Source organism: Daejeonella sp., assembly GCF_030695525.1.
In the GTDB taxonomy this organism is placed as follows: domain Bacteria; phylum Bacteroidota; class Bacteroidia; order Sphingobacteriales; family Sphingobacteriaceae; genus Daejeonella.
In genome coordinates this window covers 1-57671 of record NZ_JAUYSS010000019.1, presented here as the reverse complement: position 1 = coordinate 57671, position 57671 = coordinate 1, and the positions used below count along the sequence as shown (strand labels likewise).

52 protein-coding genes and 5 tRNA genes (1 of these 57 running past the window's edge) are annotated in these 57671 nt (G+C 39.4%); 16 read left to right on the top strand and 41 right to left on the bottom strand.

The window, feature by feature from the left end; all coding sequences use genetic code 11:
- The 3 genes in view from Q8S11_RS03920 to Q8S11_RS03910 are tightly spaced (at most 52 nt apart) and all read left to right on the top strand, a layout consistent with a single transcriptional unit that may run on beyond the window.
- Positions 1-332, top strand: the 3' portion of a protein-coding gene (locus Q8S11_RS03920) for a retropepsin-like aspartic protease (RefSeq protein WP_305660762.1). It extends 97 nt beyond the left edge of the window; 332 of the gene's 429 nt are visible here — the last part of the coding sequence; its start codon lies off the left edge, out of view; its stop codon occupies positions 330-332.
- 52 nt (positions 333-384) lie between these two features.
- The gene (locus tag Q8S11_RS03915) at positions 385-1296 is read left to right on the top strand and encodes a hypothetical protein (RefSeq protein ID WP_305660761.1); all 912 of its coding nucleotides are present in this window, start codon (positions 385-387) and stop codon (positions 1294-1296) included.
- A 9-nt stretch (positions 1297-1305) separates the two neighbouring features.
- A complete protein-coding gene (locus tag Q8S11_RS03910; protein WP_305660760.1) occupies positions 1306-2187 on the top strand; it encodes a hypothetical protein in 882 nt (293 codons plus the stop codon).
- Positions 2188-2463: 276 nt separating this feature from the next.
- Here Q8S11_RS03910 and gyrB read toward each other — a convergent pair whose 3' ends face one another.
- Positions 2464-4422 carry a DNA topoisomerase (ATP-hydrolyzing) subunit B gene (gene gyrB, locus Q8S11_RS03905; protein WP_305660759.1) on the bottom strand — a complete coding sequence of 653 codons (1959 nt, stop codon included), beginning with the start codon at positions 4420-4422 and terminating at the stop codon, positions 2464-2466.
- Between the two features lie 162 nt (positions 4423-4584).
- Here gyrB and Q8S11_RS03900 point away from each other — a divergent pair, with 162 nt between their 5' ends.
- From Q8S11_RS03900 to Q8S11_RS03890, 3 genes are all read left to right on the top strand, one after another.
- The gene (locus tag Q8S11_RS03900) at positions 4585-5178 is read left to right on the top strand and encodes an OmpH family outer membrane protein (protein WP_305660758.1); all 594 of its coding nucleotides are present in this window, start codon (positions 4585-4587) and stop codon (positions 5176-5178) included.
- 107 nt (positions 5179-5285) lie between these two features.
- A complete protein-coding gene (locus Q8S11_RS03895) occupies positions 5286-5768 on the top strand; it encodes a nucleoside deaminase (protein WP_305660757.1) in 483 nt (160 codons plus the stop codon).
- On the top strand, positions 5769-6596 hold the full coding sequence (locus Q8S11_RS03890) for a metallophosphoesterase (protein ID WP_305660756.1): 828 nt from the start codon (positions 5769-5771) through the stop codon (positions 6594-6596).
- A 380-nt stretch (positions 6597-6976) separates the two neighbouring features.
- Here Q8S11_RS03890 and Q8S11_RS03885 read toward each other — a convergent pair whose 3' ends face one another.
- A complete protein-coding gene (locus Q8S11_RS03885) occupies positions 6977-7372 on the bottom strand; it encodes an RNA-binding S4 domain-containing protein (protein ID WP_305660755.1) in 396 nt (131 codons plus the stop codon).
- 79 nt (positions 7373-7451) lie between these two features.
- Here Q8S11_RS03885 and Q8S11_RS03880 point away from each other — a divergent pair, with 79 nt between their 5' ends.
- The 6 genes from Q8S11_RS03880 (at position 7452) to miaA (ending at position 13127) form a co-directional block, all read left to right on the top strand.
- Positions 7452-8270 (top strand): 2,3,4,5-tetrahydropyridine-2,6-dicarboxylate N-succinyltransferase, encoded by an 819-nt coding sequence (locus Q8S11_RS03880; RefSeq protein WP_305660754.1) that lies wholly within the window; start codon positions 7452-7454, stop codon positions 8268-8270.
- Positions 8271-8345: 75 nt separating this feature from the next.
- Positions 8346-9464: a glycosyltransferase family 1 protein gene (locus Q8S11_RS03875; RefSeq protein ID WP_305660753.1), complete on the top strand. Its 1119-nt coding sequence runs from the start codon at positions 8346-8348 to the stop codon at positions 9462-9464.
- The gene (locus Q8S11_RS03870; protein WP_305660752.1) at positions 9458-10024 is read left to right on the top strand and encodes an L-threonylcarbamoyladenylate synthase; all 567 of its coding nucleotides are present in this window, start codon (positions 9458-9460) and stop codon (positions 10022-10024) included. Before Q8S11_RS03875 ends, Q8S11_RS03870 begins: the two co-directional genes overlap by 7 nt.
- A 6-nt stretch (positions 10025-10030) precedes the next feature.
- Entirely contained in the window at positions 10031-11443 is a 1413-nt protein-coding gene (locus tag Q8S11_RS03865; RefSeq protein ID WP_305660751.1) for a CCA tRNA nucleotidyltransferase, read from the top strand.
- Between the two features lie 75 nt (positions 11444-11518).
- On the top strand, positions 11519-12166 hold the full coding sequence (locus Q8S11_RS03860; protein WP_305660750.1) for a hypothetical protein: 648 nt from the start codon (positions 11519-11521) through the stop codon (positions 12164-12166).
- 31 nt (positions 12167-12197) lie between these two features.
- Entirely contained in the window at positions 12198-13127 is a 930-nt protein-coding gene (miaA, locus tag Q8S11_RS03855; RefSeq protein WP_305660749.1) for a tRNA (adenosine(37)-N6)-dimethylallyltransferase MiaA, read from the top strand.
- Here the strand turns inward: miaA and Q8S11_RS03850 are convergent.
- The 23 genes from Q8S11_RS03850 to Q8S11_RS03740 all read right to left on the bottom strand — a co-directional run bounded on the left by Q8S11_RS03850 (position 13066) and on the right by Q8S11_RS03740 (position 34173).
- Positions 13066-13737 carry a potassium channel family protein gene (locus Q8S11_RS03850; RefSeq protein WP_305660748.1) on the bottom strand — a complete coding sequence of 224 codons (672 nt, stop codon included), beginning with the start codon at positions 13735-13737 and terminating at the stop codon, positions 13066-13068. The genes miaA and Q8S11_RS03850 overlap by 62 nt on opposite strands.
- Before the next feature lie 33 nt (positions 13738-13770).
- Complete coding sequence (locus tag Q8S11_RS03845) at positions 13771-14085, bottom strand: DUF3467 domain-containing protein (protein WP_305660747.1); 315 nt, start codon at positions 14083-14085, stop codon at positions 13771-13773.
- 115 nt (positions 14086-14200) lie between these two features.
- The gene (gene rpoC, locus Q8S11_RS03840; protein ID WP_305660746.1) at positions 14201-18487 is read right to left on the bottom strand and encodes a DNA-directed RNA polymerase subunit beta'; all 4287 of its coding nucleotides are present in this window, start codon (positions 18485-18487) and stop codon (positions 14201-14203) included.
- Positions 18488-18569: 82 nt separating this feature from the next.
- Complete coding sequence (gene rpoB, locus Q8S11_RS03835; RefSeq protein ID WP_305660745.1) at positions 18570-22379, bottom strand: DNA-directed RNA polymerase subunit beta; 3810 nt, start codon at positions 22377-22379, stop codon at positions 18570-18572.
- 150 nt (positions 22380-22529) lie between these two features.
- Positions 22530-22910 (bottom strand): 50S ribosomal protein L7/L12, encoded by a 381-nt coding sequence (gene rplL / locus Q8S11_RS03830; protein ID WP_305365742.1) that lies wholly within the window; start codon positions 22908-22910, stop codon positions 22530-22532.
- Positions 22911-22968: 58 nt separating this feature from the next.
- Entirely contained in the window at positions 22969-23487 is a 519-nt protein-coding gene (gene rplJ, locus Q8S11_RS03825; RefSeq protein ID WP_305660744.1) for a 50S ribosomal protein L10, read from the bottom strand.
- Between the two features lie 2 nt (positions 23488-23489).
- Entirely contained in the window at positions 23490-24188 is a 699-nt protein-coding gene (gene rplA / locus Q8S11_RS03820; RefSeq protein WP_305660743.1) for a 50S ribosomal protein L1, read from the bottom strand.
- 22 nt (positions 24189-24210) lie between these two features.
- Positions 24211-24654 (bottom strand): 50S ribosomal protein L11, encoded by a 444-nt coding sequence (gene rplK, locus Q8S11_RS03815; protein WP_305660742.1) that lies wholly within the window; start codon positions 24652-24654, stop codon positions 24211-24213.
- Between the two features lie 131 nt (positions 24655-24785).
- On the bottom strand, positions 24786-25328 hold the full coding sequence (gene nusG / locus Q8S11_RS03810) for a transcription termination/antitermination protein NusG (RefSeq protein WP_305660741.1): 543 nt from the start codon (positions 25326-25328) through the stop codon (positions 24786-24788).
- A 5-nt stretch (positions 25329-25333) separates the two neighbouring features.
- The gene (secE, locus tag Q8S11_RS03805; protein ID WP_305547996.1) at positions 25334-25528 is read right to left on the bottom strand and encodes a preprotein translocase subunit SecE; all 195 of its coding nucleotides are present in this window, start codon (positions 25526-25528) and stop codon (positions 25334-25336) included.
- 17 nt (positions 25529-25545) lie between these two features.
- A tRNA-Trp gene (locus tag Q8S11_RS03800) sits at positions 25546-25616 on the bottom strand.
- 114 nt (positions 25617-25730) lie between these two features.
- Positions 25731-26918 (bottom strand): elongation factor Tu, encoded by a 1188-nt coding sequence (gene tuf / locus Q8S11_RS03795; protein WP_305547993.1) that lies wholly within the window; start codon positions 26916-26918, stop codon positions 25731-25733.
- A gap of 59 nt (positions 26919-26977) precedes the next feature.
- Positions 26978-27049 (bottom strand) — tRNA-Thr (locus tag Q8S11_RS03790).
- 72 nt (positions 27050-27121) lie between these two features.
- Positions 27122-27194: transfer RNA gene (locus tag Q8S11_RS03785), tRNA-Gly, on the bottom strand.
- Positions 27195-27325: 131 nt separating this feature from the next.
- Positions 27326-27406: transfer RNA gene (locus Q8S11_RS03780), tRNA-Tyr, on the bottom strand.
- 10 nt (positions 27407-27416) lie between these two features.
- Positions 27417-27489: transfer RNA gene (locus Q8S11_RS03775), tRNA-Thr, on the bottom strand.
- Between the two features lie 203 nt (positions 27490-27692).
- A complete protein-coding gene (hpf, locus tag Q8S11_RS03770) occupies positions 27693-28034 on the bottom strand; it encodes a ribosome hibernation-promoting factor, HPF/YfiA family (protein WP_305660740.1) in 342 nt (113 codons plus the stop codon).
- Positions 28035-28125: 91 nt separating this feature from the next.
- Positions 28126-29007 (bottom strand): tyrosine-type recombinase/integrase, encoded by an 882-nt coding sequence (locus Q8S11_RS03765; RefSeq protein ID WP_305660739.1) that lies wholly within the window; start codon positions 29005-29007, stop codon positions 28126-28128.
- Between the two features lie 69 nt (positions 29008-29076).
- On the bottom strand, positions 29077-29268 hold the full coding sequence (gene rpsU / locus Q8S11_RS03760; RefSeq protein WP_305365734.1) for a 30S ribosomal protein S21: 192 nt from the start codon (positions 29266-29268) through the stop codon (positions 29077-29079).
- A gap of 177 nt (positions 29269-29445) precedes the next feature.
- Entirely contained in the window at positions 29446-31257 is a 1812-nt protein-coding gene (locus Q8S11_RS03755) for an ATP-binding protein (protein ID WP_305660738.1), read from the bottom strand.
- 149 nt (positions 31258-31406) lie between these two features.
- Entirely contained in the window at positions 31407-32546 is a 1140-nt protein-coding gene (locus tag Q8S11_RS03750) for an acyl-CoA dehydrogenase (protein ID WP_371135126.1), read from the bottom strand.
- Between the two features lie 170 nt (positions 32547-32716).
- Positions 32717-33247, bottom strand: coding sequence for an adenine phosphoribosyltransferase (locus Q8S11_RS03745; RefSeq protein WP_305660736.1), 531 nt, complete (start codon positions 33245-33247; stop codon positions 32717-32719).
- Entirely contained in the window at positions 33244-34173 is a 930-nt protein-coding gene (locus tag Q8S11_RS03740; protein ID WP_305660735.1) for a helix-hairpin-helix domain-containing protein, read from the bottom strand. The genes Q8S11_RS03745 and Q8S11_RS03740 overlap by 4 nt, the downstream gene beginning before the upstream one ends.
- A gap of 230 nt (positions 34174-34403) precedes the next feature.
- Between Q8S11_RS03740 and Q8S11_RS03735 the strand changes: the two genes are divergently transcribed.
- Together Q8S11_RS03735 and Q8S11_RS03730 are read left to right on the top strand one after the other, a co-directional pair.
- Positions 34404-36167, top strand: coding sequence for a lysophospholipid acyltransferase family protein (locus Q8S11_RS03735; RefSeq protein WP_305660734.1), 1764 nt, complete (start codon positions 34404-34406; stop codon positions 36165-36167).
- 53 nt (positions 36168-36220) lie between these two features.
- Positions 36221-37432: a hypothetical protein gene (locus tag Q8S11_RS03730; protein WP_305660733.1), complete on the top strand. Its 1212-nt coding sequence runs from the start codon at positions 36221-36223 to the stop codon at positions 37430-37432.
- Positions 37433-37505: 73 nt separating this feature from the next.
- Here Q8S11_RS03730 and Q8S11_RS03725 read toward each other — a convergent pair whose 3' ends face one another.
- Both Q8S11_RS03725 and Q8S11_RS03720 read right to left on the bottom strand, forming a co-directional pair.
- Entirely contained in the window at positions 37506-38885 is a 1380-nt protein-coding gene (locus Q8S11_RS03725; protein ID WP_305660732.1) for a hypothetical protein, read from the bottom strand.
- A gap of 81 nt (positions 38886-38966) precedes the next feature.
- A complete protein-coding gene (locus Q8S11_RS03720) occupies positions 38967-41771 on the bottom strand; it encodes a TonB-dependent receptor (protein WP_305660731.1) in 2805 nt (934 codons plus the stop codon).
- Positions 41772-42014: 243 nt separating this feature from the next.
- On the opposite strand from Q8S11_RS03720, the gene Q8S11_RS03715 reads away from it, so the two are divergent.
- Positions 42015-42470 (top strand): DUF6428 family protein, encoded by a 456-nt coding sequence (locus Q8S11_RS03715; RefSeq protein WP_305660730.1) that lies wholly within the window; start codon positions 42015-42017, stop codon positions 42468-42470.
- Between the two features lie 73 nt (positions 42471-42543).
- Here Q8S11_RS03715 and Q8S11_RS03710 read toward each other — a convergent pair whose 3' ends face one another.
- The 7 genes from Q8S11_RS03710 to rpsT all read right to left on the bottom strand — a co-directional run bounded on the left by Q8S11_RS03710 (position 42544) and on the right by rpsT (position 49257).
- On the bottom strand, positions 42544-43050 hold the full coding sequence (locus Q8S11_RS03710; protein WP_305660729.1) for a DUF962 domain-containing protein: 507 nt from the start codon (positions 43048-43050) through the stop codon (positions 42544-42546).
- Positions 43051-43112: 62 nt separating this feature from the next.
- Positions 43113-44675, bottom strand: a complete 1563-nt coding sequence (rny, locus tag Q8S11_RS03705) for a ribonuclease Y (RefSeq protein ID WP_305660728.1) — start codon at positions 44673-44675, stop codon at positions 43113-43115.
- A gap of 215 nt (positions 44676-44890) precedes the next feature.
- Positions 44891-45181, bottom strand: coding sequence for a cell division protein ZapA (locus Q8S11_RS03700; protein WP_305660727.1), 291 nt, complete (start codon positions 45179-45181; stop codon positions 44891-44893).
- Between the two features lie 21 nt (positions 45182-45202).
- Positions 45203-45511, bottom strand: coding sequence for a hypothetical protein (locus tag Q8S11_RS03695; protein ID WP_305660726.1), 309 nt, complete (start codon positions 45509-45511; stop codon positions 45203-45205).
- Positions 45512-45640: 129 nt separating this feature from the next.
- The gene (gene pheT / locus Q8S11_RS03690) at positions 45641-48040 is read right to left on the bottom strand and encodes a phenylalanine--tRNA ligase subunit beta (protein WP_305660725.1); all 2400 of its coding nucleotides are present in this window, start codon (positions 48038-48040) and stop codon (positions 45641-45643) included.
- 181 nt (positions 48041-48221) lie between these two features.
- Positions 48222-48923 carry a DNA repair protein RadC gene (gene radC / locus Q8S11_RS03685; RefSeq protein ID WP_305660724.1) on the bottom strand — a complete coding sequence of 234 codons (702 nt, stop codon included), beginning with the start codon at positions 48921-48923 and terminating at the stop codon, positions 48222-48224.
- Between the two features lie 79 nt (positions 48924-49002).
- Complete coding sequence (gene rpsT / locus Q8S11_RS03680; RefSeq protein WP_305365718.1) at positions 49003-49257, bottom strand: 30S ribosomal protein S20; 255 nt, start codon at positions 49255-49257, stop codon at positions 49003-49005.
- Between the two features lie 343 nt (positions 49258-49600).
- On the opposite strand from rpsT, the gene Q8S11_RS03675 reads away from it, so the two are divergent.
- The gene (locus Q8S11_RS03675) at positions 49601-50473 is read left to right on the top strand and encodes a zinc dependent phospholipase C family protein (RefSeq protein WP_305660723.1); all 873 of its coding nucleotides are present in this window, start codon (positions 49601-49603) and stop codon (positions 50471-50473) included.
- Here Q8S11_RS03675 and Q8S11_RS03670 read toward each other — a convergent pair.
- From Q8S11_RS03670 to Q8S11_RS03640, 7 genes are all read right to left on the bottom strand, one after another.
- Positions 50470-51126 (bottom strand): DedA family protein, encoded by a 657-nt coding sequence (locus tag Q8S11_RS03670; RefSeq protein ID WP_305660722.1) that lies wholly within the window; start codon positions 51124-51126, stop codon positions 50470-50472. The genes Q8S11_RS03675 and Q8S11_RS03670 overlap by 4 nt on opposite strands.
- An 89-nt stretch (positions 51127-51215) precedes the next feature.
- On the bottom strand, positions 51216-51863 hold the full coding sequence (locus tag Q8S11_RS03665) for a DedA family protein (protein WP_305660721.1): 648 nt from the start codon (positions 51861-51863) through the stop codon (positions 51216-51218).
- Between the two features lie 79 nt (positions 51864-51942).
- Positions 51943-52659 (bottom strand): DUF4397 domain-containing protein, encoded by a 717-nt coding sequence (locus Q8S11_RS03660; RefSeq protein ID WP_305660720.1) that lies wholly within the window; start codon positions 52657-52659, stop codon positions 51943-51945.
- 127 nt (positions 52660-52786) lie between these two features.
- Positions 52787-53911 carry a DNA polymerase III subunit beta gene (gene dnaN, locus Q8S11_RS03655; RefSeq protein WP_305660719.1) on the bottom strand — a complete coding sequence of 375 codons (1125 nt, stop codon included), beginning with the start codon at positions 53909-53911 and terminating at the stop codon, positions 52787-52789.
- 112 nt (positions 53912-54023) lie between these two features.
- A complete protein-coding gene (gene gldG / locus Q8S11_RS03650) occupies positions 54024-55706 on the bottom strand; it encodes a gliding motility-associated ABC transporter substrate-binding protein GldG (RefSeq protein WP_305660718.1) in 1683 nt (560 codons plus the stop codon).
- Positions 55700-56428 carry a gliding motility-associated ABC transporter permease subunit GldF gene (gldF, locus tag Q8S11_RS03645; protein ID WP_305660717.1) on the bottom strand — a complete coding sequence of 243 codons (729 nt, stop codon included), beginning with the start codon at positions 56426-56428 and terminating at the stop codon, positions 55700-55702. The genes gldG and gldF overlap by 7 nt, the downstream gene beginning before the upstream one ends.
- 42 nt (positions 56429-56470) lie before the next feature.
- On the bottom strand, positions 56471-57190 hold the full coding sequence (locus Q8S11_RS03640) for an ATP-binding cassette domain-containing protein (protein ID WP_305660716.1): 720 nt from the start codon (positions 57188-57190) through the stop codon (positions 56471-56473).
- Positions 57191-57671 lie beyond the last annotated feature (481 nt).

The window sequence follows — 57671 nt, the reverse complement described above, 5'->3', positions numbered from 1 at the left end:
TAGTGCTTGATACCGGGGCTTCGAAAACGGTTTTTGATAAAAACGTGATCGAAAAACACATGAAAGATACTGAATTAATGAGTTCAGAGCTTCTTTCAACCGGCCTTGGCACCAACAGCATGGAAAGTCATACGATCATTCTCCCTGTTTTGAAGATCGGGAAATTTAAATTAAAAAATTTTGAGGCTGCCGTGCTCGACCTCAGCACGATAAGCCAGGCTTATTCAAGCCTGAATCTCCCGCCAGTAATTGGTGTTTTAGGTGGGGATATTCTGATGCCCTATAAAGCAGTCATCAATTACAAAAAACTACATTTAAAACTTTTTCGCTAAAAGACTGTCGTTAAACCGGTTAAAAATCATTAACTTGATTCAAACTAAAGGTATGAAATGCTTCCTCATCATTTTATTATCAATATTTGTTCAAGATCTTACTGCTCAAAACATCAGCGGGAAATGGTTTGGAAAAATTACACAGGGTCCCGGGGGATACAGTGAGCTTTATGATCTTGAACTGAATCTCACTCAAAAGAAAAGTATTTGGGGCGATTCCAATGCCTGGATGGGGAAGCTTGTAAGAATACGTATTGGGTTTTCAGGGAAAATGAAGGGAGACAGCGTCAAACTATATGAAAGCCTCGGATGGATTCGTGAAGATGTTGTCCCTTGGGATTGGGTTGCCTGTATAAAAACCTATGAACTAGCCTTTCGGACTGATGCTAGCTATGAATATCTGGAAGGGACATGGAGCGGGATCAGTAAAGATAATCCGAATGAAGACTGCATCCCCGGTAAAGTGATCTTATCCAGATCAATTGAAGGCCTTAACAGATTTCTGGTGCAGCGTAAAGACTCAGTAATCAATACTTTAGCTCAGAACCCGGAACCGGAAGCTCCTGTTTTTGTAGATTTCAACACGAATTTCCTGAATACTGAACCTAAAAAAGTAACAGAAATCGAAGTACACCATGCTGATCTGCAAATTCAGTTACTTGATTATATGAAACCGGATAATGATACCGTATCGGTTTACCTCAACCGGGAAATTCTGGCTAAAGATATCCGAATCTCAAAAAGACCGGCACTGATCAAGTTCAGAATCGATAAGCGCATTGAATTACATGAACTGCTTCTTTACGCAGAAAATCTGGGTCTCATTCCACCAAACACTTCTGAACTTATTTTAATTGATGGCGAATCCAAACACAGGGTTTTAATCGTATCTGATAAACAAAAAACTGCTGCAATTTATTTAAGGTATAAACCGTTTGAAAATAAAAAAAAGACCAGTAAATAAGGATTGCTTATGAAATATCCTCTCATACTTCTGCTTTTATTAGCTTCGTTTTCAAGCTTCTCACAGGATTATAAAGGTGTATGGCTCGGCTATATGGACACCGATCTTCGGCACATTAGAACCCTGAATGTGAACTATATTTTACATGTTAAGGATCAGGATAATAATATAGTTAATGGGAAAGCCTATCTCTATCGGGATAATCCCCTCCGGGCCGAAGGTATCCTTGACTTTATTGGCGTGATCAATAAAAATAGCCTGAGGATAAATGAACTGAAGATCCTGCACTCCAAAATCCCAAGCGACACTGCCCGATTTCTATGTATTAAAGACCTTAAACTCAATCTGACCAGAGAAGAAGGCATTGAAAACCTGACCGGTACATTCACGGGTGCAGGGGAGAATTCATTGCCATGCTATCCCGGAAATGTCTACCTGCAGCGATTTACAGATGCAAACAAACAAAACATACCTCAGAACTATCTGACCAGTATTTTACTGGATGCCCGGGATCCGAATGTATTCCTCCAAACTAAACTCGCCAGACCAATTGTAATCGAAATAACTGAAAATGTAGTCAGGCTTGAAATTAGAGACTATTTGAAGGAGGACGGAGACATTGTTTCAGTGTACCATAACCGAAGGCCATTTATCAGGAATCAACTTATTGTGAATAAGCCCTCAAACCATACCCTTCGATTAAACAGAAATCAGGAGTTACATGAGATTATTCTCTATGCTGAAAATTTAGGCAAAATACCTCCAAACACTTCCAATCTGAGAATTTATGATGGGGTTAAGGAACATCAGGTATTGATACGATCGAGTAAGGAAGTGAGTGCTGTTGTATATTTACGATATGCACCCGAACAAAAAAGCCCTCCACAATAAGTGAAGGGCTTAATCTAAATCATAAATTATTTATCTATTTAATCTCTTTTTATATAATTGTGTAATAGATCAGGTTTTACAGCAATGCTTTTTGTGCTTAAACCCGATTGTAGCGAATACCGGCCTGTAGTTAAGGCCTGTGTAGTATTAGCGTAAAGCGGGAACTCCATTAAAAATGGTACAACAGCACATTTCCAAATAATAAAAAACCATGCTAAATCCACATACAATCACACTAAACCCTATCCTTGAGATAATAATCGCAAAGCATTTTAATTAGATATCTATACGAGCATATTTAGCATTTTTTTCAATAAACTCACGTCTTGGAGCAACCTCGTCGCCCATCAGCATTGAAAAGATATGATCACATTCGGCTGCATTTTCAATCGTAACTTTTCTCAAGGTACGGGTTTGAGGATTTAGAGTGGTGTCCCATAATTGTTCAGCATTCATCTCTCCCAAACCTTTATATCGCTGAATGTTGACACTCTCTTCTTTTCCTGCACCTTTTAATGCCTGTACTGCTATATCACGCTGATCATCGCTCCATGCATATTGAAACTCCTTACCCTTTTTAACCAGATAAAGCGGTGGTGCTGCTATGTAAATATATCCATACTCAATCAGGGGCTTCATATACCGGAAGAAAAAGGTCAGGATCAGTGTGGTGATGTGAGAACCATCCACGTCAGCATCCGTCATGATGATAATCCGGTGATAACGAAGTTTTTCCATATTCAGCGCCTTGGCATCTTCGGCTGTACCGATACTAACTCCCATGGCAGTAAACATATTCTTGATCTCGTCGTTCTCATAGATCTTATGCTCCATGGCCTTCTCCACGTTAAGGATCTTACCCTTTAATGGAAGAATAGCCTGAAAATTCCGATCCCTGCCCTGCTTGGCCGTTCCACCCGCAGAATCTCCCTCCACAAGGTATAATTCGCATGCTGCAGGATCATTGTTCGCACAATCGGCCAGTTTTCCGGGTAAACCCGATCCACCCATCACCGTTTTACGCTGAACCATTTCGCGGGCTTTGCGGGCTGCAGCTCTTGCAGTGGCTGCAAGAATCACCTTATTGACGATCATTCTGGCTTCCTTTGGATTTTCTTCAAGATAGTTCCCCAGAATTTCACCTACTGCAATATCCACCGCACCCATGACCTCATTATTTCCTAACTTGGTTTTGGTCTGTCCTTCAAACTGAGGCTCCTGAACTTTAACCGAAATCACTGCAGTTAATCCCTCACGGAAATCATCCCCTGTAATTTCAATTTTCATGTTCTTCAGCATGCCCGATTTCTCGGCATAGGCCTTCAGTGTACGGGTTAAACCACGACGGAATCCGGCTACGTGAGTCCCTCCTTCGTGAGTATTGATATTGTTTACATAAGAATGGACATTCTCCGTATAAGTATCATTGTATTGAAGTGCCAGCTCCACCGGTATTCCCTGTTTAATTCCTTCCACATAAATAGGTTCCGGAATTATTGAACTACGCATTCCATCAAGATATTTGACAAATTCCTTCAAACCACCTTCAGAATAGAATTCTTCCTTAAGGAAAGCTCCATCATCGGTAGTTTCACGTTCATCGACAAGCGATAAACGGATACCTTTGTTCAGGTAAGCCAGCTCTCTCAAACGGGCAGCAAGGGTATCAAATTTATATTCGGTAGTTAAGGTAAATATCTCAGGATCAGGCTGAAAGGTAACAATAGTACCTGTCCTGTCGCTTTCACCTATCACTTTAACATCGAAAAGTGGCTTTCCACACTCATACTCCTGAGTGAAAATTTTACCATCACGATGCACAACCACTTTTAAAGGCCTTGAAAGTGCATTCACACAACTTACACCCACACCGTGCAAACCACCGGATACTTTATAGGTATCCTTATCAAATTTACCTCCGGCATGAAGAACAGTCATAACCACTTCAAGTGCCGACTTCTTTTCTTTAGTATGCATGGCGGTAGGAATTCCACGGCCATTATCTTCAACTGTAACCGAATTGCCCTTATGTATGATTACATTAATATCAGTACAGTAACCTGCGAGAGCCTCATCAATTGAATTATCTACAACTTCATAAACCAAGTGATGGAGGCCTTTAAACCCTGTATCACCGATGTACATGGACGGGCGCTTTCTTACTGCTTCCAGTCCTTCTAATACCTGTATATTATCCGCTGAATAATTTGATTTGTCTTCTGTTTCTTCGCTCATATTTGATTATTACAACAAAGATCAAAAATAACCATTTTAGCTGGATTTTGCTACATTGTGGATAAATTAACAAGGCTTTTCTTTGGCTCATTTACATCCTAAATTAAATGGTTGAGAAAATGGTTTGAAAGCTTATATTTGCTTAAATTTTTATTTTAAAATATGAAGAAATTAATAACAAGCATCAGTAAAATAGCAGCCATTTTAACACTATCCGCAATAGTAGTATCCTGTAATAAAGAACAAACAAAAAGTACAGCAAGTACTGCTTCTACTCCAGCCGGGGCTGTTGAAGGCATCGTATATGTCAATTCAGATTCCCTCCTGAATAATTATGACTATTTCAAAGACGTAAGGGATAAATTTCAGGACAAATCAAAGAAAGCGCAGGCCGATCTTACAGCAAAAGGAACTGCGTTTCAGCGTGAGGTAGCTGCCTATCAGCAAGGTGCAGCAAATTTAAGTGCTGAACAAAGGGCTACTACAGAAGAGCGGCTTGCAAGAAAGCAGCAGGAACTTGCTACCTATAATCAAAATGCCGGAAATGCACTGGCAAACGAAGAAGCAGTTGAAAACGAAAAATTATATAATAAAGTTGCAGAGTACCTAAAAGTATATGCTAAGTCAAAAGGTTATAAAATTGTCCTTACTTATTCTAAATCCAACCCTGTGGTATTATATGCAGAGGAGAGTTTGGATGTAACCAGGGCTGTGGTGAATGGTTTGAATGCAGAATATAAAAAAGATAAAAAATAAAGGACGATATTCAGCTTCCTTTTCTTAAAAACCCCGGCCAATCGCCGGGGTTTTTATTTTTAAAGAATTATTTGAAGATGAAAGGATTTTGAGGATATTGAAAGAATATGACAGAGACAGAACTACACAATAAATACATGCGAATAGCCATCCGGCTTTCTGAACAAAATGTAAGTAAAGCATTTGGAGGGCCCTTCGGTGCAGTCATTGTTAAGGATGGTAAAATCATTTCCAGAAGCGCGAATAAAGTAACACTCATTAATGACCCTACAGCCCATGCAGAGGTTTCAGCGATCAGGTTGGCCTGCAGGAAGTTAAAAACATTCGATTTGAATGGCTGTGTGATCTATACCAGTTGCGAACCCTGCCCTATGTGTCTCAGTGCAATCTATTGGGCTCAAATTGACTCTATTTACTACGCAAATACAAAACAGGATGCAGCAAGCATCGGATTTAACGATCAGTTCATTTATGATGAGATTGCATTGAGTAAAGAAAAACGAAAAATAGCTATGCATCAGATAATGCCTAGAGAAGCAAAATCAGCATTCGAACTCTGGGAACATTCAGCAATGAAAACTAATTATTGAATGAAGAAAATCAGTAGAAGGAAATTTATCTGGGGCGGAATCGGACTGATTACAAGTGTGACCGCGATTGATGCCTTTTGGTATGAAAAAGTATTCATCGAACTCAATGAATATTATATGGGGAATGCAAGTCCGGAAGGTAGCAACCTCAAAGTCCTTCAAATTTCTGATCTTCACCTTCGCAGAATCAAGTCCAAACAGATTGAACTTGCGGCTCTTGTCAACAGGATTAAACCTGAGCTAATCCTGTTCACTGGTGATGTGATCGACCGGAATAAAAACTTAAAAATTCTGGACAAGTACCTGGCTATGTTCGACCCGGAAATCCAAAAAACAGCTATTCTGGGCAATTGGGAATGCTGGAAGGTACATCCGCTCGAACTTCTTGATGTTTATAAAAAGCATAATTGTGAATTGATTGTCAACCATTCTTTTCTGTATACTTTTGGGGAAACCACAATCTCTGTTTCGGGGATGGATGATCTGATTGCGGGGCAAGCGGACTATTATATGGCGATGGAATTCTATCAGAAATCAGATTATCATGTCGTCATGACCCATTGCCCGCAGCACCGGGATATTATTCAAAACCAGATGAAGGATATCCCGATTGACCTGGTGCTTTCGGGGCATACCCATGGCGGACAGCTTAATCTGTTTGGATTTGCACCATTCAGACCTCTGGGCAGCGGCAGATATGTGAGTGGCTGGTACCGGGAAGAATTACCTCATTTATACGTTTCGAGAGGAATTGGAACAAGTGGAATTCCAATCAGGCTGGGTTCAAGGGCGGAGGTGACGGTGTTTAATTTTGAGAGAAGATTATGAGTTAGACTAAGGAAAATAGAGCAAGGAACATAGACAAGAACTACTCTTTATCTTGAATTGAGCCAGGAATCAAGAGCCAAGAGCAAAGAACAAAGAGTAAGGAACAAAGACAGGAACTACTTAAAATCGAATTAAACTCTTTAAAACACAAATCAGACTCAAATAAATCGAAAAATCAACTTGGACTATGATATTAATCATTATCAGTTAGCTCAAATATATCCTTAATCCTTGTTCTTTGCTCCTTATTCAAAAATTGCCAGGAGCCAGGAATCAAGACAAGGAAAATCGTAATAACATCACAGGGATGACGTTCAAAAAGGCGGAAATTGTCAACCCGATAGATATCGGTTGTCCAATTGTCAACTATCAACTGTCAATTAAATATCGAACCACCCCTCCTGCAAATCATCAATCTCCCGCCTGTCCTTTTTTGTTGGCCGTCCGGTGCCTCTGTCTCTGCTAAGGTTAGCGGTATGAAACATTGATTTATAGGCATGGGTATCTTCAACGGGGGTAAGGTCCTTGTAAAAATTAACTGCGGTCTTCGCATCAACCCTCCTATCTAATAGTTCGATAACTTCAATGATCTTCTTATCACTACCTTTCTGCACGGTATAGACCTCCCCGATTTTTACAATATGTGAGGCTTTCAGATTATTACCGTCAAGCTTTATCCTTCCCGCCTTACATGCCTCTGTAGAAATGCTCCGGGTTTTAAATGCACGGATAGCCCATAAATATTTATCGATACGTAATTTTTCAGATGCCCCCATCCTTCAAAATTACGTAAGAATTGACGAAAGGATGGAAAAATTGGCAGAAAAATCCTTTAATTTGCTTTAAATTAAAAGTATGGTTACCGAATATAAAAAACTAATAGAAAGTGCCTGGGAGGATCGTACTCTCATCAATTTCAAAGAATACAGAATTGCAATTGAAACCGTAATTCAACATCTGGATAAAGGCGAAATCAGGGTTGCCGAACAAATCGGTGACCGCTGGCATGTAAATGAATGGGTTAAAAAGGCTGTTATCCTTTATTTCCCAATCCGTGAGATGAAAGAAATCGAAGTGGGGCCATTCGTGTTCCACGACAAGATGAAATTAAAAACAGACTACAAAGAAACCGGTGTCAGGGTAGTTCCGCATGCTATCGCGCGATATGGTGCACACCTTGCAAAAGGAGTAATCTTAATGCCTTCTTATGTAAATATCGGAGCTTATGTTGACGAGGGCACCATGGTTGATACTTGGGCTACCGTTGGTTCATGTGCCCAGATTGGAAAGCATGTTCACCTGAGTGGCGGTGTTGGAATCGGTGGCGTTTTAGAGCCTTTACAGGCCTCTCCGGTAATCATTGAAGACAATTGTTTCATTGGTTCAAGAGCAATCGTTGTGGAAGGTGTTCATGTTCAGAAAGAAGCAGTATTAGGTGCAAATGTTGTTCTGACCGCTTCAACTAAGATCATAGATGTTACGGGTGATGAACCAATTGAATACAAGGGTTTTGTTCCATCCCGTTCGGTAGTAATTCCGGGTTCTTACACCAAGAAATTCCCTGCGGGCGAGTATCAGGTACCCTGTGCACTGATCATTGGTCAGCGTAAGGAATCAACAGATAAAAAAACCTCTCTAAATGATGCTCTGAGAGAGAATAATGTAGCGGTTTAATCCCTGCATTCAGGCTTTTTTAAATTAAAAAAAGGATGATTTATACTCATCCTTTTTTAGTTTTAATTCAATAAAATGAAGATAGGCTTTGATGGTAAACGCATAACCCAAAACTTCACCGGCTTAGGTAATTACAGCAGGTATGTGCTTCAGGTTTTGGCAAAACACCATCCCGAAAACCAATATCAGGTCTTTGCGGCTACAGCATCAGAAGCATCTGAGGGTCTTCAGAAATTTAGTTCTATAGAATTCAAATATCCTGAAAAACACTTTTCCAAAAGCTATTGGAGAAGTTTCGGTATAGTCAGGAATCTTGAGCATGAAGAAATAGAACTATATCATGGTTTGAGTAATGAGATTCCTTTCGGCTTAAAAAAGAAGGGAATTCCTTCAGTGGTCAGTATTCATGATCTTATTTTTTACCGGTATCCCCAATATTACCCCTGGTTTGACAGAAAGATCTATGAATATAAGATGCGCTATGCTGCCGATCATGCAGCTAAGATCATCGCCATCAGTGAAACCACAAAAAAGGACCTGATTAATCTGTTCAATGTTGAACAGGATCGGATTGAGGTAATTTATCAGAACTGCGATCCTGTATTCAGGATCAACATTACCGATACAGAAAAGCAAAGGATTCGATCTGCTTATAATTTACCGGAGAAATATCTCCTGAATGTAGGCACCATAGAAACCAGGAAAAATTCGCTGCTGGCTGTTCAGGCCATCCGGAAGCTTGATACTGATATTCAATTGATTATTATTGGAAAGGATACCCCTTATGCTGAAAAGCTTAGAGAATTTACCCACAAACATGGACTTAATAAAAGGGTTCATTTTTTAAAAAATGTGTCATTTAATGACCTCCCGGGCATCTATCAGATGGCTGATGTATTCCTGTTTCCATCCGAGTATGAGGGATTTGGAATACCGGTAATTGAGGCTTTAAGTTCAGGGGTACCTGTCATTGCCGCAACTGGCTCTTGCCTTGAAGAAGCAGGCGGAGCCGGAAGTATTTATGTTGATCACAAAGACAGTGAAGCACTCAGAACTGAGATCCTGAATGTATTAAAGAATCCAGAAAAAAGACAAAATATGATTAAAGCCGGGTTCGAACATCTGGAAAAGTTTTCAGACCAAAAGATTGCCGGGCAGTTAAATAAGCTATATCAAAACATCATTAAATGCTAAAAGACGAAGTAAACAAAGCCTTGGAGGTATTAAAGAACGGCGGACTAATCCTCTATCCTACTGATACTATCTGGGGAATTGGCTGTGATGCTACAAATGTGGAAGCCGTTGAAAAGGTTTTCAAATTAAAAGGTCGAGCCGAAGAAAAAAGTCTGATTGTTCTGCTTGATAGCGACAATAAACTTCAAAGTTATATCAAAGAGGTTCCTGAAGTCGCGTATGATCTGATTGAATATGCTGAGAACCCCTTAACTATTGTATACTCCGGGGCTAAAAATCTCGCACCGAATGCCATTGCAAGGGACGGCAGCATCGGTATCCGCATTGTAAAACACGAGTTCTGTCAGCAATTATTACAGCGCTTCAGAAAACCGATTATTTCTACCTCGGCTAACCTGAGTGGCCATCCATCTCCTGCAACTTTCGATGATATTGAAGAAGTAATTCTTCAGGGTGTGGATTATGTGGTTAACTGGGAGCAGGATGAGAAAAATGAGAAAAAACCATCAACCATTATGAAGCTTGAACCGGGTGGCCTCTTTTCTTTTATTCGTAAATAATTCAATATGAAAAAACACCTCCAACATCCGATATTTAAGAAGCTCAGTGAACTGGCAGATGCTACTGATACAGAAATTTATGTAATTGGGGGCTATGTAAGGGATATTTTTCTGAAACGGCCATCTAAAGACATTGATATTGTAGTTATAGGTAATGGCATCAAATTCGCAGAAGCTGCAGGAAAATTATTGGAAACCAAAGTATCTGTATTTAAGAATTTTGGCACCGCAATGTTAAGGTATGAAGATCTCGAAATCGAATTTGTAGGTGCCAGAAAAGAATCCTATCGTTTGGAATCCCGCAAACCCATAGTGGAGAACGGCACACTTGAAGATGATCAGAAACGGCGCGACTTCAGCATTAATGCAATGGCGCTGGGTTTAAATCCCGCCAATTTCGGCACTCTACTGGATCCCTTTGATGGCATTACAGATCTGGAAAATAAGATAATGCGTACGCCTCTGGATCCGGCTGAGACCTTTTCAGACGATCCATTGAGGATGATGAGAGCCATACGCTTTGCAACACAGCTTGATTTTACTATAAGTGAAGATGCTCTAGTAGCGATCAAAAAGAATTCGGAACGGATAAAGATTGTATCCGTAGAACGGATTACAGATGAATTAAATAAGATTATCCTGGCAAAGAAGCCATCCATCGGTTTTATTTATTTATTCGATACCGGCTTACTAAAACATATTTTTCCACAAATGGCTGATCTTCATGGTGTTGAAGTAATTGCAGGAAAAGGGCATAAAGATAATTTCTACCACACCCTGCAGGTACTAGATAACCTTGCCGAAAATACCGAAGACCTCTGGCTGAGGTGGGCAGCAATCCTCCATGATATTGCCAAGCCTGCTACCAAACGCTTTGAGCCAGGCCATGGCTGGACATTTCACGGGCATGAAGACAGAGGTGCCCGAATGGTTCCAAAAATTTTCGCCCAGCTTAAATTACCGCTGAATGAAAAGATGAAACTGGTACAAAAATTGGTGCAACTTCATCTCCGTCCAATTGTACTGGCACAGGATGTGGTTACTGATTCAGCCGTAAGACGATTGCTATTTGAAGCAGGAGAAGAAATTGATGGGCTTATGTTACTCTGCAATGCTGACGTAACCACCAAAAATGAATATAAAATAAAAAAATATCGAAGTAACTTCGACCTTGTAAAACAAAAGCTGAAGGATGTTGAGGAAAGCGATCAGCTCAGAAACTGGCAACCTCCGATAAGTGGCGAAGATATCATGCAGGCTTTCAATATCAGTGCAGGCAGGGATGTAGGAACCATTAAAACACAGATCCGTGAGGCAATTCTGGAGGGGGTAATAAAAAACTCAAAACAAGAAGCATATGCCTACATGCTTGAGAAGGGCAAGGCCATGGGACTTAAGCCTGTCAAATTAAAAACTTAAAGATTCTTAATTAGCTGAATAAAAATCTTTAAGCCAACAATCAAATAGTATTTTTGTAAACAATAAAATAAGAACATGGCAATATATAGATTCAGGGTTTCTTTTGAGGATTATGATGATATCGAGCGTGACATTGACATTAAATCAAATCAAACATTTGAAGACCTACACCGTGCTATCCACCAGTCTACAGGATACCAGGTCGAGGCATCTTCCTCCTTTTATGTAAGCAACGATCAATGGATAAAGAATGAAGAAATTGCCTTTTTGCCTAACCAGCGAAAAATTGCTAACGGAGTTGCCCTGATGAGCAATTCAAAGCTCAGCAGTTTTATTGATGACCCTCACCAGAAATTTTATTATACCTATAATTTCGACAGGCCCTTCGACTTTCATGTTGAGCTGGTTAAAATACTTCTGAGTGATGAGCCGGGAAAAACATACCCATGTGTTGCCCGTAGCCTTGGCGAAGCTCCAAAAATTACAGGCATAGGAATCATTCCGACTGCAGCAGCAACAGAGGTATCCGAAGAGTTTGATTTCCTGAATGAACTTGATTTCCAGCCCGAAGATGCAGAAGATCTTGAGCAAATGAGCGATATGGGAATAAATACAGGGGAAGAAACCGTAGAGGAAGCAGAAGAGGAGAAGGATGAGTTTATGGATGAATTCTCTGATAATGAAGGTTATGACCCGGATGATATTCAAAAAGATGACTATTAATTAGAAATCGTCCAATAAACCGGTTTGCTTTATGAGCAAAACACTGATCATTATTGCAGGTCCGACAGCAGCAGGTAAAACTGCATTGGCTATACAAATAGCCAAACATTTCCAAACAGAGATTATATCGGCCGATTCAAGGCAATTCTACAGGGAAATGAATATTGGTACGGCTAAACCTTCAAAAGAGGAATTGGCTGCTGTCAGACATCATCTGATTGACAGCCATTCTATAAAAGACACCTTTAGTGTTGGCGATTTTGAAAGAGAGGTAATCAATCTTCTTGAACAACTATTTAAAGTTCATGATCAGGTCATATTGGTTGGCGGCTCAGGCTTATTCATTAATGCGGTATGCAATGGATTTGATGAATTACCGGTCGCATCTGAAGAAACCAGAACTATTTTAAATCAGCTTCTTGCTGAGAAAGGCATTGAATATTTGCAGCAAAAATTAAAAGAAGTTGATCCTGTGTACTATTCCGAAGTCGACACCAACAATCCACAACGATTAATACGTGCGCTGGAAGTATTTGAATGCTCAGGTAACCCATTTTCTTCTTACCATACCAGGACAGCAAAACAGAGAAATTTCAACATCATTAAGCTTGCGATTAGTCCTGAACGGGAAAAATTATATGAACAAATTAATCTCAGGGTTGATCAGATGGTTGAAAACGGATTATTTGAGGAAGTGGAAAAACTTAGTGAGTACAAACATTTGAACGCCCTGAATACGGTTGGTTATTCTGAAATTTTCGAGTGTCTGGACATGAAAATATCCAAACAAGAGGCTACTGATAAGATTAAACAAAATACCCGAAGGTTTGCAAAACGACAACTTACCTGGTTTAAAAAATCAGAAGATATAAAGTGGTTTGACCCTCTTGAACTTGATTCTATTTTGAACTTTCTTGATGTTGTGAAAACTTCTCCCCGGAGCGGGGGCCAAAAAAATTAAAAAACAGGAACAGAAAAGCCATAGTACTCAAGATCTGGAGCATCACCAGGATCTTTCCATTTTCATTTACAGGATAAAAATCACCATAACCTATCGTAACACCGGTAATAAAACTGAAATAAAGGGCATCTATCCAGCCTTGAATGGGCTGATTTAAATAATTTCCAGCTGCATATATAACCCCAAAAGATGCAATTACCTCAATAAAATTAAAAAAAAGCAGAATGATTGAACGGTTAATCATTTTACTTTGATCATGCTCCGGCAAAAATATCTTATGAAAAATGTACAGAAATGTCTCAATAAGCAAATAGATATTAAAAATATAAAGCCACATATGATTCCATAAACTGAAATATAGCATAAAGAATGGAACCAGAGTTTTAAAGATTACGTAAAATTCGCCAACAAGTTTTCTTTTGTAAAGCGATGAGCTTTTAGTTAAGTATTCAATATAGATGCCGGGAAAAAGGATTTTTGAACCCACCAGGAACAATCTGAGCAGTCGCTCAATACCAAAATCAGCATAATGAGCACTATCCCAGACATTTTGGATTTTTGTAAAGTGGTGAGTATGCTTATGCGGGTCCAGTTTACCCGAATTTTGCATACCAAAAATGAGTTTATTTAAACGTTGTCTCACTCAGGCCTGTGCTGTTGGACCACCAAAGTTCATTGGAAATCCGGGTTGCTCTGCATTGATCTTGATTCTGCCGTTTTGCGCCTCAAATTTTTCAATATTCTCTTCAAGGGCAATCATAAAACGCTTGGCATGTTCGGGAGTTAATACTATTCTTGACTTTACCCTTGCCTTTGGAACACCTGGCATTACCCTGATAAAGTCAAGTACAAATTCCGAGTTTGAATGGGTTATCACAGCCAGATTGGAGTAAATACCTTCTGCAATTTCCTCAGAAAGTTCAATATTTAACTGATTTTCTATGTTTTGCTCTTCCATACCATAAAGTTATAAATTCTACAATCAAATTTTATTAAATAAAAAAGTCCTCTCAACCGAGAGGACTTTTTTTATTGTATCCAGCTTTCGCCTTTTAGCTTTATGCTTTCAGCTTTTAAGCTTCTGCTTCTTCTAATTTTGAAGCCATCAATTTATCGTATTCTTCCTGAGAACCAACAATGATACGTTCGTACTGTCTCAATCCTGTTCCGGAAGGGATCAGGTGACCTACAATTACGTTTTCTTTCAGACCCAGCAGGTTATCACGTTTACCACTGATAGCAGCCTCATTCAACACCTTGGTAGTTTCCTGGAAAGAAGCTGCCGAAATGAATGACTTAGTACCCAATGATGCACGGGTAATACCCTGGAGCATCTGACTTGATGTTGCGGCGATTGCATCGCGGGTTTCAACAAGTTTCATATCCTTACGTTTAAGAACCGAGTTCTCGTCTCTTAGCTTACGTACAGAAATGATTTGTCCTGCCTTCAGGTTTGTAGAATCTCCGGGCTCAGTAACAACTTTCTTATCATAGATCTCATCATTTTCCAGTTGGAAATCCCAACGGTCAACAAGCTCTTTTTCAAGAAAACGGGTATCGCCTGCATCCTCGATCATCACTTTCTGCATCATCTGGTGAACGATGGTTTCAAAGTGTTTATCGTTAATCTTCACCCCCTGCAAACGGTAAACTTCCTGAATACCATTAACCAGGTACTCCTGAACTGCCGCTGGCCCTTTAATTGAAAGGATATCGGCAGGCGAAATTGAACCGTCAGACAATGGCATACCGGCTTTCACAAAGTCATTATCCTGTACAAGAATGTGCTTTGATAATGGAACCAGATATTTCTTAATCTGTCCGTCTTTTGACTCAATAGACATTTCACGATTACCACGTTTTACACCACCTAAGGTTACAACACCATCAATTTCGGTCACAACTGCAGGATTTGATGGATTACGAGCCTCAAATAACTCAGTTACCCTTGGCAAACCACCTGTAATATCCCTTGTTTTTCCTGTAGAACGCGGAATCTTTGCAATAATTTGTCCGATTTTCACTTTCTCATTTTCTTCAACTGCAATGTGTGCACCTACTGGAATGTTATAACCTTTTAAACCATTACCTTTTTTATCCGCAACACGGATAACCGGATTCTTGGTCTTATCACGGGTATCAATAATCACCTTTTCTCTGTGTCCGGTTTGCTCATCTGATTCTTCACGGAAGGTAACACCTTCTATGATAGCCTCAAATTCAGCCTTACCCTCAAACTCGGAGATAATAACCGCATTATATGGATCCCAACTACAAATCTTGTCGCCTTTAGAAATTTTGGCTCCATCCTTAACAAACAAAAATGCACCATAAGGGATATTGTTTGACATGATCATTTTTTTGGTTCCCGGCTCAACAATACGGAATTCACCCGAACGGCCCAGGACAACTTCCAGAGTTCCTTCCGGGGTCTCGTGGCCTACCGTTCTCACATTTTCAAACTCAATAACTCCGTCAAATTTCGCATTGATCTGGGATTCAGCAGCAATGTTAGATGCTGTACCACCCACGTGGAAGGTACGTAAAGTCAATTGTGTTCCTGGCTCACCGATTGACTGTGCAGCAATTACACCAACAGCTTCACCCATTTGCACCCGTTTACCGGTTGCAAGGTTACGTCCGTAGCACAGTGCACACACACCACGCTTACTTTCGCAGGTCAATACCGAACGAATTTCAATTCCTTCGAGTGGTGAATTTTCAATTTTTACTGCTACATGCTCTTCAATGTCCTCACCGGCAGAAACTAATAGTTCTCCTGATAATGGATCATAAACATCATGTAAACTTGTTCTACCTAAGATTCTGTCGTATAATGGTTCAACGATATCCTCGTTATCTTTTAAAGCAGTAGTATAAATGCCTCTCAAAGTACCACAATCAGTTTCACCTACGATCATATCCTGAGCCACATCATGCAAACGACGGGTTAAGTAACCCGCATCCGCAGTCTTCAATGCTGTATCGGCCAAACCTTTACGGGCACCGTGAGTAGAAATAAAGTACTCCAATACCGACAATCCTTCTTTAAAGTTTGATAAGATCGGATTTTCAATGATCTCTCCACCTGAACCGGATTTCTGAGGCTTAGCCATCAGACCACGCATACCGCAAAGCTGACGAATCTGCTCTTTGGAACCACGGGCACCAGAATCAAGCATCATATACACCGAGTTAAAGCCCTGATTATCGCTTGAAAGCTGATTCATCACATTGGCTGTTAAACGGTTGTTGATACGGGTCCAGATATCGATGATCTGGTTGTAACGCTCGTTATTGGTAATGAATCCCATGTTATAGTTATTCATTACTTCTTCAACCTCCTTGCTTGCCTGTTCAATTAAATGAGCCTTTTCAGCAGGGATATTTAAATCCTGAAGGTTAAACGAAAGTCCGCCCTGGAATGCCATCTGGAAACCTAATTCCTTGATTTCATCAAGGAATTGTGCTGAACGTGCCATTCCTGTCACTTTAACTACATCCCCAATAATATCACGAAGTGATTTTTTGGTTAGTAATTCATTAATATATCCTACTTCAACAGGCACTCTCTGGTTAAATAACACACGGCCTACAGTAGTATCAATTAGTTTATTAACAATAGAACCATCTTTCTCTTTCACATTGGCTTTAACCTTTATGAAAGCATGAAGATCAATTTTACGCTCATTATAAGCAATAATTACTTCTTCAGGTGAATAGAAGATCTGATCCTGTCCTAATACCACACGTCCTTCGTCAGTTCTGCGGCCTTTAGTAATATAATAAAGACCCAAAACCATATCCTGTGAAGGTACTGTGATCGGAGTACCGTTGGCAGGGTTCAGAATGTTGTGTGAAGCAAGCATCAGCATCTGGGCTTCCAGAATCGCAGCATTACCCAAAGGTAAATGCACGGCCATCTGGTCACCGTCAAAATCCGCGTTGAATGCAGTACAAACCAATGGGTGTAACTGAATTGCCTTTCCTTCAACCAATTTTGGCTGGAAAGACTGGATACCCAAACGGTGTAAGGTAGGAGCACGGTTTAATAATACCGGGTGACCTTTCAATACATTTTCAAGGATATCCCAAACGATAGGATCTTTTTTGTCTACAATTTTCTTTGCAGATTTAACCGTCTTCACCACTCCTCTTTCGATCATCTTACGAATGATAAATGGTTTGAACAGCTCAGCTGCCATATCTTTTGGCAAACCGCACTCATGAAGTTTCAGGTTTGGTCCGACAACAATTACTGAACGTGCTGAATAATCCACACGTTTACCCAATAAGTTTTGACGGAAACGTCCCTGCTTACCTTTAAGGATATCTGACAATGATTTTAAAGCCCTGTTACCTTCAGTTTTTACCGCATTTACTTTACGTGAGTTGTCAAATAATGAATCGACAGACTCCTGAAGCATACGCTTCTCATTACGTAAAATTACCTCCGGAGCTTTGATCTCGATCAAACGCTTCAAACGGTTGTTACGGATAATTACACGACGGTAAAGATCATTCAGATCGGAAGTCGCGAAACGACCACCCTCGAGTGGAACGAGAGGCCTCAATTCAGGTGGAATAACCGGAACGATTTTAACGATCATCCACTCAGGACTATTCTCTATACGGGTATTTGCACCACGGAATGCTTCAACAACCTGCAGGCGTTTTAAGGCCTCAGTTTTACGCTGCTGTGAAGTTTCAGTAGCTGCCTGATGACGAAGGTCATACGACTGCTGATCAAGGTCTAAACGGCCTAAAAGATCCTGAAGAGCCTCAGCACCCATCTTAGCGATGAATTTCTCAGGGTCTTTATCATCCAGGTATTGATTTTCTTTTGGAAGTGAATCCAGGATATCCAGGTACTCTTCCTCTGTCAGAAAATCCATTTTCTGGATGCCATCTGCTTCTTTAAGACCGGCCTGTATTACTACATAGCGCTCATAATAAATGATCAGATCAAGTTTTTTGGTTGGTAAACCTAAGAGGTAACCAATTTTGTTTGGCAATGAACGGAAGTACCAGATGTGTGCAACAGGAACCACAAGATTAATGTGTCCCATACGCTCACGACGTACTTTCTTTTCAGTTACCTCAACCCCGCAACGGTCGCAGACAATGCCTTTGTAACGGATACGCTTGTATTTACCGCAATGGCATTCGTAATCCTTTACAGGGCCAAAAATACGTTCGCAGAATAAGCCATCACGCTCTGGTTTGTAAGTCCGGTAGTTGATAGTTTCCGGTTTTAACACCTCACCGCTTGAACGCTCCAGAATAGATTCAGGAGAAGCCAAACTAATGGTTATCGAGGTGAAATTACTTTTGATTTTATTATCTTTCTTGTAAGACATAGCTTTTTTGAGTTGTAAGTTTTACGTTTTACGTTGTACGTTCAGTTTGATAACTTAAAACGTACAACGTATTACTCATAACTTAATCTAATGTGATATCTAAACCTAAACCTCTTAATTCATGAACCAATACATTGAATGATTCAGGAACTGATGGGGTTGGAAGGTTTTCACCTTTAACAATCGCTTCGTAGGTTTTTGCACGGCCCACAACATCATCAGATTTAACGGTAAGTATTTCCTGAAGAATGTTGGCAGCACCGAATGCTTCAAGAGCCCAAACCTCCATCTCACCGAAACGCTGACCTCCGAACTGTGCTTTACCACCCAATGGCTGCTGCGTAATCAATGAATATGGTCCGATTGAACGAGCGTGCATCTTATCATCAACCATGTGACCCAGTTTCAGCATATAAATAATACCCACTGTTGTCTGCTGATCGAAACGGTCTCCTGTTAAACCATTGTATAGATATGTTCTTCCTGATTTAGGAATTCCTGCCTTATCCACCCATTCTTCAACCTCATCATGTGATGCACCATCGAAGATTGGAGTAGCGAACTTCATTCCAAGTTCTTTACCGGCCCATCCTAATACTGTCTCATAAATCTGTCCAAGGTTCATACGTGATGGTACACCAAGAGGATTCAAAACAATATCCACAGGAGTTCCGTCTTCAAGGAAAGGCATGTCTTCATCACGAACGATTCTCGCAACGATACCTTTATTTCCGTGACGTCCGGCCATCTTATCACCCACTTTCAGCTTACGTTTCTTAGCAACATAAACTTTAGCCATCTGTACAATTCCTGATGGAAGCTCATCGCCGACACTGATTGCAAATTTATCACGTTTGTAAGCACCAAGCTCTTCGTTAAGCTTAATGTTATAATTGTGAAGCGTTTGTTTGATCAGTTCGTTTTTGTCTTCATCGGTTGTCCATTTAGTTGGATTCACATTAGCATACTCAAGTTCAGTAAGTATCTTTTGGGTGAATTTTACACCTTTAGCTACCAATAGTTCTTTGTACACATTGAATACACCCTGTGAAGTTTTACCATTCACAATGACGAACAATTTCTCAATCAAGGTTTCTTTCAATTCCTTAACTGCCTTATTGTGTTTAGCATCTAATTTCTCAATCAGCGCTTTCTCTTCCTGCTTAGTTGTTTTCTTTGCGCGAGAGAATAATTTAGTATCAATAACAACTCCGTGGATTGAAGGAGGAGTTTTAAGGGATGCATCTTTCACATCGCCGGCTTTGTCACCAAAGATCGCACGTAAAAGTTTTTCTTCCGGTGAAGGATCAGACTCTCCTTTTGGAGTGATCTTTCCGATCAGAATATCACCTTCCTTAATCTCTGCACCTACGCGGATAATTCCGTTCTCATCAAGGTCTTTAGTAGCCTCTTCAGATACGTTAGGAATATCAGGAGTTAATTCCTCTTCTCCACGCTTTGTATCACGAACTTCCAGTTCAAATTCTTCAATATGCAGTGAAGTGAAGATATCCTGAGATACTACACGTTCAGAAATTACAATCGCATCCTCAAAGTTGAATCCCTGCCAAGGCATGAATGCCACTTTCAGGTTTCTACCCAATGCTAATTCTCCATCCTGAGTGGCATATCCTTCGCAAAGAACCTGTCCCTTTTCAACTTTCTGACCTTTTTTAACAATAGGCTTCAGATTGATACAGGTACTCTGATTCGTTTTCTTGAATTTGATCAGTCGGTATGATTTAACCTCACCTTCGAATGATACAAGGACGTCGTCCTCATTTCTTTCGTAGCGGATACGGATTTCATTTGCATCTACATATTCCACAACACCGCTACCTTCTGCATTGATCAGAGTACGTGAATCGCGGGCTACTCTGCCTTCAAGACCTGTACCAACAATCGGAGCTTCCGGACGCAATAATGGAACTGCCTGGCGCTGCATGTTTGATCCCATCAATGCACGGTTAGCATCATCATGTTCCAGGAATGGAATCAATGATGCCGCAATTGAAGTAATCTGGTTTGGAGCAATATCCATCAAATCAAGCTTCTTAGGCTCAATAATTGGGAAGTCGCCCTCATAACGTGCTTTAACATGCGGAGTTTCGAAATTACCTTTATCATCATAAACCGCATTGGCCTGACCAATAGTTTTACCTTCTTCATCTTCTGCAGAAAGGTAAATTACAGGCTCTTCGACAACAACACGACCATCCTCTACCTTACGGTAAGGAGTTTCGATGAAACCAAGGTTATTGATCTTCGCATGAACACATAATGAAGAAATCAAACCGATATTCGGACCTTCAGGAGTTTCAATGGTACATAAACGACCATAGTGAGTATAGTGGACGTCACGAACCTCAAAACCTGCACGCTCTCGCGAAAGACCACCGGGGCCCAAAGCTGAAAGACGACGTTTGTGGGTAATCTCGGCAAGTGGATTCGTTTGATCCATAAACTGTGATAACTGATTCGTTCCGAAGAATGAATTGATCACAGAAGATAGTGTACGTGCATTAATCAGGTCGGTTGGAGTAAACACCTCGTTGTCACGGATGTTCATACGCTCGCGGATTGTGCGGGCCATACGAGCCAGACCAACACCGAACTGTGCATATAACTGCTCTCCTACTGTACGAACACGACGGTTTGACAAGTGATCAATATCATCTACCTCAGCTTTGGAATTGATCAGTTTGATCAAATACTTAACGATGGCAATGATATCCTGCTTTGTTAAAACCTTAGTTTCAATAGGAGTTGCTAATTTCAATTTACGGTTAATGCGGTAACGACCCACATCACCCAAATCATATCTCTTATCTGAGAAGAACAAACGGTCAATTATACCGCGGGCTGTTTCTTCATCAGGTGGTTCAGCGTTACGAAGCTGGCGATAGATATGTTCTACCGCTTCTTTTTCTGAGTTAGAGGTATCTTTTTGTAAAGTATTATATATGATAGTATAATCACCGCTGTTTACTGCATCATCTTTTGTTAAGATGATGGTTTTTACACCAGCTTCGATGATCATATCGATATGCTCGTCTTCAAGGACAGTTTCGCGTTCCATAATGATCTCATTTCGATCAATAGACACAACTTCACCGGTATCTTCATCCACAAAATCTTCCACCCACTTCTTAAGAACTCTGGCGGCAAGTTTACGGCCCACAGCTTTCTTTAAACCAGATTTACTGACTTTAACTTCGTCAGCAAGTTCAAATAACTCCAGGATATCCTTATCTGAATCATAACCGATTGCACGTAAAAGCGTGGTAACCGGGAATTTCTTCTTACGATCGATATAAGCATACATGACATTGTTTACGTCAGTAGCAAATTCGATCCATGAACCTTTAAATGGAATTACACGGGCTGAATATAATTTAGTACCGTTTGTATGACGGCTTTGTCCGAAGAATACACCCGGGGAACGATGCAATTGGGATACAATTACACGCTCAGCACCATTGATAACAAAAGTACCTTTTGGAGTCATGTATGGGATAGTTCCCAAATAAACATCCTGAACTATTGTTTCAAAGTCTTCGTGTTCTGCATCATTACAAGACAAGCGAAGCTTGGCCTTCAGAGGAACACTGTAGGTTAAACCACGTTCGATACATTCGTGTATATCATAACGCGGCGGATCAATGAAATAATCAAGAAATTCCAGAACAAAAATGTTTCTTGAATCAGAGATCGGAAAGTTCTCAGAGAATACTTTAAACAAACCTTCCTGATGGCGGTTGTCTGAAGTTGTTTCCAACTGAAAAAATTCTCTGAAAGATTGCAGTTGAACATCCAGAAAATCAGGATAATCCATCACATGCTTACTGGTAGCAAAATTTACTCTTTCGTTGTGCTTAATTTTGTTTGCCAAGGGATTGAGAATTTAGTTTAGTAAATAAACTGTGTCCTGTTCATCAGTCCAAGCCTGATATGTAGGTCTAACATTAAATGGGTATAATACAAATGGCAATAGACCCCGATGAAAATCGGAGTCTAAGGCCATAATTTTTATGCGTTAAGATTACTTAATCTCAACCGTTGCTCCAGCTTCTTCCAGTGCTTTTTTCAATGACTCAGCTTCTGCTTTATCAACACCAGTTTTAACTTCTTTAGGTGCTCCGTCTACTAAATCTTTAGCTTCTTTCAAGCCTAAACCTGTAAGATCTTTTACCAATTTAACAACTGCCAGTTTAGAACCACCAGCTTCTTTAAGGATTACATCGAAAGCTGTTTGCTCTGCTGCTGCTGCCGGAGCGTCACCGCCACCAGAAACTGCTGCTACTGCCACTGCTGCTGCAGCCGGCTCGATACCATACTCATCTTTTAATATTTGAGCTAATTCGTTAACTTCTTTTACTGTTAAGTTTACCAATTGCTCAGCAAACGATTTTAAATCTGCCATTTTATTTTAATTTTAAAATTCTGTACTTGAATAATTTAATCGAACTCTAAGGTGTTCGTTACCCTCTTTCTTGTAATGTTTTAACAATTCCCGCAAGCTTATTACCACCTGACTGTAAGCCGGATATAACGTTTTTAGCAGGAGATTGAAGCAATGCAATGATGTCTGCCACCAATTCTTCCTTAGATTTAAGGTTAACCAGGGCATCTAACTGATTATCGCCAATGAAAATTGCTGAATCAATATATGCAGCTTTCAGTACTGGTTTATCACCTGATTTTCTCAATTGTTTGATTAGCTTAGCCGGAGCGTTTGCCGATTTTGAGAATAATATTGATGAAGATCCTTTAAGTACGTCAAACATTTCGCTAAAATCACCTTCAGAGGCTTCCATAGCCTTTCTGATTAGTTTATTCTTAGCAACCTGCATTTTGATATCGTTCTCGAAACATTTGCGGCGAATATCATTTACTTTTGCTACAGACAGGTTTGCAGTATCGGTAATGTAAAAATTACCGTACTCAGCAATCGTCTCTGTTAAAGCAAGAACAACTTCGTGTTTTTCTTCTTTTTTCATGATTAGATTCCTGCTACTGATTTAGTTTCAATTTCTATTCCCGGACTCATTGTCGACGACATATGTATGCTCTTGAAATAAGTTCCTTTTGCTGCTGAAGGTTTCAATTTAGAGATCGTTTGAATTACTTCAAGTGCGTTCTCATAAATTTTATCAGCATCGAAAGATACTTTTCCGATAGAAGCATGAATGATTCCTGTTTTATCAACTTTGAAATCAATTTTACCACCTTTAACATCAGTTACTGCTTTACCCACATCTGTGGTAACTGTTCCTGACTTAGGGTTCGGCATCAGGTTCCTTGGACCTAAAACACGGCCAAGTTTACCTACTTTTGCCATAACACTAGGCATGGTAATAATGATATCAACGTCAGTCCATCCACCTTCTATTTTGGCAATGTATTCATCCAGACCTACGTAATCCGCTCCTGCTGCTGTAGCTTCTGCTTCCTTATCAGGAGTGCAAAGAACTAAAACACGAACAGTTTTACCGGTCCCATGAGGAAGATTTGCAATACCACGTACCATTTGATTCGCTTTACGCGGATCTACACCTAAGCGTACATCCAGGTCAACCGAAGCATCAAATTTAGTAGTTGTGATATCCTTAACCAAAGCCGCAGCCTGGGTTAATGAGTATGCTTTCCCAACCTCAATTTTGGAATGTGCCAATTTTTGATTTTTTGTTAATCTAGCCACTTCTTAAACTGATTTTGTATAATTAATTGTTCCAGGGTGCATCACCGCTAACGGTAATTCCCATACTGCGTGCTGTACCAGCAACCATTTTCATGGCTGACTCGACAGTAAATGCGTTCAAGTCGGTCATTTTATCTTTTGCAATGCTTTCAACCTGATCCCAGTTTACACTGGAAACCTTTTTACGGTTAGGCTCTGCAGAACCACTCTTCAAACCTGTTACTTCCAATAATTGGATAGCTACAGGAGGAGTTTTGATGATAAATTCGAAAGACTTGTCGACATAAACAGTGATTACAACCGGTAAAACTTTACCTGGCTTATCTTGGGTACGCGCATTAAACTGCTTGCAAAACTCCATGATGTTCACACCTTTTGCTCCCAATGCGGGACCAACTGGTGGAGATGGATTTGCAGCGCCGCCCTTGATCTGTAATTTTATTAAAGCACCGACTTCTTTTGCCATTTTTATTGATTTGTTTTTAACTCAATGTTAGTAGTGGAAGCTATGTAACATTTAAGACTTTTTGAGTTGTACGTTTTACGTTGTAAGTTTTAAGTGTCTCATGCGACGTATAACTTAAAACATATAACGTATTACTCCTTTTCGACTTGCATATAATTCAACTCAAGTGGTGTTCTTCTTCCGAATATCTTAACCATTACCTTAAGTTTCTTTTTCTCTTCATTTACCTCTTCGATAACACCTGTAAATCCGTTAAAAGGACCATCCATCACCTTCACATTCTCCCCAACATAATATGGTACGTTCATTGATTCACCTTGCTCAGCCATCTCATCAACCTTACCTAAGATCCGGTTAACTTCAGCAGCCCTCATTGGAACGGCATTACCACCTTTATCACCAAGGAAACCAATTACACTATTAATTCCTTTAATTACGTGTTCAAGTTCTCCGTCAAGCGCAGCTTCTATAAGTACATATCCGGGATAGAAATTTCTTTCTTTTGCAATCTTCTTACCATCCTTCATCTGATAGTATTTTTCCATCGGAATCAGAACCTGAGGTAAAAGATGTGCAATTCCCAAGCGGTTAATTTCTGCTTCGAGGTATTGCTTTACTTTTTTCTCTTTGCCGCTGACAGCCCTAACCACATACCATTTTAATTGATCGCTCATATGAATTATGCCAGAGATTTATAAAACATCTTTAGTGCATTACCAGCGGTTTCATCCATTGCCAATATCACAAGTGAGATAATAATGGAAGCAATCAATACTAATACAGCTGAATTCTGCAACTCAAGCCATGTAGGCCAGGTTACTTTCTGAGTCATCTCTGTATACGATTCTTTTAAAAACTCTACTACGTTAGCCATCTTCTATTTAGCATAAGCACGGGAACAAGGATTCGAACCCTGATCAAAGGTTTTGGAGACCTCTATTCTACCATTGAACTATTCCCGTTTGTTAAAACTGTGATTACAGAATGTTCTGCAAACTAAGCCCGTGTATTATAAGAAAACATAAGTCCACAATAAAGGGACTTATGTTATCCAATTAACCTTTTATAAGAAATTGTTATTTAACAATTTCAGTTACCTGTCCGGCACCTACTGTTCTACCACCCTCACGGATTGCAAAACGAAGTCCTTTTTCCATTGCGATTGCGTTGATCAATTTTACACTGATTGTAACGTTATCACCCGGCATAACCATTTCTACTCCTTCAGCAAGAGTGATCTCACCTGTAACATCTGTTGTACGGAAGTAGAACTGTGGACGGTATTTGTTGAAGAACGGAGTGTGACGTCCACCTTCTGCTTTTGACAATACATAGATCTCAGCTTTGAAGTCAGTGTGTGGAGTTACTGAACCTGGCTTACAGATAACCATACCACGACGGATATCAGTTTTCTCAATACCACGTAACAATAAACCTACGTTATCACCAGCTTCACCTCTGTCTAATATCTTACGGAACATCTCAACACCAGTAACAACTGATTTTAAGTTTTCAGCTCCCATGCCTAAGATATCAACCTGCTCACCTGAGTTGATTACTCCTCTTTCGATACGTCCTGTTGCAACAGTACCACGACCAGTGATCGAGAATACGTCTTCAACCGGCATAAGGAAAGGAAGTTCAGTCAAACGTGGAGGAATTGGAATGTAGCTATCTACAGCATCCATTAATTCCATGATCTTAGCAACCCATTTCGGATCTCCGTTAAGACCACCTAATGCAGAACCCTGAATTACAGGAATATCATCACCAGGGAATTCGTAGAAGCTTAATAGTTCACGGATTTCCATCTCTACTAATTCAAGTAATTCCGGATCGTCAACCATGTCAACTTTATTCATAAATACAACCAATGAAGGAACACCTACCTGACGTGCAAGAAGGATGTGTTCACGAGTTTGTGGCATCGGACCATCAGTAGCAGCAACTACAATGATTGCACCATCCATTTGAGCAGCACCAGTAACCATGTTCTTCACGTAATCCGCGTGACCTGGACAGTCAACGTGAGCATAGTGACGGGTTGCAGTTGAATACTCCACGTGGGCAGTATTGATGGTGATACCTCTTTCTTTTTCTTCCGGAGCAGAGTCAATTGAATCAAATGAACGTGCTTCAGAAAAGCCTGCATCAGCCAACACTTTAGTGATAGCTGCTGTAAGTGTAGTTTTACCGTGGTCAACGTGACCGATTGTACCGATATTTAAATGCGGCTTACTGCGGTCAAATTTTTCTTTTGCCATTTTGTTTTATACTTATTATTAGGTTAATTTTATTATTGTTCTAATTTAATTCAATGCTGAGCCAACGATGGGACTTGAACCCATGACCTCTTCCTTACCAAGGAAGTGCTCTACCGCTGAGCTACGTCGGCTTTTAATTTGCTCTCAGGCTGAAGACCTCTATCCATTCACATTTAGGAACGAAAAAAGGTGAAAAACCTTTGAGCGGAAGACGAGGTTCGAACTCGCGACCTATAGCTTGGAAGGCTATCGCTCTACCAACTGAGCTACTTCCGCTTGTTAATTTGATAATTAGCAAATGAGCAAATTAGCAAATCGGGCAACATTACTAACAAAATCCACTAAGTTCTAGAGAACCAATGCTTCATTTGCTAATTCTCAAATTTACTAATTTGCAAATTTGATCGTGGGGGGGGAAGGATTCGAACCTTCGAAACCGAAGTAACGGATTTACAGTCCGTCCCATTTGACCGCTCTGGAACCCCCCCAACATTTCTGAGCCTCCTATCGGGATCGAACCAATGACCTACTGATTACAAGTCAGTTGCTCTACCAGCTGAGCTAAGGAGGCGAAATGTATAAACCTTTAAACTATTTAATACCTTAAAGAACCTTCCATCTTCATTTGGGCAATGATTAATCATAACCCCCTCTCAAATGGACTGCAAATCTACGAAAATTTAGGGTCAGACAAAATTTTTTACAAAAAAAAATCGGCAGTCATTTTGACTGCCGAAAAAGACCCTAATTATTAGGGCTTTACAAAAAAAGAAATTATAAAATTTCGTCCGATAAACTCACCTCTTTATGGTTACTAATGCGCGACCGAACTTTTTCCTTATGTTTATCAAGCTGCCTTCTGAGCGATTCCATTGCCTTATCTGTTGCCTCTTCAAAACTCTTACACTGCTCTTTAGCAAAAAGATCATTCCCCGGAATCATCAGTTTAATCTCAGCAATCTTATTTGCTTCATCATCTGTCTTCTCTAATCTGAGGTAAACATCCCCGCCAATTATCTGATCATAAAACTGATCCAGCTTATCTGCTTTCTTCTGTATAAAATCCAGCAATTTAATGTCTGCTGTAAAATGGATCGATTGCACTCTGATTTTCATATTGCCTCCTTTTTGTTTGTATAAAAATATGATAATTGTCCCGCATAAACGGGGATACTCTGTTATAGTTTGGTCAAATTATTTATAAATATTATGCTTTGGGATGCGCCTGTTTGTATATCGATTTCAACTTCTCTACTGAGTTATGGGTATAAATCTGCGTTGCAGCTAAACTGGAATGTCCTAATAATTCCTTAATAGCATTCAAATCTGCCCCTCTGTTTAATAATGATGTTGCAAAACTATGTCTTAAAATATGCGGACTTTTTTTATCGTGGGTTGAAACTGTGGACAAAACCGTTCGAACCGTACGGTACACAAATTTTGGATAAACATCATTTCCTTTATCTGTAACGATTAAAGTCTTGCTTTTGTTATCCAGGTTTTGACTTAATTTTTGAATTTTATAATCGGCAATCAACTTTGCCAGAGAGCTATGGACAGGAATTATCCTTTGCTTATTCCTTTTACCCAAAACCCTGATTTGCTGTTCATAAGCATCTACATCTTCATCTTTAAGTCCAACCAGTTCAGCAAGTCGTATGCCGGTACCATACAGCAGTTCGATGATCAGGCGGTCGCGTAATCCGGAGAAACCATCACTGAAGTGGAAACCTCCGTCCAAAAGTGTATCCATCTTCTGCTCAGTAATAACCACGGGCAAGCGTTTCGGAATTTTGGGCGCCCTGACCTGTGTCATTGGATTCGTTTTGACCAATTCATTCCGCTGCAGGAATTTATAAAGTGAACGGAGACTTGATATCTTGCGATTAATGGTTTTAGCTTCATTACCCTGATCCATGAGGCTAACCATCCAGCTTCGTACCTGCTGATGTGTCACAATTAATAAGTCTGACTCGGATACCGCTAAAAATACAAGGAATTGATTAAGGTCTTTCTGATAGGCTGTAACGGTAAGTGGAGAGAACCGTTTTTCAAATTGCAGGTATTGTATGAATTGCGCTATAAACATCAAAAACTATTTCCATATCCAACGAATTGAATATACAAATAGTTTATGAATATATCTAAAAAAGAAAAATTAAACGGATTCGATGTTTAATCCTTGCTTATAAATAGCTTTCTTAACCTGAGTACGGCGGGTAATTGATTTTTTCTCGTAGGCCTGACGGCTGCGAAGTTCTCTTAATACACCGGTCTTTTCGAATTTCTTTTTAAAGCGTTTTAGTGCTTTATCTAATGATTCGCCGTCTTTTACATTGATAATGATCATAATATACAGATACCCCCTTTCGGTTTTGGACTGCAAATCTACAAAAAAAAATTAAAAATGAGATTCAGGAATAGTAAAAAATAAATTGTTCTAATCAAATGCTATTCAAAAGGAAGATATCAGTTCCTGAATCAGGCATTCCGGATTACTGATTAATTCCTTATGCTTAGCTTTAATTCAATCCTGCTTAGATTTTAACCTGGAAAAATTAATTAGTTTGCTTTTCAGTTCTGTAGGATTGAAGGGTTTTGACACATAATCATTTAATCCGGCAAGTTTAATTTTATTATATATATCGTTGGCTACAGAAGCGGTAAGAGCTATAAGATATGGAGCTTCAGGCTTATCCGCATAAAATGCTATAATCTTTTTTGTAGATTCATAACCATCCATTACTGGCATATGAATATCCATCAGGATGATATCATAAAACTTCTCCTTTGCCATTTCATATGCCTCCAATCCATTTGGAGCAAATTCTGCTTTTACATTCCAGCTTGCCAAAAGCTTTTTCATCAGCAAGATGTTCATAGCATTATCTTCTGCAACAAGAACATTCAACCAGGTAATATCTTCACTTGCAAGTACATTAGCCTCAAGCAGGGAATTAACCGTTATCTCAGCGGAACCGGCACATTTATACCTTATTTCAAACTTAAAGGTAGTCCCTTCCCCAACTTCACTTTTTAATTCAATATGGCTGCCATGAATCTCAAGCAGCTGTTTGGTTATCGCTAAACCCAGACCGGAACCACCAAATTTTCTGGTAATATTGCTTGACGCCTGAGTGAAAGGTTCAAAAATAATTTTCTTTTGCTCCGCACTTATTCCGATCCCTGTATCCATTACGGTAAATGCCAGGGTAACATATTCATTATCTGAATCAATAAGCTGTACAGAAAGTCCTATTTCACCTTTTGAGGTAAACTTGATAGCGTTTCCTACGAGATTGAATAATATCTGTAAAAGTCGGGTTGGATCTCCGATTACAGCAATTTCCTTTAATTTATCATCCAGATTCAGGCTAAATGAGAGTCCCTTTTCGTCTGCCTGATATTTCAAACCACTATGTATCCGTCCAAGCAGTTCTGCAGGATAAAATCCGACCTTTTCCATCTCAATCTTACCATAATCAAGCTTATTAAAATCGAGTATATCATTTATAAGGGCAAGAAGACTCTCTGCTGAAAAATGGAGAACCTTCAGGTTTCCTGCCTGATCTTCCCTCGGATTATCTGCGAGTAACACATAGCTCATGCCAATCACTGAATTTAGTGGTGTTCTTAATTCATGCGACATGGTTGAGAGAAAATCAGATTTTGCTTTGGATGAATTTTCTGCCATTGAAATTGCTTCCCTGAGCTGCTCATTTAGCTCCTTTTCATCCTTCCGGGCTTCTTCCAATTGAGAAAGTGCGAGGTAAAAACCCGTTATAAAATGATAGTTTATGAAAATCAGCTGAAAGAAGTTGAACATCATCACTGCAATAAAGATGGGCTCACTTGCCTGCTGACCACTAATGAATGCTGCTGAATCATTTATTCCATTAAGAGAGAAATAAATAAAAACAGGAAACAGGGATAGTAATGAATAAAATATACCCCACCTACCGTTAAGAAAGAAAAAACTGATGGTACTGGAAAGCAAAATATACTGGACAGTCACAATGCTGATTGCATTTGCGATCAAAAAAATATTTGACCAAACCAGCATGTTAATGATAATGAGTACAATATGGGCGGATGGCCTGTAATCATTAAACAGGATTAGTTTTCTAAATCCATAGATCATTGTACCCATTACAACCACTATCCGGATTAACTGTAAGGGGGGTCCATAGATGATATAAACAATTGTCAGTATCAGTCCGAAAACAAGCGTAAGGCTCATCATGTAGAACAATATGTTAATCCTTGCTCTTACGATTGGATCTGTCACTCCTTTCAGTGCAGACTGATTCAGGTTTTTAAAAAAATTGACAAAGTTCATGTACTGTGAAAATGCAGAAAATATTTTAAATATGCGTTTTATTCCGAATGAATATCAGGCAAATATCTGCTGGCTCAGAAAAGAAATATTCCCAACCTTGTAAGACAGTTCAGGGACCAGAATCCCTGGCCTGAACTGAACTGATGCTATTATTTAAGGATCTCCCTAGCGATTACTATTTTCTGTATTTCGGATGTACCCTCTCCTATTGTACATAGTTTCGAATCCCTGTAGAACTTCTCTACCGGAAAATCTTTGGTATAGCCATAACCACCAAAGATCTGTAGGGCTTCTGTTGCAGTTCTGACACATACTTCTGAAGCAAAATATTTTGCCATAGCAGATTCCCGGGTTACATTTTTTCCACGGTTTTTAAGATCTGCTGCCTGCATAATAAGTAATTCGGCTGCTTCAACTTCAGTAGCCATATCAGCAATTTTAAAAGATATACCTTGAAAACTTGAGATAGGCTGACCAAACTGATACCGCTCTTTTGAATAAGATACCGCTGCCTGCAGGGCTCCTTTTGCCATACCTAATGATAATGCTGCAATTGAAATCCTTCCTCCATCCAGAATGTACATAGCTTGCTTAAAGCCTTCACCTTCCTTACCCAGTAAATTTTCTTTTGGAACACGGCAATTATCAAATATGAGCTCGGTTGTTTCAGAAGCCCTCATTCCGAGTTTGTTTTCTTTCTTGCCATGCGTAAAACCGGGAGTCCCCTTCTCTATTACAAGTGCTGAAATTCCTTTAGAGTCGCCCTTTTCTCCGGTTCTAACCATCACTACGGCCACATCTCCCGATTTACCATGGGTTATCCAGTTCTTGGAGCCATTCACGATATAATGTTCGCCATCCAGCACAGCCGTTGTATTCATACCCATGGCATCCGAACCCGTATTCGCTTCGGTTAAGCCCCATGCTCCTATCCATTCTGCTGTAGCCAGTTTTGGAAGCCAGCGAAGCTTTTGTTCATCATTGGCAAAGGCAAGAATATGCCCTGTACATAAAGAATTATGTGCTGCAACTGATAGCCCAATCGAGCCACAGACCTTTGAAATTTCAGTTATGACACTGACATACTCGAAATAACTCAATCCGGAACCGCCGTACTCTTCAGGAACCAGGACTCCCATCAATCCTAGTTCACCTAATTTTTTGAACGTTTCTACCGGAAAGGTTTGGGCTTCATCCCATTCCATAACATGTGGACGGATATGCTTTTCAGCAAAATCACGTACCATGGCAATGACCATCTGTTGATTTTCAGATATACTGAAATTCATCCCGGCTGATTCGGGTGCTATAATTGATTGCATAAAATAATTTGGTTAGTTTACAAGTATAGCAATTATAGTACCCTTTTCAATCCTGAAAAATTGAAATAAGAACAGAACAAAATGGTTCCCGGTTCAAATATTTCGGAGATACAGCTATAATAGTACTTCGTCAGAAATTATTTACAGGAAACCAATGTGATAATATTTGAGGAAACTGCTCTCAACTTTTCCTTTGCATTGAGAAAATCAAGGCTGATTACAAAAGCGTAACCGGCAACCTCCCCATTTAATTTTTGAACCAGACGTGTAGCAGCACTTACAGTTCCTCCTGTTGCAAGCAAATCATCGTGTATCAGCACCCTCTGCCCGGGATAGATTGCATCCGTATGTAATTCCAGAATAGCAGATCCATACTCGAGCTCACAGGGTTCTTCTACAGTCTTGAATGGCAGTTTCCCCTTCTTCCTGATCGGCACAAAAGGAATATTCAGCCTGTTAGCCAACATAAGTCCGAATAAAAAGCCCCTGCTTTCAATGCCGGCAATTACATCTATCTGAATACCATCAAGCCGGCTCACAAATTCATCGATTACTTCGCTGCAAAGAACGGCATCTTTCAATATTGGGGTTATGTCTTTAAAAACGATACCGGGCTTAGGAAAATCAGCAATATCTCTTATGGCATTTTCCAGTTTAGTACTAATCATGGGCTTAAAACAATGTATGGCTCAATTTTACGGATAATTTCCTCATTCAGTATCGCAATTTTCATTAAATCATCAATAGATTTAAATGATCCATGTTGTGACCGATACTGAATGATTGCATTCATCTGTTTATAAGTCAAATAGGGATGCCGTCTGATTTCATCAAAAGTAAATGTATTCAGATTAATCTTGTTGACTAAACCTGCATTTACCTGAATCAAATCTTTAAGCTGATTGTATTTGACAGAATCGATTCCATATACATCCAGTAATTGTTCTTTTCGGTAAAACCCACCAAGACGATTACGGAAACGTATGATCCTGGAGGCAAATGCCGGACCTATTCCACGAATACTTTCAAGTTCCAGAGAATCTGCAGAATTCAATTCAACAATTGGGGAAATGGTACGGAGCGGACTGTCTGTCGACTGTTTATTTCTTGTATAGTTCTTTAAATCCTTTATTGAGCCAGTACTTTTAATTCGTACAAAAGGTTCAAGCATTTTATATTGATTGGAAGAGATTGAATAAATTTTCTTTAAATCCTCCTTGTTGAAAAATCTACCACCCTTCAACTCATAATTTCGGATTACTCCGATTTGCTTTATCGACAATCCAAGCTGTAACCAGTGCTTATCACTGAGTCCGTTGGGATCGAATTCAAAATACACTGGCTTAACCAAACTCCGCTCCGGATCCCTTCTGGTCTTCTTTTGTTCAGTTTTCCTATCAGCAGCTGAGGCTCTGAACCGCTCTGCCTCTATCCTAAAGCTCTCAAAATCATAAATATCCGCTTTAAAAAACAAAGGATATAGGTAAGGGACTATTAGAACCAGCCCTATTAGCATAAAGAGTAAAAGAATGCCATTCAGTTCTTTTTTTGAAAAACTGAAGTATGAAATGAGCATGTTTTTGAAACGATGCATGGATCAAAACTTAAACAGTAAAAGCAATTATATATCTGCATTGCTATTGATTACCGTGATGAAAAAAACGGTATTGGGGGGATCAGGGAAGGCACAGATTTAACATAAAAGTATTGATATATTTTGAATTTTTGAGCCTGATTTATACATATTTGTGCAAAAATCAGCTTGAATAGCCGTATATTGAAAGCAAGTACTTTAATGAAAAGCCTATTGAAACAATTCTCACCATGAAGATTATTACAAAAGAAGATTTTTCCAAGGCGACCAAACTCAACAAAATTTACATGCCTGGATTGGCTTCCTTATTAATGGAAGTAATGAAAATTAATGAAGTGAATAAGGTATTTCAAAAAGCAGAGCATCTTAGCGGGATAAGCTTCATAGACAAAATACTGCAAGTTATAGGGATAAGTGTTGAGTTTGATGAGGATGAACTTAAAAACTTACCCAAAAAAGGTGCTTTTATCGCCATTGCTAACCATCCCTACGGCGGAATTGAAGGACTTATTTTATTGAAAATAATGTTCATGCAAAGACCTGATTCCAAGCTCATGGCCAACTTTTTATTAAAAAAAATTCCGAATTTAACTGAACACTTCATCGCTGTAAATCCTTTCGAAACAATTGAACATTCATCCAGCATTAGCGGTATCAAACAAACACTTGAACTGCTTCGTTCAGATACCCCCATCGGAATATTTCCGGCAGGAGAAGTTTCAACATTTAAAGCCGATACCCAGCAGATCACGGACAGGCTATGGCATCCGGTAGTTGGAAAATTGATTACAAAAGCAAATGTGCCGGTTGTTCCTATTTATTTTCATGGCAATAACGGACTTCTCTTTAATCTCCTCAGTTTTATACATCCAGCATTAAGAACTGCAAAATTGCCTTCAGAGCTATTTAATAAACGGGGGCATACAATCAAATTAAGAATTGGCAAACCGATACAACCATCCAATCTCTGCTTTCAGCAAAACCCCGAAAAATTACTTGATTTCCTGCGTGCTAAAACATATGCGTTGGGTGCAGGACTTGAAAATCAAAGGAACCTATTTAATCCACGTAATATTTTCAAGGTAAAAAAAAGACCAGAAGCCATTGATCGCACAATTGATAATCAACTACTTGAAAAGGAAGTAGAAAGCCTTGTTGAATATAAAATCTGGACTGAAAAGAACTATGAGGTTTATATTTCCCCTTGTTCAGCCTTACCTCATATCATCCAGGAAATTGGCAGGCTCAGGGAGATCACATTTAGGGAAGTTGGGGAAGGCACCAATAAGTCGACAGACTTGGATGAATACGATATCTATTACAATCATTTGTTTATCTGGGACAGAGAAAGTAATATGATTGTTGGTGCATACCGAATTGGAAAAGGGGATGAAATCTTTTATAGTCTTGGAAATAGAGGATTTTATTTGAATGAACTTTTTAAGATGAGGGAGGAATTTTACCCCATTTTACCACAGAGCCTGGAATTAGGCCGGTCATGGATACGAAAAGAATATCAGCAAAAACCACTTCCATTATTCCTGCTCTGGAAAGGAATTCTGAAGTATCTGATTGAAAACCCACAATATAGATACCTGATAGGGCCAGTAAGTATCAGCAATAACTTTTCCAGGCTCTCCAAATCACTCATTGTAGATTTTATTAATAAAAATCATTTTGACCATGAGTTAGCAGAATATGTTAAACCACGCAAAAAATTCAAACTTAATTTTTCTAAAATTGAGAAAGACTTGCTACTGGAACCCCATGAAACACTTAAAAATTTGGACAGCTTGATTTCAGAGATAGAAAGCTCTCAAATGAAGGTTCCTGTATTACTAAGGCAATATCTGGCCTTAAATGCTAAGCTCATTAGTTTCAATATTGATCCCAAATTCTCAAACTGCCTGGATGGGTTTTTAGTAGTAGATCTCAAGAAAATTCCGAAAGAAATGCTGGAGAAACTCAGTAAAAATTTCGATAAAGAGGAATAAGTATATTAATTTAACATTATTTATATGTAAATTTAATGTTAAGTAATTGCTAAATGAATTCCTCTGCCGTTTATTTGGGCTTTAAAATATTTCTAATACTCTTCCTTAGTGTATCTCCGGGCAGGGCATTTGCAAATAAATTCAGCTTTGAATTCTATAGCGGAACTTTCAATTTCGAACTAGATCCGGCTTCAGAAATCGATTTTTCAGATCCCCTCTCTGCCGGTTCAGTTCTGAGTTTTTACCATAAACTTAATCAGAGCAACTATCAATCTGTTCTGACTTCATTGCTGGCCTATAAGGAAAAACACCAGTTAAATGACTGGATCTATTATCAGCTCATTCGTAAAACTGCTCAGCAGATAAGCCCTAAGGCTGAAAATTATCACCGGTATACCCTGTATAAATGGTTTTTATTGAGTAAATCAGGTTATGATGCCAGACTTTCCATCGGAAATAACCGGATAATTTTCTATGTCAGAAACGATGAAAATATTAATGATATACCCTTTTTCAGTATAGGGGGTTTTAAGTATATGTGCCTTAATTATCATGATTATGGCAAAATCGATTTCGAGAAAGACAAAGTTTACCCCGTAAATGTGGATATTCCGGAAGCTAAAAATGCATTTTCATATAAAGTAACACGGATGCCGGATTTCAAGCCGGAATCATATAATGAAAAGGAAATTCAGTTCAGCTATCGGTCTAAGCCTTATCATTTTCAGGTTAAATTGAATCCGGAGATTGAAAACATCTTTAAAAACTACCCTGGAGTTGATTTTGAGTCTTATTTCAACATCCCACTAAGCCATGAAACCTATCATTCTCTGATTCCGATACTGAGGAAAAATATTTCCGGTATGAATCAGAAAAAAGGGGTTGATTACCTGATGCGCTTTACCAGGTATGCTTTTCTTTATCAGACAGATGAGAACAATTTTGGAAAAGAGAAGCGTCTTTCTCCTGAGCAAACCTTGTTTTCAAAATATAGTGATTGCGATGATCGTGCCGCCCTGTTCTTCTACCTGGTTAAGGAAATATACAATCTCCCGATGATTGCATTACTGTATCCCACACATATCAGTATGGCCGTTCAATTCGACAAAGCACAGGCTAAATCAATTATCTACAAAGGCCAAAAGTATTCAGTTTGTGAGCCTACACCCCAGAACCAGGATTTAAGAATCGGGCAGATCGCAGCTGGTCTGGAAGGTATGAACTACGAGGTGGTCTATCAGTATAATCCTTCAGAAGGTAAATAATCCAACAGAAAATGCTTTAAACAAAAATACCCGCCATAAGCAGGTATTTTTTTATTATTTCAGGTTAGGAATATTAATATCCGCTAGCTCCTTTTGTAAAATTAAAACTTGTCCATCCTGCCATCCAGTTTGTTGTGCCAAAAGCACCACGATAAGTTGTACTGGTAAAGAATGAATTTGTAAGATCACCGGCAAACGCGGCTCCTGTTAATGCAGGTGAACCTGCAGCAGGAAGAAAGTTAGGTGATGATAAGTTAAAAGGATCTGTAAGTTTAGCATCTGCCGTTGTAGTAAGAGTGATTGTTGCACTACCCTCAGCTTTAGTCTTCACAGCAGCGTCAGTTGCACCGGCAACAGTTACTGAACCAATTCTGTAAGTACCAGCGTGTGCATGCAACAAATTGTTTTTGAACTCAGAAGTTGGTGAAACACCGACAAAGCTATTATAAGTTGCGTCAGACTCCAAAGATAAACCACCTTTCATCCAACCAATTAATACTGAGTTATTCAATACAAAATTCGTGGATCTTCTGAAGCGATTTGCAAAATTATGGTTTTTTGAAGCTGTATTATCAACATTTGGCCCAACAAAAGTAAAGTTTGAAAGTACCGGACGGGTTGCAGGCGTTGCATTTGTACCAGTTCCATCATTATCACATTCAATTCCGTTACCAGCATCTCCCGGATCAATAAACGAAGGATCTCTCATGGCAACACCAAACTGAATTCTTCCGGTATATCCGAAGTCAAAATCAAAATCATCATCAGCTGTGGCATAAGCAACTAAATATTTAGCATTTACAGTGCCTCCAAAGATTTCGAATGCATCATCATTAGCATAAGCTACCTGAACATACTCAATAGTAGTACCTGAACCCACACCACCTAAAGTCAGACCATTGATCTCAGAATTTGGCTGAGATGCAATCCCTGCGAATTCAATACGCACATATTTCATAGTACCGGAGTTATCATTATCAACAGTACCACCAAAGTTTTTACCTACACCACCTTCAATAGTTGGTTCAGTAGAACGATTGGTTTTTGCTTTTCCTAAGATAATGATACCACCCCAATCACCCGGATTACGTTGACCAACTGCTTTACCTGAAGTGAAAACAATTGGTTTTGCAGCAGTACCCATTGCATTGATTTTAGCACCTCTTTCAATAATTAAGGCTCCCTTATCAGAAACATCACTTTTAATTATTGCACCTGCAGCAATGTTAATTTCACTGCCATCCTCAAAATAAACGTATCCTTTAAGGGTAAAATTACCTTCAGGTACATTCAGAATTGTATTCTTATATACACCACTTATTACTGCTCCATTTTGGAGAGTTAGGGTTTGCTTTGCATTAGGATCTACCGGATCCGGTTCAGAACTCTTTTGACATGAAGCAGCTAAAACAGCTACAGCAAGAATTAAAGCCTTAAATTTCATTGATTTCATATTTGTTCTTTTTATTTATTACAAAATTAGGATCTGAATGTTAGCTCAGTTTTAAGCCAATATTAATTTGTCTTACAAACTTTACTTCTTGTTTTTACCAAGTCCGAGGTTATATGAAAATGAAAGCGATACATTTGATCCAAGCTTGTAAGAATTGATTAGTCTATCTATTCCTGCTCCATCATAAGCCATTTTAGAATCTCCGGTATTATTTTGGTAAAACACAGTGCTTTGGTTCAGGATATCACCGACGTTAAGTTTTATCTCTGCCTGAGATTTAAGTACCCTTTTACTAACCTGAAAGTCAAGTACATCCCTTGCATTTTCGTAGATATCCGGATAGCCCTGATATCCTACCAGGAAGATTCTCTGACCGATACGATTATAAACCGAGGTAAAGGTAAGTTCTGTTTTAGGTGAGAAATATTGTAAACCTCCATTGATAAGATAAGGTGACTGCCCTTGCAGTGGACGGTCAATTCCAACCCCCTGTACTTTAGAATCGATGTAAGATGCGTTTGCAAAAATAGTAAGGTTATCTAACCAGACCTTGTCGCCAAGAAAAGATAATTTCTTCCGAACATCAAGCTCAATTCCCAGCGATGTTGCCTGATCTGCGTTCAGATAATTTATACCTCTGACAACTGGGGTAGAGTTTGAGTTCACTCTTTGTTCAATAGGATCATCAAAATTTTTGTAAAAGGCTGAAACAGTAAAGGTTTCACCTGCAGATGGGTATAACTCATACCTGATATCACCATTAAAGATCTTGGCACGTTTCAGGTTAGGATTTCCGGTAACTGAAGTCTGACTGATAAAATCGTAATAGTTAAATAAGGCCAACTCTCTGAACTCAGGCCTTGAAACAGTCTGAGATCCTGATAAGCGGATATTGGATTTTGCATTTAAAGTATACGTTAAATTTGCAGAAGGGAGCACATCGAAATTGCTCTGCTTAGCAGCAATTGCCTGTCCTGAAAAATCGATGGCATTCAAGGTCTGTGCAAATTGCTCTAAACGGGCTCCGTAAGATATTCTGAATCTTTCTCCAAATTTATTATCCATTAACAGGAAACCTGCATTCAGATCTGAATTGGCATCGTAACTATCTGTATTATTGGTGAACTCGCTTAAAACGAATCCATTCTCATTAATATTTACCGGTGCAAATATCTCATCTTTAGGAAGGCTGGTATAAGATCTTTCAAAAACAGAGGGGCCAACAAAAATATAATTGAAGATACGGGCATTGAAAATACGTTGCTTAAACTGTTTCAATGCACCAATCTTAAATGTTGATTGTTGTTCGAAAAACTTTACAGGAATCGAAACAGCAGCCTGAACACCATAAGTATCTTCTTCCAGATCCGAAAATAACCTTCTGGTATTTCTATCAATTAACCTAAATGGCTCCTGGGAACCTAATGAACGACGATAATCCACCGAGCGTTGATCTGGCTGATCACGCTCAACCCGTGCATAATTCAAATTCCATGTTAATTTAACCTGCTTCTTACCTAATTGATGATCTCCTTCCAATTGCGAATTCAATAGGCTTTTTGTTGTCAGATCTGAATTGTTAAGTCGTACATCCTGGATATTATCAGTTGTAAAACCAATTCTTGCGGTGTAATTATCTTCAAATGTGCGATTGTACATGTTTTTAAAGGCTATTTTATTCCCTCCTTTGATGTATGCAAAATTGGCAAGTGCACCAAGGTTGCTACTATACTTGGAAATATCTTCAGAGTATTCATAAAATGGAGTACCCGAAAATTCGTAATCCTTCCGCTCTGCGAAGGCAATACTTTGGGAATTCCTGTAACTCAGGGAAACCACATTACCAAAAGATGCACCATTTTTAAGTTCCTTTCTCCTACCCCAGGTTAGTTGGTGATTTTGAGTAGGGATAGCCATTTGACTAACTTCAGGATATGAATTCTTTACTTGCGCTGAATATTTTGCCTTATCTGCATTTGATAAAGGGTTATAAGCCTGGAATGATCCCGGGAAACCGGCTGGAAGCTTACGACTGCCATCATCAAAACCTAGAAAATCATATTTATTTCTGGCATTGGAGGTAAAGTCTTTAAAAGTTGACTGATTGTTGTATCCAAAACTAACTGAGGCATTCAGAAAATTCTCTTCAGGAACATCACGGGTGATTACCTGAATCACTCCTCCGGCAAAATCTCCCGGAAGATCCGCAGATGCTGTTTTATTAACTACAATCCTGTCAATTAAATTGGCAGGAATGATATCAAATGAAAATGCCTTTCTGTCGGGCTCTGATGATGGTAATACTGCGTTATTTAATATCGATGAATTATACCTGTCGGCAAGCCCTCTGATAATCACGAATTTGTTTTCCTGAATACTGGCACCACTCACACGTTTCAATACTTCTGAAGTACTACGGTCTGGAGTTCTTCTGATCAGCTCAGAAGTAATCCCGCTTGAAATACTGATACTATTCTTTTGCTGAGCATATAATGCACTGATACTTTCCTGCCTCACAGTTGCAGTGATAACCACTTCTTCGAGTGCAAGAGAACTGGCCTCCTCCATAATCACATCAAGAGTTGTGGTTTTACCAGCCAGCACTTCAATATCTGTGATATTCTTTGCCTGATATCCTATATAAGAGAAGCCTAGACTATATTTCCCCGGATTGAGATTTCCCAGAGAATATCTGCCTTCAATATCCGTGGATGCCCCGAAGGTGGCACCGGTAATTTTAACGGTCAGACCAATTAAAGTTTCACCGGATTTTGAATCAGTTACTCTACCTGAGATTCTTCCTGTCTGCTGACTAAAACCGGCCAGAGTACCTAAAATTAATAGTAAACTGATGCTTAAGATTTTAACAATAATATTGTGTTTCACTTTGTTGCGTTTTAATTTCTACAAAAGTATTACCGCAGTGTTAACTCAAGATTGTATTAGTATTAAGCCTGATTTACCAATAAATCAATTCTATGTTAAGTGCGTTAACTCAATGTTAACTCCGAAAGCATATATCAGGCTATTTAGCTGTTTAGCTCTCTTCATTGAAAAAAATTTATAAATGTGAAATATTAATCGTAATATTGCGATATAATATTTTATTAAACATTTAACACAGCAACAATGAAACTATCAGAAATTAAAGAACATTTAAATAAAGTAGAGACTGTAACATTTGAACTTGAGAATGGAAGCTTTGTTCCCGAACACTTCCATGTTACAGAAGTTGGAATTGTAACTAAGAACTTTATCGACTGTGGAGGTACTGTCAGAAATGAGAAAGTGGCTAATTTCCAATTATGGGATGCCAATGATTTTGACCATAGATTAAAGCCCCAAAAATTATTGAAAATTATTGCACTTTCAGAAAAGGTTTTGGGTATGGAAGATCTGGAAATTGAGGTTGAGTATCAGACTGAGACCATAGGAAAGTATGAACCTGAATTCAGGGACAATAATTTTGTGCTATTATCAAAGCAAACCAATTGTCTGGCTCAGGATAAATGTGGCATACCGGCTGAACAATTGAAAGAAAATACAAAAACGGCATGCTGTACACCGGGTGGTGGATGCTGCTGATTTGATTGGGAAATGGGGAATATGACCCTGATATCTATCAGGCAGGAAATAGTCACGGATATTCACAGGATGATTAATATGGTATGCCGGCTTTCTTAAACAGGAAGTGAAGCAGCCATATTGGTCCGATGAGAAGGAACTTAAGATCATCAAAAAAGGAGGGCTTCTTCCCTTCAATCTTATGACCAATAAACTGACCGATCCATGCCAGTACAAATATCCCCAGACAAACCTGCCACATTTCAGGCCAGCCTGCATTCCTTTCAAGTTTCTCCAGGCTCACTATGCCTGCCGAAAAGATCATAATAATCAGCAGCATCGCATAAGATAATACCGGAGAAAGCTTGTAATAAAAATAAATCGAAAAGGCAATTAAAAAAGAGGCAAAGTTAACATAGCCATTATATCTGCCCAGGAAATCGAGGTGTGGAAATGGAATTGCCCAAATCAGACCAAATAGGCTGAATACGATCGGAGGAACACATATCCAGTGAATGATTTCATTAGTATTATTCTGATGACTCTCTGAATACTTATCAAAGTAGACATCCACCGGGCGTTTTTGGATTTGCTTCCCCATTTTTAGAAGTTTTACGTTTTACGTTATACGTTGGAAAGAATACGTAAAACGTAAAACTATTTTTATTTCGCGTAAGCAACAGAGCGCGTCTCACGAATAACAGTCACTTTGATCTGTCCGGGATAGGTCATTTCTGTTTGTATCCGGTTTGAGATATCTGCAGCTAAAATCTCAGCAGCGGCATCACTGATCCGTTCACTTTCTACAACTACACGCAGTTCCCTTCCTGCCTGAATTGCAAATGTTTTTTCAACACCAGGATAAGATAATGCAAGCGACTCAAGTTCTTTCAATCGTCTGATATAACTTTCTACCACTTCCCTTCTCGCGCCAGGCCTTGCACCTGAAATCGCATCACAAGCCTGAATAATCGGAGAGATCATCGAAGTCATTTCAACTTCATCATGGTGTGCACCTATTGCATTGCAAACTTCAGGATGTTCCTTATATTTCTCGGCCAGCTGCATACCTAAAAGAGCATGCGGTAATTCCGGGTTATCATCAGGTACCTTACCTATATCATGCAGCAGTCCGGCGCGCTTAGCCATTTTTACATTCAAACCAAGTTCCGCGGCCATCGTCGCACAGAAATTCGCAACCTCACGCGAGTGCTGCAATAAATTCTGACCGTATGATGAACGGTAACGCATTCTTCCTACCATTCTGATCAGTTCGGGATGTAGCCCATGAATACCAAGGTCAATTACCGTGCGCTCTCCTATTTCTACAATCTCATCTTCGATCTGTTTCTTCGTCTTGGCGACAACCTCTTCAATCCGGGCAGGATGGATACGACCATCCGTAACCAAACGATGTAAGGCCAGGCGGGCTATTTCACGTCTTACCGGATCAAATCCGGAAAGAATAATTGCCTCGGGAGTATCATCAACAATAATTTCGATTCCTGTGGCAGCTTCAAGCGCACGAATATTACGGCCTTCACGACCAATAACGCGGCCTTTAATCTCATCATTCTCGATATTAAAGATCGAAACCGTATTCTCAATCGCACTTTCTGTAGCTGTACGCTGGATTGTTTGAATAACTACCTTTTTTGCTTCCTTGTTCGCAGTAAGTTTGGCCTCGTCAACAATATCCTTAATCTGGATCATGGCCTGAGTACGGGCTTCTTCACGAAGGGAATCAATCAGCTGATTTTTTGCATCTTCTGCCGACAAACCCGCAATAGCTTCCATTTGCTGAATGTGTTGATTTTTCAAAGCATCAATATCCTCCTGCTTCTTTTTAGTCAGCTCAATCTGCTTTTCGAGATTTCCTTTTACTGCTGCTAATTCTTCCTCCTTCTTAGTCAGATTATCCAGTTTCTGATTGATAGACTGTTCCTTCTGCTTGATCGAATTCTCCCTTTGATTAATCGTATTGTTTTTGCTATTGATCTCCTGTTCATGCTCTGCCTTCATTTGCAGAAATTTCTCACGAGCTTCCAGAAGTTTATCCTTTTTCAGGATCTCGGCATTGTTTTCAGCATCCTTAAGGATTTTTTTTGCTTTATTCTGTGCCCCCATTTCCTGGTTCCTGAATAATTTCCGGAGAAGAAAGCGCCCGATTACGATTCCTGCTCCCAAACCAAGTAAAACGTAGAGCATTATTTGTATTATGTCCATAATTTCTGTTTAAATAAAAAAACCGCAACTAAATCTTAAGCCTCATGTACTGTATAAGCTTCATTCATTAGGTTTAGAGTATTGATTATGATCAGGTGCATGCAAATGATCTATCTTTTAACTCTTCTAATATTGAATTGTTAAGCTTAAAATAGTGAAACTCAAAAATTTAACTGCGGTTAAATCTTAAATGCTCTATGTTAAAAAGAACGATATTACTTAGAAAAAAAATCTGTCAGCAGTTGATCCAGTTGATGAACTTTATCTGTTACATCCGTATCTTCATGCATTACTTTCCGTTCCGCTTTCAGCGTAGTTGTAGCGTAATGCAATACGCACATTGATAACAAATCCTGTTTATCCCGAACCGCATAATTGTCCTGATATTCTTTTATACGGTCATTTATAACTTTAGCTGCCCTTCTAATTATTTCCTCTTCTTCAGTATTTACCTTTAAGGGGTAAACTCTATCCGCAATATTTATTTTTATGGAGATTTCTCCCATTTGAGCTTAGTTCACTAAGTATTACTTTTTCAGCAATACAATACACTTATCTATTTCGCGTACAAATTCGGTAATTTTTTGCTTTATGTCAAGAGTTTTTTCACTCAAGCCTAATTCAGTTGGTTGAATACCCTCTAAAGAACGTGCCAGGGTCATCACACGAAGCTTTTCTTCCAGTTCAGTTTTTTTTATCTCGCGGCTTTCAACTGAACGTTTTAGGGAATCATTCTCAAGTTTCAATAAATCATTCTCCTCCTGTAAAGCAGCACAAAGGTCTATTAACCTGCTGGTTTTATCAATTACCTTACTGAGCTGATCTGTAACTGTCATTTGAGTTGTAAGTTGTAAGTTTTACGTTATACGTTCTATAATTTAGTAACATATTTTATATAATCAATCCTATAACTGATAGTTCAAAATCGGCAAGCATTTAACGTACAACGTATTACGTATAACTAACTACTTTCTTATCTCCGCTCCCGCCTGCTTCTCGAAATTAAGAATTAATTTTTGCATGATCGCGTCAATTTGCTTGTCGGTTAATGTTTTTTCTTCATCCTGGAGCAGGAAACTAAGGGCATATGATTTTTTACCTTCCGGTAGCTTATCTCCAACATAAACATCAAATACATTTACTTGCTTTAAAATGCCTTTTTCAGTCTTCAGGGCAATCTGCTTTAATTGTTCAAAGCTAATATCCTTATTCAGCAGCATAGATAAATCCCTTCTCACGGAAGGGAATTTCGAAACCTCAGTATAGCTAATTTTATTCTTTCGGACTGAACGGACAATCAGATCCCAGTCAAAATCGGCATAAAATACCTCTGTGCTTATATCCAGTTTCTTCAATGATTTTTTTGAAACTGTTCCAAATTCAACAAGGATCTTATCACCCTTGAGGTAACAAATCCCAGATGAAAGTTCATTATTTGTTCTTTCTGAAGTACTTAACCCTTTTACATTTAACCTGCTAATAATCAGATCAACAGCCGACTTTAAATTATAAAATCCTGTATTTAAAGGTTTTACATTCCAGCTTTCAGTATTTTGGAAACCCGTAAGAAAAACCGAAAGTCGTTGATTCTCATTATAGCTATCCTGATCAAGATTATACACCTTGCCAAACTCATATAGTTTAAGGTCAGAATTTCTTCGGTTCTGGTTATAGGCTATGGCTTCAAGTCCTGAAAACAGAAGGCTTTGGCGCATAACATCCAGATCACTACTCAATGGATTCAGAATCCTTACTGCCCTTTCGGGCTCAGCAGAATAACTTAATTTAGTCAGTGAATTACTTAGCATCTCGAAAAAGCCATTTGCAGACAATAAATCCGAAATCTGGTTTTGTAAAACTTCCTTATCAGGCTTTGTAGTGGTATTTAAGGATGCGCGGATCTGGGATGGAATCTCTACATTATCGTAACCGTGAATTCTAAGTATCTCTTCGATAATGTCAACCTCACGGGTCACATCTACTTTGTAAGCAGGGACTTCCAACTGCATCCCTTCGGAATCTTCTGAGCTGATATTAATCCCTAAACCAAGCAATGTAGCTCGTATTTCATCCCTCGGGATTGTCTTTCCAATCAAACGGCTCACATTCTTAAAAGATATCTCCACAGAGAATGGTTTTGCCGGGGATGGATAAATATCCGATATCTCAGAAGATATTTCACCGCCAGCCAGTTCCTGAATGAGAAGAGCAGCACGCTTTAAAGCTGTTACTGTCATATCCGGATCTGTTCCCCGCTCAAATCTGAAAGAAGCATCCGTCTTTAATCCGTGTCGTTTGGATGTTTTCCTAACCGAAACCGGGTTGAACCAGGCGCTTTCCAGAAATATTTTTGTCGTGGATTGATTTACACCCGAGGATATTCCACCAAAAACTCCTGCGATACACATAGGCTCAACAGCATTACAGATCATCAGATCATCTGCAGCTAATTTACGATCAACCTCATCCAGTGTTTTGAATACTTTACCTTCAACTAATTTCTTAACCAGAACTTTATTGCCGCTAATTGCATCTGCATCAAATGCATGCAGGGGCTGCCCGAGTTCATGAAGTACATAATTGGTTACATCAACTACATTATTAATCGGGCGAATGCCAATCGCATTTAACTTATTTTTTAGCCATTCAGGCGATTCTTTAATGCTGATCCCGCTTATGCTTAAGGATGAGTAACGCGGACATGCTTCTGTATCCTCAATCATAACCGGAATAGTAAGATCATTACTCTGCACCTTAAATCCCGATAAATCAGGCATGATAACCGGAATTTTAAGGTAGGCTGCAAGATCACGGGCAACACCTAAATGGGAAGCCGCATCGGCCCTGTTCGGAGTTAAGCCAATCTCGAAAACAAAATCATCCTGAAGATTAAAGTAGTCTTTTGCCGCCGAACCAATAATGGCATCCTCATTCAGTTCCATAATTCCATCATGATCATGGCCTAAACCTATCTCATCTTCAGCACAGATCATGCCCTCTGAGACCTCTCCGCGAATTTTTGATTTATTAATCTTAAAAGGCTCTCCATTTGTCGGATGCACCGTTGTATTAACTGTAGCCACTACCACTTTCTGTCCCGCAGCCACATTATTGGCCCCACATACGATCTGAAGATCCTCTCCTAATCCAACATCAACCCGGGTTACTTTAAGACGGTCTGCATTCGGATGCCGAACACATTCCTTCACAAATCCAATCACTAATCCTTCAAGTCCGCCGGGAATAGTCTGCACCTTTTCCAGGCTCTCTACCTCCAATCCGATATTGGTCAGGATCAGGGATAATTCTGCAGGGGTTTTGCTTGTTTGAATGAATTGCTGCAGCCACTTATAAGAGATCTTCATGTTCTAAAAAAACTAAAGGCCAAAGATAGTAAGAGATTTGAGATATGAGATGTGAGATGTGAGAATTCAGATTTATGATGTCTGAAGTATGAAGTCCGAAGTATGAAGTCAGATGTCTGAACTCAGATCTCAGATCTCAGACCTCATACTTCAGATCTCAGACCTCAGACCTCATATTAAATTAGTCGAGTAAACCCTCATCGGCAAAACTCAGAAATCCCTGATCAGTAATGATCAGATGATCAAGGATAGGGATATCCAAAAATTGCCCCGCCGACTTTAATTTGCGTGTCAGTTCGAGATCTGCCTGACTGGGTTTCAGATTTCCGGAAGGGTGATTATGTGTCAGTATGACCGAAGCTGCATGATTTTCTAATGCAATATTAAAAATGATTTTGGGATCAGCGATGGTACCAGCCTGCCCACCTTTACTCACCAGGTGCCTGGAGGTAATCTTATTCGCCCGGTTTAGAAGCAGAATCCAGAATTCCTCATGATTCAGATCCTTATATTGGGATACAATGGATTGATAAACATCTATGCTTGTACTAACCTGGACTAGTTGCGCACTCACCGTATCCTTTCTTCGACGGCCGAGCTCCAAAGCTGCAATGATGGTTATGGCTTTAGCTTCTCCAATCCCCTTGAATCTGGAAAGGTCGGCAATACCCAGCCGGGCAAGCTGGTTCAGATCGTGGTCGCATGCGTATAGAATCCGTTTACTAAGCTCTACTGCACTCTCATTCACGTTTCCTGATCCAATCAGAATCGCAATTAGTTCGGCATCACTCAAACTGCGTCTTCCCTGATTAGAAAGTTTCTCCCTTGGACGATCTTCCTCAGCCCAGGACTTGATGCTAATTTTATGATCATAAGTCTCCATAATTAAATTTATGAAAACCGCATAAAACAAAAAAGGGGCACTGATTAAACGGTACCCCTTTTTCAAATATCTTCAAAGACTATTTTAATCCATTAACAAATTTTGTCAGTTTAGACTTATTATTAGATGCTTTGTTCTTGTGGATGATGTTCTTTTTAGCCAAACGATCAAGCATAGAGATTACTTTGCTCAAAAGCGGAGTCGCTTCAGATTTGTCAGTAGTTATACGTAATCTTTTGATTGCGGATCTGGTGGTTTTCGCCTGATAGCGATTACGTAAACGCTTAGCTGCGTTTGATCTGATTCTTTTTATCGATGATTTATGATTTGCCATTTCTTAAGCTTATTATTCCGTCCCTCTTTTAAGGACTGCAAATATATGCCGATTATTTTAAAATACAAAGCATAAATTAAAAAAAGAAGAATGGCTTGTTTCAATGAATTAAAAGGCTCAAAATTATGATTTCATTTATCATTTTGCTAATGTGATAACCGTTTAATCAATCATTCGACCGTTGGATAGGTAGACCTGATTAAGATATAAAAAAAAATCAATTTTATAATGCGATCCCCTTGATCCTATAACATTGAAGAAAAAACTGCTGCTCATATTATCCCTTATCATATGGATATCCTGTTCCTCATGGGGCTTTTTTGCGCACCAGCAGATCAATCGTATGGCAGTTTTCATATTGCCGGGTGATATGATCCGCTTTTATAAAAATAATATCTTGCATATCACTGAGCACGCTGTTAATGCCGATAAACGCCGATATTCGGACACTGCTGAAGCTCCAAGGCATTTTATTGATGCTGACCGCTATGGTAAAAATCCCTTTGACAACATTCCTGAAAAATGGACTGATGCAGAATTAAAATTTACAACTGCATTGCTGATTGAAAACGGTATTATCCCATGGCAAATTGAAAAAACCTATTTTTCGCTGGTAAAGGCTTTCAGGGAACGTGATTCCATCCGGATATTACGTCTCTCGGCAGATCTGGGCCATTATGTTTCGGATGCTCATGTACCACTTCATACTACTGAAAATTATAACGGACAACTAAGCGGACAGACAGGTATTCACGGATTCTGGGAAAGCCGGCTTCCGGAGCTTTTCTCAACTGAATACGATTTTATAACTGGTCCTGCAAAATATCTGGAAAATCCACTGAAAGAAGCCTGGAAAATTATCAGAAATAGCCACAGTCTTCTGGATTCGACCTTAATGATTGAGGCCAGACTGAATAAAATGATGGCTTCAGATCTGAAGTTTTCTTATGGTGAGCGTAAGGGTAAAGTTGAAAGACAGTATTCAAAAGAATATGCCATGGCTTATCATAAAGCTCTACAGGGGATGGTTGAAAATCAGATGCGCGCATCCATCCTGATGACAGGAAGTTATTGGTTCTCTGCCTGGGTAGATGCAGGGCAGCCTCAGCTTAAAAATTTTCCTAAAAAAGAATTCAGCAAAGTCGAAAAACTTAGCAGAGAGAACACAGAACAACTGTTCGGTCAGGGCCGGATCATAGGAAGACCTGAAAACTAGAGCTCCCCCTTGTCTATGCTATTCTTCGCCCTGAAGGCAGCAATTACCGCAGGTAAAATAGTCAGGACAATGATGACCAGCATAACATAAGTGAAGTTATCTTTGATGAAGGGGATATTCCCAAAGACAAAACCAATTCCAAGGAAACTGACGATCCATAAAACTCCGCCTACAACATTATAGTAAGTAAAGGGTCCAAATTTCATTTTCCCGACCCCGGCAACGAAAGGTGCAAAAGTTCTGAAAATAGGCATAAACCTACTGAATATCAGCATATTACCTCCTTTTTTATTGAAGTATTCTTTGGTCTTTTCATAATACTCCGGCTTCAGTATCCTATTTCCGGACTTAAAGACCTTTTGACCCAGAAAGTTTCCTAAAAAATAATTAATAGTGTTTCCGGTAATGGCAGCTACAATTAACAGCAAACCCATAGTATAGATATTCAAACCGGTATCTCCTTTTGCAATGAGTGCACCAACCGCAAAAAGCAGTGAATCTCCCGGCAGGAATGGTGTAACAACAAAACCGGTTTCGGCAAATATGATGACGAAAATAATCAGATAGGTCCAGGTACGGTAATCACTCACAATTTTTACCAGGTGCTTATCAATGTTTAATATATAATCGAGAATGGTACTTATGACTTCCAAGGTTGTAGATTTAATTTGATGTAAATGAGATAAAGTTAGAGTAAACTTCTAGCGGTGCAGCGTGTTTTGAGAAAGAATAATCATTACATTCAGATTTTTCTTTTCCGCTTTTCACGAATTAATTCGATCACAGGAGGCAGAACAGACAGAATGATAATTCCGAATATGACATAGGTAAAATTGTCCTTTATGATCGGTAATCCCCCAAAGAAATATCCGATGAATAGAAAAGATGCGACCCACAAAACAGCACCGGTAACATTAAAGGTGGCAAATTTGAGATAACTCATTGTACCAATACCTGCTACAAAGGGGGCAAAAGTTCTAATAATTGGTATAAAACGGGCATAAATGATGGTTTTCCCACCATGTTTCTCATAGAATGCCTGAGTTTGTTCCAGGTATTCTTTTTTAAGAAATTTAATTTTTCCGCTAAAGGCTTTATGACCAATATATTTTCCAATATGGTAGTTTACGAGATCACCCAGGATTGCTGCAATGATCAGTAGTATACACATCAGGAATATATTCAATCCACTCTCAGGTATTGCAATGATTGCACCGGCAGCAAACAACAGAGAATCACCGGGCAAAAATGGAGTTACGACCAAACCAGTTTCGGCAAAAATGATGAGAAAAAGTATCAGGTAGGTCCAGGTTTGATAATTCTGAACGATTTCTATTAGATGCTTATCGATGTGGAGTATGAAATCAATAAGCTGTTGAATAATTTCCAATGTATCTGTATTTTTTTTACAAAAATAGAAAACTCAGGACAAAGGCCCTGAGTTTTCTATTTTAATTGCAAAAGTATGATTAATTATGCGTTAACATTTTTGCGGATATGGCTGTTTGTGCACTTCCGCTTAAAGACCCGCTTGTATAAATTGTATAAATTTTCCCGGCCTGCAGGGTAAAACTGCCCAGATTGGCAGAAGTTGAAGTACTGGTTGCCAGAACGGTTTGCAAGGCGAATGTGCCCGGATCAACTTCAGAGAAACTTGAGGCAGTCCCAAAAGCCACATTCGATGCGAACACCAATCCTCCTGTAATCATTAAATTGGCACTCGCCAAACCCTCTGCCAGATTTACAAATCTTAACTTTGCCTTATTTGGAGAAGGACTAGTCTGCTCATCCTTAAATACCGCACTGCTGTTTCCGGATCCATCTGCTTTTCCTGTGTAAAAGAAGGTGTAATTTTCATTTGCAGTCAAATCCACATATCCTGTAAAGTTGACGCTTGCATTGCTGTTGTTCTTAAATTCAGCCTTTCTACCATTACCTGCATCAGTAGAAATGTAGGAAGTACTTTGAGAATATGCAACAGCCTCTGCATTTACCTTCGAATTATCAAGGTAAAAGTCCTGAGCTGGTGAACCCGAGGCTGCATTCACGATCATAATCTTTGCCCGTCCTTCAATAATAACTTCATTTTCATCCTTACTGCAGGAACCTAACACCATTGTGGCTACAACAAGCCCGGTTAATAGACCAGAAAATTGATACTTGCTTAATTGATTTGATGTTTTCATAATTCAATGTTTTAGTTTACAATTAAGCCAAATTGGCTTTATAACAAAATAGCCCGGTTCAAGAACCAGGCCATTTAGCTAAAAACAATAAACAATAGCTTGTGTTTACATCAAACTGTTCAGAAATCTATGCATAATTGTTCAGCATCACAGGCATAACCAGCATCAGGACTTCTTCCTGTTCATCATGTGTCTGAGGCATTAATAAGCCGGCACGATTGGGGCTGCTCATTTCAAGAAGAACTTCTTCGCCGCCAAGATTATTCAGCATTTCGATCAGAAACTTAGCATTAAAACCAATTTCCATATCCTCTCCTTCATATTGACAGGAAAGGCGCTCATGGGCTTCATTTGCAAAATCAATATCTTCAGATGAAATATTCAATTCACTGCCTGAAATTTTTAAGCGTACCTGATGAGTTGTTTTGTTCGCAAAAATAACAACACGACGCAGACAGTTCAGAAAGAGGGATCTGTCAATTATTAGTTTATTAGGGTTATTCGTAGGAATAACAGCTTCATAATCAGGATAACGCTCATCAATTAGTCTGCAAATAAGGTTAATATTGCCAAATCTGAAAAATGCACTGGTATTATTGTATTCGACTGCTACACTCACATCATCCGAGGGGAGTGATGCTTTTAAAAGTGTCAATGCCTTCTTTGGCAGAATAAAAGTAGCCGGAGCTTCGGATTTTGTATCCAAACGACGGTATCTTACCAATTTGTGAGCATCGGTAGCAACAAAGGTAATATGTTGCGGACTTAACTGACAATACACACCAGTCATCGCAGGACGTAATTCGTCTCCGCTAACCGCAAATAGTGTCTTATTTATAGCTTCAGATAATACAGAAGCAGGCATAGCTACAGAAGAAGGATTTTCAACAACAGGAATCTTTGGAAAATCTTCTCCATTCTCACCGCTCAATTTGTACTTACCATCTCCGGCACTGATTTCAATAGCAAATGTTTTATCATCAACAGAGAAAGAAATCGGTTGATCAGGAAGCGTTTTTAAGGTCTCAAGTAAAATCTTGGAAGGTATCGCCACTTTACCATCCGCTTTTGATTCAACTGATAATGAAGTGGTCATGCTGGTCTGCAAATCAGTAGCTGAAACCGTTAAAATACCACTCTTTATCTCAAAAAGAAAGTTTTCCAGAATGGGCAAAACTGTGCTGCTGCTGGATGCACCATTGACAGCTAGAAGCTGTTTTAATAAGGTCGATGTTGAAACTATAAATCTCATATTCAAATATCTGAAAAACAATAATAGTAAAGCTTTTTGGTAGTTCCTAATAAGCTTTTAAGAGCTAAATATCAGTAATGACCGGCAGTACTCAGGATCAAAAATATACAAATTAACGTGTATACCTGCGGATACGATAGTAATGTTGAAAAATACCGCAAGCTATCAACAATATAAGAGGAAATCCAATGTTCAGAAACTGCCAGAATACCTTTTCCTGCCGGATTTTTGCACGGTCGAGTAATCTGAGTTTGATTTCCTTGTTCCGGAGAGTAATAATACCCGAGTCATCATAGAGGTAATCTGCTGCATTCAGAAGAAAATTCTTATTTGCATACTGTTCCCTGGTATAACGGTCAAATCCTAAAGGATATATTGAGCCATCTGTATTATTGATCTGATTTTTAAAGATATCCCCGTCGGCAAGTACAATCATTTTGCCTGGCTTAGCCTCTTGAGGAATGGCTTCCAGCCCTGAAATACCCACCGGTACCGGACGGTTCTTGAAATTCGAAGGAAATATGCCCTCCAGAAGCACGCCAACAGGCTTTGGGTCAGACTGAAACTGCTTAGGATCAGGCTCTTCCTCAACCATCTGCAGGGAAAGCATTACCGGCACATCCAAAGAACGGTTAAAAGGTGATGATGAAAGAATTACTTCCGAAGTCAGTCCTTTTACTGATATAAGATCAATAGTTCCCGGAAACTCTGAACGTATCCCATCCAGATTTTTAACCAAAGGGTGAGTTGACACCGGAACAAATATGGGATAAAACAACCAGGGCAATAACTGGATTTGTGATTGTCCGCCAACTGCTCCCAAATTAACCGGGATTTGTGCACAATTCATATCTGCAAGCAAGGTATAGTTCAGCCTTACTCCATACTTAAAGAGCATATCGTCAAGATTCAGCTTTTTAGCAAAGGCAAGCTGCTCAGTAGAACCACGAAGGCTGTCGAGTTCTGCACTGACCTGATCCAGCGACCAGATTATCCTTCCACCCTTCATCAGGAAATAATCGATCTTATATTTCTCAGCCTCAGTAAAAGGCTGTTCCGGCTTGGCAATAATTAATAAGTTCAGCTGATCAAGTCCTGCGAAGCTTATAGTATTCAGATCAACACGGCCAACTTCATAAGAATCTCCCAAAGATTTCATCGCATCACTCAGCTGCTGATCACTTAATTCTCCATGTCCTTCTGTAAAGCCAATACGCCCCGATTCATTCTTGCTTATCTTTTTTATCCCACTGGCAAAGGCATATTCCAGGTTCTGTATTGAATTATTCAGAACTTCTTCCGGGCTAATACCAGACCTTGACTGTAAGAGCTTTACCGGTATTTGACGTCCTTTATAGGTAATCAAAGCGGCCGGAAAAATGATCTTCTGCGACATCCCATCCTCAGTCTTGACACTCAAGTTTGTAGGTTCTATACCCTTTTCAAGCAATAACTGATAGGCCTCTTCCTGCGACTTCTGATCTCCGGAAAGAGGATTTACAAAATCAAATTTTAGATTACCGTTTGAATAGGCTTTAAAATCCCGAAGGAGATCAGCGGTAGTATTTCTTAAACGAAGGAATCCTGCCGGAAAATCACCTTCCAGATAAACCGTTACCTGAACCTCCTCATCCAGATCTTTCAATATGGTTTTGGTAATTTCTGAAAGTGTATATCGCTTTTCAGCTGTAAAATCAATGCGGGTAAAGAAAAAGGATGAAAGAACATTTAGTATTACTATACCTGCTAATGCAAGGATCAAAATATTCAAATCATGTTTACGGCGGTTTACCATTTCCTTGCTCCCAATACTGTTTTAGTTAATAAAAGAAACAATCCGGCAAAACTCAAAAAGTAAATAAAATCACGGCTATCCAGCACTCCCCTGCTGATTGATTGATAATGCTGATTAATACCAAGGTTGGTTAAACCACTTTCAAAATCCTGAAGTGCAATAAGCTTACTGATCGAATCAAAAGCACTAAAACTAATAAAGCATAGAAAAACTGAAAGGGTAAAGGCAATAATCTGATTTTTTCCCAAAGATGAAGTAAACAGGCCAATTGAAGTGAAGGCCGCTCCCAATAAAACTAAACCAAGGTATGATCCAATCACTGCGCCGGTATCAATATTCCCTTTGCTTATCCCCAATTGATAAACACTGATATAATAAATTAAAGTAGGCACAAGGGTAAGTACAACAATCAGCAGCGATGCCAGAAACTTTCCAAGAACAATATGCCAGTCGCTCAGAGGGCGGGTTGCCAGTAATTCGAATGTACCATCCTTCTTTTCTTCTGCCAGTGAACGCATTGTAACAGCAGGAATAAGGAACATAAACAGGTAGGGGGCGATATTGAAAAAGCTATCCAAACCGGCATAGCCATAATCCAGAATACTTGAATCGGGGAAAACCCAGAGAAAAAGACCGGTAAGCAGCAGAAATACAGCCATTGAAATATAGGCCGCAAGGGAACTGAAAAAACCGCTTATTTCTTTATTTAGGATACTTAACACCTGATCTGATTTTCCTTTGTTAAAATTAAAATTATATGAAATTTAATGAACAGCTGAACCCGTCAGTCCGATGAATATATCTTCCAGACTTTTATTCTTGTGAGCTTCTTTCAAACTGCTCAATTTATCATCAGCAACTATCTTACCACTGTTGATTATGATTACCTGCTCACAAACTGCCTCTACTTCCTGCATAATATGCGTTGAAAGTATCACCGTTTTAGTTTTGCCCAATTCAGTGATCAGACTCCGGATACCGATCACCTGATTCGGGTCGAGTCCGGAAGTTGGTTCATCAAGAATCAATACTGCAGGGTCTGAAAAAATAGCCTGAGCCAGCCCCAAACGCTGCCTGTAACCCTTAGATAAGGTACCGATCTTCTTATTTTGCTCCTCCCCTAATCCGCAAAGTTCAATGACCTCCCCCATTCTTTTTTTTGAATTTTCAAGCTTATAGACAGAACCGATAAAAGTTAGTGCCTCACGAACATACATTTCAAGGTAGAGTGGATTATGTTCAGGCAGATAGCCAATTTTCCTGCGTACTTCCATTGAATGAGCATTCACATCCATCCCGCAAACAGAGGCTGTTCCGGAACTTTGAGGTATGAAGCAGGTCAGAATTTTCATGGTTGTGGATTTTCCGGCACCATTTGGCCCCAAAAAACCAAGCACATTTCCCGGCGAAGCCCGAAACGAGATTCCGTCGATTGCTTTCTGCGCTCCGTAAGTTTTACTGAGGTTCTCTACCACAATACTCATGGTTCAAAGTTAATTATTGAATTGAGAATGGAGAATGGAGAATGAAGAATTAATTGCTCCTTTAATAATCCTGTTTCAGATTAAATGAAAAAATCAAAAACTTATAACCTATAACTTAAAACTTATTACCTAAACCTAAAACCATTGTTGTCCGGTAAAAATAAAATGTTTAAAAATATCCTTTTAAAAAGTATCCTGAACGATTTTATTTCCTGATTTCAAAAAGCAAGCCCCGCTGTTAGCGCACTCGCTCAATAGGCCCCGCTTTTAAGCGGGGTATACAAGGGGTATATTCCGGGCTTCAGCCCAAAATAATCCGTTTATTCCGGAACACCCCCATCGGGCTTCAGCCCGATTAAATGTTGTCGGCGCTGAAGCACCGGTTTACGTTATTTTCTAACCTGCTATATGTGGGGCTGAAGCCCAAATTGAATCACGCCGGTTACAACCCGCCTAAAGGCGGGCCCTATTGAGCGATACT

Bases quoted from the DNA above. Each gene is read 5' to 3' on its own strand.
- Q8S11_RS03915 (WP_305660761.1), top strand. From the start codon at position 385: ATGAAATGCTTCCTCATCATTTTATTATCAATATTTGTTCAAGATCTT.
- Q8S11_RS03910 (WP_305660760.1), top strand. From the start codon at position 1,306: ATGAAATATCCTCTCATACTTCTGCTTTTATTAGCTTCGTTTTCAAGC.
- gyrB (WP_305660759.1), bottom strand. From the start codon at position 4,422: ATGAGCGAAGAAACAGAAGACAAATCAAATTATTCAGCGGATAATATA.
- Q8S11_RS03900 (WP_305660758.1), top strand. From the start codon at position 4,585: ATGAAGAAATTAATAACAAGCATCAGTAAAATAGCAGCCATTTTAACA.
- Q8S11_RS03895 (WP_305660757.1), top strand. From the start codon at position 5,286: ATGACAGAGACAGAACTACACAATAAATACATGCGAATAGCCATCCGG.
- Q8S11_RS03890 (WP_305660756.1), top strand. From the start codon at position 5,769: ATGAAGAAAATCAGTAGAAGGAAATTTATCTGGGGCGGAATCGGACTG.
- Q8S11_RS03885 (WP_305660755.1), bottom strand. From the start codon at position 7,372: ATGGGGGCATCTGAAAAATTACGTATCGATAAATATTTATGGGCTATC.
- Q8S11_RS03880 (WP_305660754.1), top strand. From the start codon at position 7,452: ATGGTTACCGAATATAAAAAACTAATAGAAAGTGCCTGGGAGGATCGT.
- Q8S11_RS03875 (WP_305660753.1), top strand. From the start codon at position 8,346: ATGAAGATAGGCTTTGATGGTAAACGCATAACCCAAAACTTCACCGGC.
- Q8S11_RS03870 (WP_305660752.1), top strand. From the start codon at position 9,458: ATGCTAAAAGACGAAGTAAACAAAGCCTTGGAGGTATTAAAGAACGGC.
- Q8S11_RS03865 (WP_305660751.1), top strand. From the start codon at position 10,031: ATGAAAAAACACCTCCAACATCCGATATTTAAGAAGCTCAGTGAACTG.
- Q8S11_RS03860 (WP_305660750.1), top strand. From the start codon at position 11,519: ATGGCAATATATAGATTCAGGGTTTCTTTTGAGGATTATGATGATATC.
- miaA (WP_305660749.1), top strand. From the start codon at position 12,198: ATGAGCAAAACACTGATCATTATTGCAGGTCCGACAGCAGCAGGTAAA.
- Q8S11_RS03850 (WP_305660748.1), bottom strand. From the start codon at position 13,737: ATGCAAAATTCGGGTAAACTGGACCCGCATAAGCATACTCACCACTTT.
- Q8S11_RS03845 (WP_305660747.1), bottom strand. From the start codon at position 14,085: ATGGAAGAGCAAAACATAGAAAATCAGTTAAATATTGAACTTTCTGAG.
- rpoC (WP_305660746.1), bottom strand. From the start codon at position 18,487: ATGTCTTACAAGAAAGATAATAAAATCAAAAGTAATTTCACCTCGATA.
- rplL (WP_305365742.1), bottom strand. From the start codon at position 22,910: ATGGCAGATTTAAAATCGTTTGCTGAGCAATTGGTAAACTTAACAGTA.
- rplJ (WP_305660744.1), bottom strand. From the start codon at position 23,487: ATGAAAAAAGAAGAAAAACACGAAGTTGTTCTTGCTTTAACAGAGACG.
- rplK (WP_305660742.1), bottom strand. From the start codon at position 24,654: ATGGCAAAAGAAGTCGGTGCTTTAATAAAATTACAGATCAAGGGCGGC.
- nusG (WP_305660741.1), bottom strand. From the start codon at position 25,328: ATGAGCGATCAATTAAAATGGTATGTGGTTAGGGCTGTCAGCGGCAAA.
- secE (WP_305547996.1), bottom strand. From the start codon at position 25,528: ATGGCTAACGTAGTAGAGTTTTTAAAAGAATCGTATACAGAGATGACT.
- tuf (WP_305547993.1), bottom strand. From the start codon at position 26,918: ATGGCAAAAGAAAAATTTGACCGCAGTAAGCCGCATTTAAATATCGGT.
- hpf (WP_305660740.1), bottom strand. From the start codon at position 28,034: ATGAAAATCAGAGTGCAATCGATCCATTTTACAGCAGACATTAAATTG.
- Q8S11_RS03765 (WP_305660739.1), bottom strand. From the start codon at position 29,007: ATGTTTATAGCGCAATTCATACAATACCTGCAATTTGAAAAACGGTTC.
- rpsU (WP_305365734.1), bottom strand. From the start codon at position 29,268: ATGATCATTATCAATGTAAAAGACGGCGAATCATTAGATAAAGCACTA.
- Q8S11_RS03755 (WP_305660738.1), bottom strand. From the start codon at position 31,257: ATGAACTTTGTCAATTTTTTTAAAAACCTGAATCAGTCTGCACTGAAA.
- Q8S11_RS03750 (WP_371135126.1), bottom strand. From the start codon at position 32,546: ATGAATTTCAGTATATCTGAAAATCAACAGATGGTCATTGCCATGGTA.
- Q8S11_RS03745 (WP_305660736.1), bottom strand. From the start codon at position 33,247: ATGATTAGTACTAAACTGGAAAATGCCATAAGAGATATTGCTGATTTT.
- Q8S11_RS03740 (WP_305660735.1), bottom strand. From the start codon at position 34,173: ATGCATCGTTTCAAAAACATGCTCATTTCATACTTCAGTTTTTCAAAA.
- Q8S11_RS03735 (WP_305660734.1), top strand. From the start codon at position 34,404: ATGAAGATTATTACAAAAGAAGATTTTTCCAAGGCGACCAAACTCAAC.
- Q8S11_RS03730 (WP_305660733.1), top strand. From the start codon at position 36,221: ATGAATTCCTCTGCCGTTTATTTGGGCTTTAAAATATTTCTAATACTC.
- Q8S11_RS03725 (WP_305660732.1), bottom strand. From the start codon at position 38,885: ATGAAATCAATGAAATTTAAGGCTTTAATTCTTGCTGTAGCTGTTTTA.
- Q8S11_RS03715 (WP_305660730.1), top strand. From the start codon at position 42,015: ATGAAACTATCAGAAATTAAAGAACATTTAAATAAAGTAGAGACTGTA.
- Q8S11_RS03710 (WP_305660729.1), bottom strand. From the start codon at position 43,050: ATGGGGAAGCAAATCCAAAAACGCCCGGTGGATGTCTACTTTGATAAG.
- rny (WP_305660728.1), bottom strand. From the start codon at position 44,675: ATGGACATAATACAAATAATGCTCTACGTTTTACTTGGTTTGGGAGCA.
- Q8S11_RS03700 (WP_305660727.1), bottom strand. From the start codon at position 45,181: ATGGGAGAAATCTCCATAAAAATAAATATTGCGGATAGAGTTTACCCC.
- Q8S11_RS03695 (WP_305660726.1), bottom strand. From the start codon at position 45,511: ATGACAGTTACAGATCAGCTCAGTAAGGTAATTGATAAAACCAGCAGG.
- pheT (WP_305660725.1), bottom strand. From the start codon at position 48,040: ATGAAGATCTCTTATAAGTGGCTGCAGCAATTCATTCAAACAAGCAAA.
- radC (WP_305660724.1), bottom strand. From the start codon at position 48,923: ATGGAGACTTATGATCATAAAATTAGCATCAAGTCCTGGGCTGAGGAA.
- rpsT (WP_305365718.1), bottom strand. From the start codon at position 49,257: ATGGCAAATCATAAATCATCGATAAAAAGAATCAGATCAAACGCAGCT.
- Q8S11_RS03675 (WP_305660723.1), top strand. From the start codon at position 49,601: ATGGCAGTTTTCATATTGCCGGGTGATATGATCCGCTTTTATAAAAAT.
- Q8S11_RS03660 (WP_305660720.1), bottom strand. From the start codon at position 52,659: ATGAAAACATCAAATCAATTAAGCAAGTATCAATTTTCTGGTCTATTA.
- dnaN (WP_305660719.1), bottom strand. From the start codon at position 53,911: ATGAGATTTATAGTTTCAACATCGACCTTATTAAAACAGCTTCTAGCT.
- gldG (WP_305660718.1), bottom strand. From the start codon at position 55,706: ATGGTAAACCGCCGTAAACATGATTTGAATATTTTGATCCTTGCATTA.
- Q8S11_RS03640 (WP_305660716.1), bottom strand. From the start codon at position 57,190: ATGAGTATTGTGGTAGAGAACCTCAGTAAAACTTACGGAGCGCAGAAA.